46 protein-coding genes and 1 tRNA gene (2 of these 47 running past the window's edge) are annotated in these 57,671 nt (G+C 62.2%); 11 read left to right on the forward strand and 36 right to left on the reverse strand.

Annotated elements, in window-relative coordinates; all coding sequences use genetic code 11:
- From ACFPN2_RS02905 to ACFPN2_RS02935, 7 genes are all read right to left on the reverse strand, one after another.
- Nucleotides 1-256 carry the start of a CorA family divalent cation transporter gene (locus ACFPN2_RS02905; protein WP_380594794.1) on the reverse strand. Its footprint begins 803 nt before the window's first position, so only the first 256 of its 1,059 coding nucleotides appear in the window; its start codon is at nt 254-256; its stop codon lies beyond the left edge, outside the window.
- A gap of 123 nt (nt 257-379) precedes the next feature.
- Nucleotides 380-2,194, reverse strand: coding sequence for a bifunctional metallophosphatase/5'-nucleotidase (locus ACFPN2_RS02910; RefSeq protein WP_380594796.1), 1,815 nt, complete (start codon nt 2,192-2,194; stop codon nt 380-382).
- 292 nt (nt 2,195-2,486) lie between these two features.
- Nucleotides 2,487-3,905, reverse strand: a complete 1,419-nt coding sequence (locus ACFPN2_RS02915) for an FAD-binding oxidoreductase (protein ID WP_380594798.1) — start codon at nt 3,903-3,905, stop codon at nt 2,487-2,489.
- Nucleotides 3,906-3,997: 92 nt separating this feature from the next.
- A complete protein-coding gene (locus ACFPN2_RS02920) occupies nt 3,998-4,666 on the reverse strand; it encodes a hypothetical protein (protein ID WP_380594800.1) in 669 nt (222 codons plus the stop codon).
- Between the two features lie 102 nt (nt 4,667-4,768).
- A complete protein-coding gene (locus ACFPN2_RS02925; protein ID WP_380594802.1) occupies nt 4,769-5,770 on the reverse strand; it encodes a TIGR03557 family F420-dependent LLM class oxidoreductase in 1,002 nt (333 codons plus the stop codon).
- 62 nt (nt 5,771-5,832) lie between these two features.
- Nucleotides 5,833-6,054, reverse strand: coding sequence for a hypothetical protein (locus ACFPN2_RS02930; protein ID WP_380594804.1), 222 nt, complete (start codon nt 6,052-6,054; stop codon nt 5,833-5,835).
- Nucleotides 6,055-6,189: 135 nt separating this feature from the next.
- Nucleotides 6,190-8,076: a mechanosensitive ion channel domain-containing protein gene (locus ACFPN2_RS02935; protein ID WP_380594806.1), complete on the reverse strand. Its 1,887-nt coding sequence runs from the start codon at nt 8,074-8,076 to the stop codon at nt 6,190-6,192.
- Nucleotides 8,077-8,278: 202 nt separating this feature from the next.
- Between ACFPN2_RS02935 and ACFPN2_RS02940 the strand changes: the two genes are divergently transcribed.
- Together ACFPN2_RS02940 and ACFPN2_RS02945 are read left to right on the forward strand one after the other, a co-directional pair.
- Nucleotides 8,279-9,313 carry an acyltransferase family protein gene (locus tag ACFPN2_RS02940; protein WP_380594808.1) on the forward strand — a complete coding sequence of 345 codons (1,035 nt, stop codon included), beginning with the start codon at nt 8,279-8,281 and terminating at the stop codon, nt 9,311-9,313.
- Between the two features lie 183 nt (nt 9,314-9,496).
- The gene (locus tag ACFPN2_RS02945) at nt 9,497-10,258 is read left to right on the forward strand and encodes an FkbM family methyltransferase (RefSeq protein WP_380594809.1); all 762 of its coding nucleotides are present in this window, start codon (nt 9,497-9,499) and stop codon (nt 10,256-10,258) included.
- Between the two features lie 23 nt (nt 10,259-10,281).
- Here the strand turns inward: ACFPN2_RS02945 and ACFPN2_RS02950 are convergent.
- Nucleotides 10,282-10,357 (reverse strand) — tRNA-Ala (locus tag ACFPN2_RS02950).
- A 70-nt stretch (nt 10,358-10,427) separates the two neighbouring features.
- Nucleotides 10,428-10,982 (reverse strand): SixA phosphatase family protein, encoded by a 555-nt coding sequence (locus ACFPN2_RS02955; RefSeq protein WP_380594811.1) that lies wholly within the window; start codon nt 10,980-10,982, stop codon nt 10,428-10,430.
- Nucleotides 10,983-11,156: 174 nt separating this feature from the next.
- Between ACFPN2_RS02955 and atzF the strand changes: the two genes are divergently transcribed.
- The gene (atzF, locus tag ACFPN2_RS02960) at nt 11,157-12,968 is read left to right on the forward strand and encodes an allophanate hydrolase (RefSeq protein ID WP_380594813.1); all 1,812 of its coding nucleotides are present in this window, start codon (nt 11,157-11,159) and stop codon (nt 12,966-12,968) included.
- Here atzF and ACFPN2_RS02965 read toward each other — a convergent pair.
- The 6 genes from ACFPN2_RS02965 to ACFPN2_RS02990 all read right to left on the reverse strand — a co-directional run bounded on the left by ACFPN2_RS02965 (nt 12,951) and on the right by ACFPN2_RS02990 (nt 19,861).
- Nucleotides 12,951-13,604, reverse strand: a complete 654-nt coding sequence (locus tag ACFPN2_RS02965; protein ID WP_380594815.1) for a YkgJ family cysteine cluster protein — start codon at nt 13,602-13,604, stop codon at nt 12,951-12,953. The two genes, atzF and ACFPN2_RS02965, sit on opposite strands and share 18 nt — an antisense overlap.
- 49 nt (nt 13,605-13,653) lie before the next feature.
- A complete protein-coding gene (locus ACFPN2_RS02970; RefSeq protein WP_380594817.1) occupies nt 13,654-14,547 on the reverse strand; it encodes a MurR/RpiR family transcriptional regulator in 894 nt (297 codons plus the stop codon).
- 12 nt (nt 14,548-14,559) lie between these two features.
- Nucleotides 14,560-15,588, reverse strand: a complete 1,029-nt coding sequence (gene dgcN / locus ACFPN2_RS02975) for an N-acetyltransferase DgcN (RefSeq protein ID WP_380594819.1) — start codon at nt 15,586-15,588, stop codon at nt 14,560-14,562.
- Nucleotides 15,588-17,156, reverse strand: a complete 1,569-nt coding sequence (locus tag ACFPN2_RS02980) for an N-acyl-D-amino-acid deacylase family protein (protein WP_380594821.1) — start codon at nt 17,154-17,156, stop codon at nt 15,588-15,590. The genes dgcN and ACFPN2_RS02980 overlap by 1 nt, the downstream gene beginning before the upstream one ends.
- Nucleotides 17,157-17,188: 32 nt before the next feature.
- The gene (locus ACFPN2_RS02985) at nt 17,189-18,598 is read right to left on the reverse strand and encodes a serine hydrolase domain-containing protein (RefSeq protein WP_380594823.1); all 1,410 of its coding nucleotides are present in this window, start codon (nt 18,596-18,598) and stop codon (nt 17,189-17,191) included.
- 156 nt (nt 18,599-18,754) lie between these two features.
- Nucleotides 18,755-19,861 (reverse strand): DUF3187 family protein, encoded by a 1,107-nt coding sequence (locus ACFPN2_RS02990; protein ID WP_380594825.1) that lies wholly within the window; start codon nt 19,859-19,861, stop codon nt 18,755-18,757.
- Between the two features lie 342 nt (nt 19,862-20,203).
- On the opposite strand from ACFPN2_RS02990, the gene ACFPN2_RS02995 reads away from it, so the two are divergent.
- Complete coding sequence (locus tag ACFPN2_RS02995; protein WP_380594827.1) at nt 20,204-21,166, forward strand: hypothetical protein; 963 nt, start codon at nt 20,204-20,206, stop codon at nt 21,164-21,166.
- Here the strand turns inward: ACFPN2_RS02995 and ACFPN2_RS03000 are convergent.
- Nucleotides 21,160-21,393: a DUF6356 family protein gene (locus ACFPN2_RS03000; RefSeq protein WP_380594829.1), complete on the reverse strand. Its 234-nt coding sequence runs from the start codon at nt 21,391-21,393 to the stop codon at nt 21,160-21,162. The two genes, ACFPN2_RS02995 and ACFPN2_RS03000, sit on opposite strands and share 7 nt — an antisense overlap.
- A 114-nt stretch (nt 21,394-21,507) precedes the next feature.
- Between ACFPN2_RS03000 and ACFPN2_RS03005 the strand changes: the two genes are divergently transcribed.
- Both ACFPN2_RS03005 and ACFPN2_RS03010 read left to right on the forward strand, forming a co-directional pair.
- Nucleotides 21,508-21,978: an Lrp/AsnC family transcriptional regulator gene (locus ACFPN2_RS03005; RefSeq protein WP_380595295.1), complete on the forward strand. Its 471-nt coding sequence runs from the start codon at nt 21,508-21,510 to the stop codon at nt 21,976-21,978.
- A gap of 10 nt (nt 21,979-21,988) precedes the next feature.
- Entirely contained in the window at nt 21,989-23,476 is a 1,488-nt protein-coding gene (locus tag ACFPN2_RS03010) for a flavin-containing monooxygenase (RefSeq protein WP_380594831.1), read from the forward strand.
- Here ACFPN2_RS03010 and paaZ read toward each other — a convergent pair.
- The 7 genes from paaZ to paaA form a co-directional block, all read right to left on the reverse strand.
- Complete coding sequence (gene paaZ / locus ACFPN2_RS03015) at nt 23,454-25,484, reverse strand: phenylacetic acid degradation bifunctional protein PaaZ (RefSeq protein WP_380594833.1); 2,031 nt, start codon at nt 25,482-25,484, stop codon at nt 23,454-23,456. The two genes, ACFPN2_RS03010 and paaZ, sit on opposite strands and share 23 nt — an antisense overlap.
- A gap of 8 nt (nt 25,485-25,492) precedes the next feature.
- On the reverse strand, nt 25,493-26,284 hold the full coding sequence (gene paaG / locus ACFPN2_RS03020; RefSeq protein WP_380594835.1) for a 2-(1,2-epoxy-1,2-dihydrophenyl)acetyl-CoA isomerase PaaG: 792 nt from the start codon (nt 26,282-26,284) through the stop codon (nt 25,493-25,495).
- Between the two features lies 1 nt (nt 26,285).
- Entirely contained in the window at nt 26,286-27,371 is a 1,086-nt protein-coding gene (paaE, locus tag ACFPN2_RS03025; RefSeq protein WP_380594837.1) for a 1,2-phenylacetyl-CoA epoxidase subunit PaaE, read from the reverse strand.
- A gap of 302 nt (nt 27,372-27,673) precedes the next feature.
- Nucleotides 27,674-28,198 (reverse strand): 1,2-phenylacetyl-CoA epoxidase subunit PaaD, encoded by a 525-nt coding sequence (gene paaD / locus ACFPN2_RS03030; RefSeq protein WP_380594839.1) that lies wholly within the window; start codon nt 28,196-28,198, stop codon nt 27,674-27,676.
- Nucleotides 28,199-28,200: 2 nt separating this feature from the next.
- Complete coding sequence (gene paaC / locus ACFPN2_RS03035; RefSeq protein ID WP_380594841.1) at nt 28,201-28,983, reverse strand: 1,2-phenylacetyl-CoA epoxidase subunit PaaC; 783 nt, start codon at nt 28,981-28,983, stop codon at nt 28,201-28,203.
- Nucleotides 28,980-29,273, reverse strand: coding sequence for a 1,2-phenylacetyl-CoA epoxidase subunit PaaB (gene paaB, locus ACFPN2_RS03040; RefSeq protein ID WP_129779286.1), 294 nt, complete (start codon nt 29,271-29,273; stop codon nt 28,980-28,982). The genes paaC and paaB overlap by 4 nt, the downstream gene beginning before the upstream one ends.
- An 11-nt stretch (nt 29,274-29,284) precedes the next feature.
- Nucleotides 29,285-30,280, reverse strand: coding sequence for a 1,2-phenylacetyl-CoA epoxidase subunit PaaA (paaA, locus tag ACFPN2_RS03045; protein ID WP_380594844.1), 996 nt, complete (start codon nt 30,278-30,280; stop codon nt 29,285-29,287).
- Nucleotides 30,281-30,475: 195 nt separating this feature from the next.
- Here paaA and paaX point away from each other — a divergent pair, with 195 nt between their 5' ends.
- Nucleotides 30,476-31,441, forward strand: a complete 966-nt coding sequence (paaX, locus tag ACFPN2_RS03050) for a phenylacetic acid degradation operon negative regulatory protein PaaX (RefSeq protein ID WP_380594845.1) — start codon at nt 30,476-30,478, stop codon at nt 31,439-31,441.
- 39 nt (nt 31,442-31,480) lie between these two features.
- Here paaX and ACFPN2_RS03055 read toward each other — a convergent pair whose 3' ends face one another.
- Both ACFPN2_RS03055 and ACFPN2_RS03060 read right to left on the reverse strand, forming a co-directional pair.
- Nucleotides 31,481-32,734, reverse strand: a complete 1,254-nt coding sequence (locus ACFPN2_RS03055; protein WP_380594847.1) for a dihydrolipoamide acetyltransferase family protein — start codon at nt 32,732-32,734, stop codon at nt 31,481-31,483.
- 14 nt (nt 32,735-32,748) lie between these two features.
- Complete coding sequence (locus ACFPN2_RS03060; protein WP_380594849.1) at nt 32,749-34,866, reverse strand: alpha-ketoacid dehydrogenase subunit alpha/beta; 2,118 nt, start codon at nt 34,864-34,866, stop codon at nt 32,749-32,751.
- Between the two features lie 157 nt (nt 34,867-35,023).
- Between ACFPN2_RS03060 and ACFPN2_RS03065 the strand changes: the two genes are divergently transcribed.
- The 3 genes from ACFPN2_RS03065 (at nt 35,024) to ACFPN2_RS03075 (ending at nt 37,159) form a co-directional block, all read left to right on the forward strand.
- A complete protein-coding gene (locus ACFPN2_RS03065) occupies nt 35,024-35,497 on the forward strand; it encodes an Lrp/AsnC family transcriptional regulator (RefSeq protein WP_380594851.1) in 474 nt (157 codons plus the stop codon).
- 7 nt (nt 35,498-35,504) lie between these two features.
- Entirely contained in the window at nt 35,505-36,305 is an 801-nt protein-coding gene (locus tag ACFPN2_RS03070) for a DUF72 domain-containing protein (RefSeq protein WP_380594852.1), read from the forward strand.
- A 92-nt stretch (nt 36,306-36,397) separates the two neighbouring features.
- Nucleotides 36,398-37,159, forward strand: coding sequence for a DUF899 domain-containing protein (locus tag ACFPN2_RS03075; RefSeq protein WP_380594854.1), 762 nt, complete (start codon nt 36,398-36,400; stop codon nt 37,157-37,159).
- Here the strand turns inward: ACFPN2_RS03075 and ACFPN2_RS03080 are convergent, their stop codons facing one another.
- From ACFPN2_RS03080 to ACFPN2_RS03120, 9 genes are all read right to left on the reverse strand, one after another.
- Nucleotides 37,160-38,137, reverse strand: a complete 978-nt coding sequence (locus tag ACFPN2_RS03080) for an FHA domain-containing protein (RefSeq protein WP_380594856.1) — start codon at nt 38,135-38,137, stop codon at nt 37,160-37,162.
- Entirely contained in the window at nt 38,127-38,957 is an 831-nt protein-coding gene (locus ACFPN2_RS03085; protein ID WP_380594858.1) for a PP2C family protein-serine/threonine phosphatase, read from the reverse strand. The genes ACFPN2_RS03080 and ACFPN2_RS03085 overlap by 11 nt, the downstream gene beginning before the upstream one ends.
- A 12-nt stretch (nt 38,958-38,969) precedes the next feature.
- Nucleotides 38,970-40,241, reverse strand: coding sequence for a multiheme c-type cytochrome (locus ACFPN2_RS03090; protein ID WP_380594860.1), 1,272 nt, complete (start codon nt 40,239-40,241; stop codon nt 38,970-38,972).
- A 36-nt stretch (nt 40,242-40,277) separates the two neighbouring features.
- Complete coding sequence (locus ACFPN2_RS03095) at nt 40,278-43,982, reverse strand: hypothetical protein (RefSeq protein ID WP_380595297.1); 3,705 nt, start codon at nt 43,980-43,982, stop codon at nt 40,278-40,280.
- A 73-nt stretch (nt 43,983-44,055) separates the two neighbouring features.
- On the reverse strand, nt 44,056-45,975 hold the full coding sequence (locus tag ACFPN2_RS03100; protein ID WP_380594862.1) for a hypothetical protein: 1,920 nt from the start codon (nt 45,973-45,975) through the stop codon (nt 44,056-44,058).
- A 1-nt stretch (nt 45,976) separates the two neighbouring features.
- Nucleotides 45,977-48,031 carry a heme-binding protein gene (locus tag ACFPN2_RS03105; RefSeq protein ID WP_380594864.1) on the reverse strand — a complete coding sequence of 685 codons (2,055 nt, stop codon included), beginning with the start codon at nt 48,029-48,031 and terminating at the stop codon, nt 45,977-45,979.
- Nucleotides 48,028-49,869 carry an FHA domain-containing protein gene (locus ACFPN2_RS03110; RefSeq protein WP_380594865.1) on the reverse strand — a complete coding sequence of 614 codons (1,842 nt, stop codon included), beginning with the start codon at nt 49,867-49,869 and terminating at the stop codon, nt 48,028-48,030. Before ACFPN2_RS03110 ends, ACFPN2_RS03105 begins: the two co-directional genes overlap by 4 nt.
- Before the next feature lie 8 nt (nt 49,870-49,877).
- Nucleotides 49,878-50,750: a hypothetical protein gene (locus tag ACFPN2_RS03115; RefSeq protein ID WP_380594867.1), complete on the reverse strand. Its 873-nt coding sequence runs from the start codon at nt 50,748-50,750 to the stop codon at nt 49,878-49,880.
- Complete coding sequence (locus ACFPN2_RS03120) at nt 50,747-53,278, reverse strand: cyclic nucleotide-binding domain-containing protein (protein ID WP_380594869.1); 2,532 nt, start codon at nt 53,276-53,278, stop codon at nt 50,747-50,749. The genes ACFPN2_RS03115 and ACFPN2_RS03120 overlap by 4 nt, the downstream gene beginning before the upstream one ends.
- A 279-nt stretch (nt 53,279-53,557) precedes the next feature.
- On the opposite strand from ACFPN2_RS03120, the gene ACFPN2_RS03125 reads away from it, so the two are divergent.
- On the forward strand, nt 53,558-55,534 hold the full coding sequence (locus tag ACFPN2_RS03125; protein ID WP_380594871.1) for a S8 family peptidase: 1,977 nt from the start codon (nt 53,558-53,560) through the stop codon (nt 55,532-55,534).
- Here the strand turns inward: ACFPN2_RS03125 and gabT are convergent.
- Together gabT and galU are read right to left on the reverse strand one after the other, a co-directional pair.
- On the reverse strand, nt 55,484-56,794 hold the full coding sequence (gabT, locus tag ACFPN2_RS03130; RefSeq protein WP_380594873.1) for a 4-aminobutyrate--2-oxoglutarate transaminase: 1,311 nt from the start codon (nt 56,792-56,794) through the stop codon (nt 55,484-55,486). The genes ACFPN2_RS03125 and gabT overlap by 51 nt on opposite strands.
- Before the next feature lie 96 nt (nt 56,795-56,890).
- Nucleotides 56,891-57,671 carry the 3' portion of a UTP--glucose-1-phosphate uridylyltransferase GalU gene (galU, locus tag ACFPN2_RS03135; RefSeq protein ID WP_380594875.1) on the reverse strand. It continues 122 nt past the right edge of the window, so 781 of the gene's 903 nt are visible here — the last part of the coding sequence; its start codon lies beyond the right edge, outside the window — the gene reads right to left on this strand; it ends in the stop codon at nt 56,891-56,893.

Raw genomic sequence — 57,671 nt, forward strand, 5'->3', positions numbered from 1 at the left:
GAAACGTCGCATCGAGCAGCCAGCGACGGGCGCGTGCATCGCTCAAATTGAAATGCAACCAGACCACTGCATCGGAGCCCGCCTGCACCTGGACCAGGGCCGGCGCGATCTCTTCCGATGGGATTTCCTGGGGCGCAGCGTGGGGCCGCAGCCGAAAGCCGCAGATCAAACCCCGGTCCGCTCCCAGGCTCTCGCTGAGCACAGCGGGCATCGGCTTGGGCCGGGCGTCCGTGATTTCCGACGGCGAGTGTGACACTGGCGGGTCATTGATGTGACAGGTGCACCAAGGATACCCCAGCCGTTCGGCCCGTCATCGTTACTTTTTCGTGAGCTGCGGGCGGGAACATCCATGTTCCCTCCACGTCATCCCTGCTCGAAATCAATTGATCCGAACGATCCGGCCTTCGATCGCCGCGCTGAACGGCTGCGGCAGCGACTCCACATACTGGACCAGCGCCGCCAGATCGACCGGGCCGATCACCCGGTTCGTGCCCAGCGGCAGCACCACGAAGCCGTCGCCGCCGGCGGCCATGAAGCTGTTCACCGTCACGCGATAGCTGGCCGCTGGATCGAGCGGCGTGCTGTCGGCCTTGAGAATCTGGGTCACGCGATCGCCGACCGGGCGGGCGTTATCCCAGGTGTAGGTCAGCCCCGAGCTCTTGAGGATTTTCGGGAAGCTCTGCCCCTGCCACTGCTGTTCCAGCAGCGTCTTGATCTGCGCGCCGGTGAGATTCATGGACACGAGGTCGTTGGCGAACGGCTGAATCGTGAACAGCTCGCCCCAGGTCACTTCGCCCGCATTCAAATCGGCGCGAATGCCGCCCGGGTTCATGAAGGCGAATTCGGCATTCGTGGTGACGCGCTGCGCGTCGGCAATCAGATTGCCCAGCGCCGATTCGCCCGCGCTGCTTTCGGTCCGGGTCAACGCAGTCGTCACAGTGCCGACCACGCGATTCACCAGCGGCGCGACGCGCTCATCGGCCTGCGCCACGATTTCAGCCACTTTCACATCCGGCACCAGGCCCGGGCCTTCATCGCCCCAGGTCGTGACGATGGCGGCGGACTTCTCCACCACATCGCCACTCTTGCGACTGATGGTGAGATCGATATCGCCATACGCCGTGCTGGCCGAGAACGCCTGCGTCATCAGGATCTGCTTGCCCGCGGCGTTCGGCACCAACGCATTGGTGAAGCCGTGCGCGTGACCGGAAACGACCACGTCCACTTCGCTGTCCAGACGCTTCACGATGTCCGCGATCGGACCGCCCGGCGGCAACACGTCCGGATCGGTCGGACCGGTGTAGCTGGTCTGACCCGTGCCCTGGTGAATGGTGACGACGATGGTCTTCACGCCCTGACGCTTCAGCTGTTTCACCGAAGCGTTGATGGCGTCGGCTTCATCTATGAACTTCAAACCGGCAACGCCGGTCGGCGTCACGATGGTCGGCGTTTCCTTCAACACCGCGCCGATGAAACCGATGGCGATGCCGTCCACCAGTTTGATGGTGTAAGGGGGCAGCACCGGGCGACCGGTCGATTCATCGATGACGTTGGCGCTGATGTACGGGAACTCCGCACCCTGCCAGCGCTTCTCGAGGAACGGACCGTCTTCGTGAGTGCCGCCGTACACCAGACGCAGCGCCTCGCCGATGCCTTCGTCGAACTCATGATTGCCGAAAGTTCCGACGACGTTGCAACGGGGCTGGGTATAGGCCTGGATCTCATAAGGCAGCTTGCGGAACAAACGCGCCGGCAGGCACTGCTTGTTCGCCAACTCATTCAGCACGCTGATGGCCGGCTCGTCCTGCAGAAGCGCCGAGTTCGGCGGCGACGCGCCGACATGATCGCCGGCATGAACGATGATCGCGCCATCCTTCGCCGCTTCCGACGCCACTCGCAGATAAGAAGCGAGCACCGCCGCGCCACCCGCCGGCCGCGTGCCGACCGCACGAGGCGACAGCTGGCCGTGGAAATCGTTGATACCGAGGAGCTTGATGTTCACGACCGGGTCGTGCTTCCAACGGGAATCGCGCCACGTCAGCCGCTGCGCCGCCTTGTTACGCGCCCCGATCCCTTCCAGCCGCTCCTCGAATTTATCCTGTTCGTTCGAGTGAGACGCTTGATCGTGGGCGTGAGCGGACATCGAAAACGTAGCCGCAACAGCCGCGGCCAGCAACACGGACCGTGAACGCATAGCAACTCCTCTGCAATGACGCGTATGGCCGAGGACTATGCCGGCCGCGTTTTACAGAATCGTCGCGATCACATTGCAGGATTGTGGCGGTGCCCACCGCCCTGTTACTTTTGCATTCTCGACTGCCGCGCCCACCGCCCGGTTACTTTTGCATTCTCTACTGCCGCGGCCGCCGCCGCTTTTACGTCGGCCACGGTCGCCGCTGGATGGCACTCTTAAAGCAGCCCGGGCCGCCGCCAGGCGGCCCATATATATTTCATCTCTTTGGCCCGGCCGCCGAAGGCGGCCAGGGCTAATCGAATATCTTGCCCGGGTTCAAAATATTATTTGGGTCCAGGGTCCGCTTCAGCGCTCGCATGACATCCACCGCCGGCTTGCCATGCTCCGCTTCCAGGAAGCGCTTCTTATGCAGCCCGACCCCGTGCTCGCCCGTGCACGTGCCACCCATCGCAATCGCCCGATGCACCAGCCGCTCATTGAACAGCTCGCACGCCTCCCATTCCTTGGCATTCGTCGGGTCGATCACTAAGGAAACATGGAAGTTGCCATCACCGACATGTCCCAACACCGTCGCCATGAGCCCCGACGCGGAAAGATCCGCTCTCGACTCCGCGATACATTGCGCCAGCTTTGAAATCGGTACGCACGCATCCGTCGAAAACACCCGACATCCCGGCCTCAGCTGCAGCGTCGCGAAATATGCGTTATGCCTCGCACTCCACAACTTCGTGCGCTCCTCCGGCAACTTGGTCCAGCGAAACTCCTCGCCGCCATTCTGTTTCGCAATCTCCTCCGCCACCGCCGCCTGCTCCGCCACCGACGTCTCGCTGCCATGGAATTCCATGAGCAACATGGGGCGCTCGAGCAAGCTGAGCTTGCTATACCGGTTCAGCGCCATCACCGTCATCTCATCCAGCAACTCACATCGCGCAATGGGCAAGCCGTACTGAATGATTTCGCTGGCCGTGCGCACGGCCGCGTCCACATCGGGGAAGTGCCCCACCGCCACACTCGACGCCTCCGGCACCGGCCGCAACTTCACCACTGCCTGCGTCACGACCGCGAGCGTTCCTTCGCTGCCGATCAACAGATGCGTGAGGTCATAACCGGCGGAGGACTTCCGTGCACGCGTACCTGTATGAATGATCTCACCTGCCGCCGTCACTGCGGTGAGCGATAAAACATTCTCACGCATCGTGCCGTAACGAACGGCGTTCGTGCCGCTGGCCCGCGTGGCAATCATGCCGCCGATCGTCGCATCCGCCCCCGGGTCGACGGAAAAGAACACGCCGTCCTGCCGAATATGCTCGTTCAGCTGTTTCCGCGTGACGCCTGCTTCGACGACCGCGACTCCTTCGGCCGCGTTCACTTCGAGAATATTGTTCATGCGGGACAGATCGAGACAGATGCCGCCCTGCACGGCGAGCAAGTGCCCCTCGAGCGATGAGCCTGCGCCGTAGGCGATAACTGGCACGCTGTGTTGATTGGCTAACGCGAGCGTGAAGGCCACGTCTTCAGTGGACAACGCGAAGATGACCGCGTCCGGCGGAGTGATGTCGTAGGCGGACTCGTCACGACCATGATGTTCACGGACCGAATCGGAGGTGACATAGCGATCGCCAAACCGCTGCCTCAACGCCGCCGCCACCGCCGGCCCCATCGGCCGCTTCGCGCCCGCTACGATTGCTCCAGCCACGCTGTTCGATGCCATCGAACTCTCCACCGCTGCTCTGCCGGGATCATACCGCAGAGACAGAATAGCCCCACTCGGGCCCCGATCTCGACACATGCCTCGAGCGGTTGTCATTGCCTGGGCATGGCGTCCGAGGTGCGAGGGCGCCCTTGCGCCGGCGGATTCGGATCCGGCACCGAACTACGATCCCGGTCGGGCGCATCCATGCCGTCGAACAGGTTGCCATTCGCGGCAGGCTTGCCGAAGCCGCAGCCGAAGAAGCCCAGGCCGATGACGCAGTGATCGCCCACGCTGATGTACGGCAAGCCCCCGGAGAAACCCGCCTTGGGCGGCGCCCACCTGAACTCCGGTGCAGGCTTGCAATTGGGTAGCGCGGGGTCGTCGAGCCCCGTGGAATCGCACCGGCTCCGATCGTGGCTTGGCGCCTTGGCAACCGCATCTGCGGCTGAGCGTCGGGCTTCTTCGCTCCAATCGATGGAGAGCGCCGCCCCCGGGCCGGCAGCAGCCGAGCCACTTGGCGGTATCGCTGTGATCGACGCGGGAGCCGCGACCTCAATGTTTGTTTTGATCTCGGGCTCGCCAGGTTGACGCGGCTCGCGCCGGGCCCTGCGCTCGACCGCAGGTGCCCGAAGAAAGAACAACTGCGCCGTTCTCTCGCCGCCCGCAGGTTCGCCGCGTTCCCTCCGCTCAACATCCAGCGGCAGCAGAAGCAGCAGCACATGCGCACCGGTGACGAATAGAAAGACACCGAACCGTCTCAGTCTTTGATCGCGCGCCATTGTTCCCTGCAGAGTGGTCGCGTTGGAAGGCCAGGCAGCTTGGACCGCACCCGAGCCGAGTCAACCGTTGCAGGACTTGCTTGATTGTGTGGTGGCGCGTCGCTACTTCTTTTTCTTCTTTGCCGACTGACCTTTCTGCGTCAACCCGCGCAACTCCGGCGCCAACGTCTTCTCAAAGAACCGGATGAACCCCGCCTGATCCGGCCCCGCCCCCAGCAACACCACCCGATCGAATCCCGCATCGATCGCCTTCTTGATGTGCTCGATATAGGGCGCCGGGTCCGGCCCATGTGGAATGCTGTCTTTCAAATCCTCGGGCTTGATGTACTTGGTCGCCCCCTCGAATCCTTTCACCCCCGGCAACTCCGCCAGCACCTCCCACCCCAACGCACCGAACTTGGAATACTCATGCGCGATCTTCAATCCCTCCTTCTCGCTGCTCGCATAAGCAAACGACAGCTCGATATACCTCGAGCCCTCGCCGCCCGCCGCTTTCCAATCCTTGATCAAGCTCGGCTCCGGCTCGACCGCCATGATGCCGACACCGAGTTCGCCCGCCAGCGTCGCCGATTTCTTGCCGCTGATGCCAATCACAATCGGCACCGGCTCCTCGGGCAGGTCGTAGATCCGCGCACTCTCGACTTCGTAATATTCGCCGCTATGTGAGTAGAGCTCGCCCTCCCACAACCTTCGCATGATCTCCACCGCCTCACGCAACATCTCATGACGCTGATGCACCGGCGGCCATCCATAACCCACGATGTGCTCATTCAATCGTTCACCCGCCCCGAGCGCGAGCGTGAAGCGCCCTTCACTCATCACACCAATCGTCGCCGCCGCCTGCGCGATGATCGTCGGGTGATAACGAATGATGGGACAAGTGAGCCCGGTGGCGATGCCGACGCGCTCGGTAGTCTCCGCAATCGCACCGAGCACACTCCACGCAAACGGCGAATGACCGTGCGATTCCAGCCAGGGCAGGTAGTGATCCGACAGACCGACGAAGTCGAAGCCCGCCTCCTCTGCCAGCTTCGCATTGCGAACCAGCTCGCGCGGTCCGGTAGTTTCCGACATCAGCTTGTAGCCGAATTGCACACCCGCCATGACACCGCTCCTGCTACCGGATCGGCCGTAACGCGCCTGGCGGAGCAAATGATCCGCAACGATCAGAACGAGGCGCGCACCGTCAGCATGTAATTGCGAGGTTCTCCGTACCAGTTACCGAACTGGACGTCATTGACTGTCTGATAGTAAGTGCGGTCGGTCAGGTTGTTGAGGTTGAGCGCGGCATTCCAGTGTCGATCGATCTGGTAAGCGACGCGCCCCGACCACTTGAGGCCGACTTCGATGTTGCTGCCTGTCAGCGGCTCGATGCGGATGATCGCCATCCTCCACCGGCTTCCGGACCAGATATTTTCCCTGCGACTGTTTCTGGCGCAGATGGTCGAGCGCGAGGTTGCCCGCAACGGCGTAGACAAAACCACCGCGCCGGCGAAGTCGTCAGGCCACATTTCTTGTGTGGCTCAAGCAGCCGGAGACGCCGAGGGTTCCGACGAAATCACATTCAACACTTCGCGCGAGACGCGCTCGTCGATCTCGGCGGCGTGCAGCAGCTCGACTGGATAACGCACGATGGCATCGACACCTTCGGCCGAGAATCGCAGCTGAACCTGCGGCTGAGCATCGGTACTGCCGTGCACCTGCGCGGTGCGCTGGATTTCCTGCGTCTGGCGCAGGATGTCGTCGCGATAATCTTTCAACCCGCTGCTGACCGCTTCGATGAGCTTGGTCTTCAACGCCGCGGCGTCGGCGCCGCTCGGCAACCGAACTGTGATCTCGTGCCACGCCAGGTTGATGCCAGGGATTTGTTTGAACAGGCCGCCCGAGGCCTGGAAGATGATGGAGTTGGCAAAAGCCACGACCCGTCCGGTCGGGCTCATCGCGCCGTCCTGACCGCTCAGCTCCATCAGATGCAAACGGACCAGGCCGAGATCGATCACTTCGCCCGTGACGCTGCCGACCTGCACGCGATCGCCGACACGAATGCCGTACTTGCCGATCAAGAAGAAATAACCAACCACCGAGACCAGCACACTTTGCATGGCCACTGCGAGACCGGCGGTGATCAGACCAGCAAACGTCGCGAGCGATCCCAACTCAGTGGCGAACGTCGCGGCCGCAATCGCGACGACCAGCGACCACAGCAGAATCTTCCTGAGCAGCAACAATCGCGAGCGACGCCGAATGTCCTGCACGTAACGGAACACCGCGCGCCGATACAGCTCAGCCGCCGTGAACACCAGCGCCAGCAAGCCTGCAAAGATCGCGAGTCGAATGCCGAGCGCACGCCATGCGTCTCGATACTGACGCTGCGTGGCATCCCGCCAGTTGTTGAGATTGTTTCGATACTGAGTGAGCAGCACTTCGGCTTTGCTCAGCGGCGTGACGATCGAGGATGTTTGTTGGAACAGCCACGCGATGGTGTCGTACTGATCGCGCACGTACTTCAGCTTGGAGCTGTCTTGCTCTGCTTCTGCCGCTAACTCGTCGCCGCGCGCCGTCAACGCCTTGAGCTGTTCCAACGGCTTCTCGCGAATCTCCGTAAAGACGCCCTGCAACTCCTCGGTGCGACGATCGATCGTCTCAATCGTCCGCGCCTTGGCCGACAAGCGCAGCACCGTCGCCGTCAAATCCCAAATGCCGAACTGACTGAGCGACGTGCTCACTGCCGACGTGACCGACGTTGCACCGGCCGCAGGGGCGGTCGTGGTCGTCGTCGTCACAGGCCCAATGCTGGCGGGAATCGACGCCGCGATGGCATCGATGTGCGCCTTGAGCGCATTGGCGCCGGTGTTCTCGCTCACGTACTGCGTCATGTTCGAGAACAGATTGCGTCGCGCGTTGACCAGCTCCAGCTCGCCCTGCAAGACCGACAACTTGGTCTGCAACTCGCCCTTGTTCGAGGCCGCCGCGACCTGCCGACGTACCGCTTCGATCTCTTCCTGCAACTCGGTGCGATGCTGCTCGAGCTTCTGCTTGAGGCGCGTCAGCGACTGCGCTTCGGGCGTGCTGGCTTCCTGCTGCTCCTGCTTGGCGCCGGCCTCGCTGCTGATCAGTTCGGCATTGGCCCGCGCGATTTCGAATGCCAGCGCCATGACCTTGTCCGCGGTCTGGCGATTGGCATAGAGAATCAGCAGATCGCTGGGCTGAGTCGCGGCCTGTTGCTGGGTGCCGAGCGTGCGATACCAGTCGACGGTCTCGTCCAGGATCTGCACCACCTGCTCGCCCGTCATCACGGCGCGCTGGGCGACGGGATCGACCGCGGCCTTCGCGGGTGCCTGTTCGGCCGCCTGGGCAGCCACGCCGAAGGGCAGCGTCAGCGCGGCCAGCAACGCAATTTTTGCGAGCATGAACGGTCTCTTGCGTCCGAGAATCGGGACGCCGCGAGACTATAGAGGACCGGCCCGTCCGCCAAGAGGGTCGCGTATCGACGACGTCCGGCTCGCGACCGCCGAATGTTCCATATTCTTGTGAACTGCCGCCTCCTAATCCCCGGGGTCGTGAGCTACACTGCCAAAACGTGAAGAAAAAGGCCGAGGACGGGGACGAGGCATGCATGACGCCGAGCCGAATCTAGACATTCTGCGAGCGTTGGCTGTGTTGATGGTTCTGGCGGATCACGTCACCGAAATGCTGGCGTTACAAAACGCCGCGCTGTCGATTCATCCATACAATTTGATTCTTGGCCGCCTGGGCGTGCTGCTGTTCTTCGTGCACACGGCGCTGGTGCTCAACCATTCCATGGCGCGAGCCAAGCTGACGGACTGGAACGACGTCCGCACGTTCTATATTCGCCGCGCGTTTCGCATCTATCCTCTGGCCATTGCCACCGTCGTGCTGGTGGTCGCGCTCAACATACCGACCATGCCCTGGCGCGAGTACAACGCCAGCCTCACGTCGATCGTCACAAGCCTGACGCTGACCAGTAACCTGCTGTACGCCGAGCCGGTCCTGCAACCGATGTGGTCGTTGCCCATCGAGGTACAGATGTATCTCGCCCTGCCGATCATTTATTTGATCGTGCGCAAGCGGCCGTCCTGGGTGCTGGCGCTGTGGCTGTTGTCCCTGCCGGTTGCGTGGCTACAGCCCACCTATCTCGGCCGGTTCAGCGTGTTCGCCTTCGTGCCCTGTTTCCTCGGCGGCATCCTGGCCTTCACGCTAGCGGATCGGGCGAAGTTCAAGCTGCCCGGCTGGCTGTGGTTGCCGACCCTGCTGCTGATCAGCGCGGCTTACCTGTTCCTCCAGCGTCAAAGCATCCACTTTCCCCCAACCCAATGGCTGACCTGTCTGCTGGTGGGCGCCCTCATTCCGTCCTTCGCGAATTCCACCGCGGCCGCGCTCAACGCCGCCGGCGCCTTCATCGCGAAGTATTCGTACGGCATCTATCTGTTTCATGTGATCGCGATCTGGTTCGGCTGCGTCGTGCTGGCCGACGCGCCCCATTGGCTGCAATGGACGGTGGCCGCGGCCACGCTCTGTGTGCTGTCGGGGCTGGGCTATCACTGGATCGAATATCCAGCAATCAAGCTCGGAGCTCGCCTGGCGACCCGGCGGACGGCGGCCCTGCCGGCCGGCGCCGTCCCATAAATCCCGAAAAAAGTCCACGTCAGTATGTAAAAACCGAGACGAATGTCTGGAATCGGCGACAGCCTGGGACTACTCTCGTCATGGAAAGAATTACAGCCACGGCGGGAGATTCCAGGGATGAGAGGCTTACTGACGAAGGCCATCTTCGAGGCATGGCCATTCGATATCGCACACGTCGCGCTCATGGACACACTCAAGCCCGGCGCTCTGCCGCCAGGCGATCGATCCACCACCCTCCGGCGGTACGGCCTGCGAATCCAGTACGACCCCAACTCGTATATCGGCACCTACCTGCACTACCGGCGACTGTTCGAGCCCTCGATTCTCAAGGCTATTGAAGCGAACCTCCGCCCCGGCGCCACCTTCATCGACATCGGAGCCAACATCGGCCAGCACACCCTCGTCGCATCGAAGCTGGTCGGGCCGACCGGTCGCGTGATCTCGTTCGAGCCGGGCGCCAACACGCGGGCCCGTCTCCTGCGGAACATCGAAATCAACGGCCTGACCAATGTCGACGTGCGCCCGTATGGCCTGTCGCGCGAGGCCGGATCCCACACCCTCTACAACATCAACACCAACAATGACGGCCAGGCCACCCTGGCGAAACCGCCGGGCGATTGCCCCTCCGAAACAGTGGAGCTGCGCACGCTGGACGAGCAGGTGCCGGATCTGGGAACGGGCTGCGTGGTGAAGATCGACGTGGAAGGCGCGGAAACCGAAGTGCTCCGGGGCGGCCAACGCTTCCTGCGCAACTGCAGCCCGAGGATGTTGATCGAATGCATCGACGGCCACCTGCGGAGACTCGGTTCATCGAGCGCTGAACTGTTCCAGCTGCTACAGGATCACGGTTACAAGCTGTTCGCGCTTCAGCGCGTCGGGCTGTCCAAGGCCTGGCGGCCGGTCTCGCAGCCGGTCGACTGCGATCTGATGGCGATGCCGGGATAGATTGCTTGGGATGGGGGGGAAGTTGGTGGACCCGAGGAGGATCGAACTCCTGACCTCCTCATTGCGAACGAGGCGCTCTCCCAGCTGAGCTACGGGCCCACCGAAGGGCGCGAATTGTAGCACCGGGCCTGCCGCTGGCAAGCGCACCGGAGCCACTTTCATCGAAAGCCTAATAATTGAGCCGTACCACCTTGGTCTTCGACACCTGCGGCACGAACACCACGAACATGGTGCTGTAGTCGTCCTCGCTCATCGTCACCGTTTCCCCGCTCAATGCATGCACCAGCTGCGGGATGTTGTTGGTGTTGCCGGCGACCAGCACATATTCGCCGCGATGCTCGCGCGTGATGCGCTTGGCCAGATCGGTCCAGGTCGCCGACGGCACCACATTCACCGGTAGCGCCAGCGTTTCGGACAGCGGCGTGACTGTCTGATGAGCACGACGAAACTCGGACGCGAAGATCGCATCGAGACCGCGCACCGGGCGCGCCTTGGAAAGCATGGTCGCCAGATGGGCCGCGCGCTCGCGGCCCTGGACACTCAACGGCGGGTCCGGATCGTTACCCGTTTCCACCTCGGCATGACGAACGACGAACACGACCGTGGTCGCGCGGGCATCGAACAGCCAGGCCGCGGCCGCCACCAAAGCGATGAACAACAGTACCGGGAGCACCAGCGGGAAAAAGAACGGCCGCCGGCGCATCTTGTCGAGATCTCGTTGCATGGGGCCGGATGATAACACTCAAGCCGAACAGCCCCGGGCCTGCGGTCACAAGCGGTGCAAATGATCGCGCCGCGGACCCGTTGTAGTGCAAGAACGCGGCAATCGGCGCCCCAAAACGGCGGCACCAGGATTGCATTCCGCCCGGAGCTTTGCCGCGAAACAGGGAAAAAAGTCATGCCCATCTCTTCACCCGCCCGAATCGGCTGGACATTGGCCGACTGGCGCACCGCCTATCGCAGCGGCCGGCTGAAGCTGAACGATGTTTACGACACCTTGCCATCCGACGAGCCGGACACAGCCTGGATCGCCCGGATCGATGAACCCCGGCTGCGCACTCAGCTGCAGCAACTGGAACAGCAGTTGGTTGCGGTCGGCAGCGATATCTCACGTTTGCCGTTGTATGGGATTCCGTTCGCCGCCAAGGACAACATCGATGCCGCGGGCTGGCCGACGACGGCCGCGTGCCCCGCATTCGGTTACACCGCTCATGAAGACGCGACGACCGTACGACGCTTGCGCGAAGCCGGCGCAATTCTGATCGGCAAAACCAATCTGGATCAGTTCGCCACGGGATTGGTGGGCACACGCTCACCGTACGGCGCAGTGACCAATGCATTTCGCAGCGAATACATCAGCGGCGGCTCGAGCGCAGGCTCGGCCAGCGTGGTCGCGCGTGGACTCGTGCCCTTCTCGCTCGGCACGGACACCGCAGGCTCGGGACGCGTTCCCGCCGCATTCAATAACATCGTCGGCCTGAAACCCACGCGCGGCTGGTTGAGTACGAGCGGTGTCGTACCAGCCTGTCGCACGCTCGACTGCGTGTCCGTGTTTGCACTGACCGTCGAGGATGCTGAGGAAATAGCCACCATAGCCGGCGGCTACGATGCGAGCGATCCGTACTCGCGAACGTTTCCTACGACGTCGTCCAAGCGCGTGCCGTTGCGACTGGCAGTGCCGGACTCGCTGGAATTCTTTGGCGATACGCAAGCCCTGCATGCCTTCGATCGGGCTGTGCAAGCCTGGCGGTCGCTGGACGCCGAGATCGTTCCTATCGATTTCTCGTCTTTCAAACAGCTGGCGGCGCTCTTGTACGAAGGCCCTTGGGTCGCGGAACGATACGCTGTCGCCGAGTCTTTGTTGAAAAGCGATCCCGACGCGCTACAACCAGTTCTGCGCTCCATTCTGGCGATGGCAACGAACTTCAACGCGGTCGATACATTCCGATATGAATATCGACGCGCGGCGCTCGCCCGTCGTATCAACGAAGCACTCGATGGATTCACTGCGCTGCTCGTCCCCACGACGCCGAGCATCTATACCATTGCGGAAGTGATGTCAGACCCGGTGCGCCTCAATTCGCGCCTCGGCACCTATACAAACTTCACCAACCTCGCCGATCTCTCGGCACTCGCCCTGCCCGCGCCCTTCCGCGCAGATGGGCTGCCTGCGGGCATCACGCTGATCTCTCAGGCCTGGCAGGACCGAGCTTTGGCCGAACTCGGCAAGCGCTGGCAGCAGCATTTATCTTTGCCGCTCGGCGCCACGGATCGCGCGTTGACAGCGATTGCGAAAGAAACAAAACCGGCGATGCCGGCGACAACCGTGCGACTCGCCGTCGTCGGCGCGCATCTGACTGGTATGCCGCTCAATCATCAGCTCACGTCGCGAGAGGCGGTGTTCGTCGAGCGCTGTCGAACCGCGTCGACCTATCAGTTGTACGCGCTTGCGAACACGTCGCCGCCCAAGCCAGGCTTGGTGAAAGCAATGACAACCGGCGCGCCCATCGAAGTGGAGCTGTGGGATGTGCCCGTCGAACGCTTTGGATCGTTCGTCGCGGAGATTCCGGCCCCGCTCGGCATCGGCTCGCTGGAGCTGGAAGACGGACGCGTCGTGAAAGGCTTCATCTGCGAGCCCATCGGATTGCAGGGCGCGCGTGACATTACTTCTTTCGGCGGCTGGCGCGCCTATCTAGCCAGCTTGAAGTGAATCGAAAGCGCGCACGGCGTCGATGATGGCGCGTGCGACGTCGGCGTCGCTCTTGTCGCTGATCTCAGCGTCGAGAAACACTTCATACGATTTGATCGCGAACACCGCGATGCCCATCGGCCCGGCCGGCACCCGGACGGTGAAGCTGTCACGCCGATCGCGAATGAACGTCGCGGCCGCGCGAACTGCCGCGTGCTCCAGTTCATCGCTGCGCTCAGGATATGAGAAGCGCCACTCGTGCACGCGCTTGTTGATAACGTCTTTGCCCTCGCCCGCATCGATGCCGGCGGCCGCGAAGATGCGGCAGTCGTAGTCGAGACAGGTCTGCGGGCGGACGGAGTAGATCGAGCACTTGCCCTCATCGAGCATGGGACACACCCCATTCGACAAGGGCCGCACCGTGAGATGCCCCTTCGTGAACCCGGGCGCACTCACGATGAAGGTCGCCGGAATGCGCGCCGCGGCTTTGTGATCCTCGGGCCGCAGCTGCACTGAATAGCCCGACACGCAGCAGCCAACGCAATCCCCGCAAGGCACGTCCATGCCTTCGTTGCCCAGCAAAGAGCGACGCATGGCTCGCAACCAGGCGCTGAACGGTCCGGCGGCGACGCTGGATTGGGCGGGGAACTGGGTCATGAGGGGCCGCTAGATAGCATCGACCCGCCACTCTCGCAAGCCTGACAGGCTAGCGCGGACTCTTGCGCGTCTTGCCCGGACTGACGAAACCGGTGAAGTGCTCGTACAGCTCGGAGATCTGTTCCAGATGTTTCTCGACCGTCTTGCCCGAGCGGGCGACGACGCTGGCGACCAGCAGGTTGATGAAGCAGTTCATGGCCACCGACGAGCTCCAGAACTGGCCGCTTTCCGACGGCAGCGCGAACAGGTGCTGCGTGTAAAGCCGACCCCAATCGCAGTACTTGTCGGTGATGAGAATCAGCGGAATCGACTGGCTCGCCGCTCGCTCGGCGAGCAGCAACGACTGGCGTGAATAGCGCCGCATGTCGAGCAGGATGAGACAACGCGACTTCGGCTGACTGGCGAACACGTCGCCGTAGTTACCGGCCGCCATGTCGACCAGCTGCACGCCTTCTCTCACATACTGCAACAGGTTCGCGAGCAGCAGTGCCAGACCGCGCTCGGTTTGAAAGCCGGCGATCTGCACCTGCTCCGATTTCACGATCAGATTGGTCGCAGCCTTCCAGGCCGGCGTGTCGACCATGCCGTACACCTCGACCAGCGCCGCCATCTCCATCTCGAGACTGCGACGTAACTGATCCTGGTCGCCGAAGCGATCCATGTACTGCGCCAGCTGATCGCCGACCAGCCACGGCGCGCTGGCCGTGCCGCCCTTGCGCATTTCCTCCTTGAGGTCGCGAAAGTGCTTGTAACCCAGCAATCGACAGAAGCGACCGACCGTCACCGCGCTCACACCCAGCTTCTTGGCCAGCGAGTCCGCCGTTTCGAACGGCAGCTCGTTACGATTGCTGAGCATGTGATTGGCGATCTGCCGCTCGGCCGGCGTGAATTGCTCCAGCCGGGCTTCGAGCTTCGCGAACAGATCCTGTTTGGGTGCGGCCATGGACTGCTGAGGTCAAGTTTGACGCAGCAGATTATCCACGATCTCGCCCACGCCGAAACGAATCGGGTCGCAACAAGGCAGCGAGGTCTCCCGCGCCGTCACCTCTAGCAACTGGCGAGCTTCGCGATCGTCCTTGAGATGCGAGGTGTTCAGGCTGATGCCGACCACCCGGGCGCGCGGATTCGTGAGACGCGCGGCGGCGACGTACGTATCGATGCAGGTATGGAAGTTCGGGATGGGAAAATCGTAGTCGCCCATCAGCGTCGAACGACGCGCGTCGTGACAGACCACCATCGCGTCCGGCTGCGTGCCGTGAACCAGGCCCAACGTCACGCCCGCGTAGGACGGATGAAACAATGAGCCCTGCCCTTCGACCACGTCCCAATGATCGGGCGTGTTCTCCGGCGACAGCCATTCGGCCGCACCCGAAATGAAATCCGCGACCACCGAATCGATCGCCACGCCTCGACCGGAAATGAAAATGCCGGTCTGACCGGTCGCACGAAAATCGGCCTTCACGCCGCGCTTCCGCAGCTCCTTCTCGATCGCAAGCGCGGTGTATTTCTTGCCGACGGCACAGTCGGTGCCGACGGTGAGCAAACGCTTGCCCGACCGCTTCTTGCCACTGCCCGGCTTGAAGATATTTTCCGGCTGACGCACTTCGATGAGTTGTCTTCCAGTTCGCTTGGCCGCGGCCGCGATCGCCGGCACGTCGCCCAAACGCTCGTGCAATCCTGAAGCGACGTCCAGGCCCGCCTCCAGCGCGCCGATGATCGACGCGATCCAGTTCTCCGCGATGAAGCCGCCATCGTTCGCGATGCCGATGATCATCGTCTTGATGCCACGTTCCACGGCTTGCGTCAGCGTGAGGTCGGGCAAGCCGAGATCGACCGTGCCGCCCGGCAGGCGCAACTGGCCGCCACACAACTCACCGCGCCATTGTTTGATGCCGGCGGCGGTTTTAGCGTCGGTGATATCGGTGACGTCCCCGAGAAACAGCAGATAAGGCGGCTGAACCTGGGTTTCCGTTGAAGCTTGCATCAATGGGTCGCTCGTGCACAGGTGAAAGGCTTCGCGCTCGCGGCGCGCTTGATCAATTTTCCGGGATGAGCCGCGGTGGTCTTGCCTTGCTGCCAGACCGGCTGGCCATTCACCCACACGCGCTCGATCCCCACGGACAGCTGCGACGGATCTTTGAGCGTCGCGCGATCGGCCACCGTGTCGGGATTCAACAGCACCAGATCGGCCGCGGCGCCGACGCGAATCGTGCCGCGATCCTGCAGGCCCAGGTGCTGCGCCGTCAGTCCGCTCATTTTGTGAATCGCTTGTTCCAGGGTCAGGTTCTTTTTCTCACGGACCTGTTGCCGAAGCACTCGTGGAAAAGCCCCGGCGCCGCGCGGGTGAGCATCACCCATGCCGCCGTCGGAGCTGATGTTGGTCTGCTGCCAGGCCATGAGCGTCGCGATATCGGCCTCGCTCATCGATTTGCCGATCACCATCTCGCGGCCGCCGTCCGGCCCTTCGCCCTTGAAGGTGAGCGATTGATCGATCAGCTTCATCAACGTGGTCGCCGGATCGGTCTTTCGCGCAGCCGCGATCTCGCCGATGCTCTTGCCCGCCAGCGCATGCTCCGCTTCGAACTCGGACAGGATCAGATCTTCAGGTGCGGCGATATCCGTCATCACATACTCGGCCTGCGCGCGATCCTTGTAATTACGATCCGGGAACAGAATGCGCAGCGTTGACTGCCAATACTCATAAGGATAGATGTCGGCAGTGACATCGATGCCGAGAGCCCGTGCCGCGTCCAGCTTCTTCAACACGTCCTTCGCATCGCCCCAGCGACCTCGCATGGCGAGCTTAAAATGCGAGATCTGCACCGGCATGCAGGTCTGCGCGCCGATATTGATCAGCTCGTCGATGGCCGGGTCGAGCTTGATGTCCTCGCTACGAATATGACTGATATAGCGCCCGCCGAAGCTGGCCGCGGTCTTCGCCAGCGCGATCACTTCGCTCGGGTCCGAATACACGCTCGGCTCATACTCCAGGCCCGTCGACAAACCGAGCGCCCCCGCGCCCATATCGCGCTTCAAGAGCTCGACCATCTTTGTCATTTCGGCATCGGTCGCGGCACGCTTGTAGTCCTGCCCCATCACCTCGTCGCGCAGGGAGTTGTGTCCCACGTACGAAGCCACATTCACGCTGACCGGCGTCGCTTGCAGCTTGCCGAAAAAATCTCCGAGCGGCAGATGCGAGCCACCGTCCTGGCCGACGATGATCGTAGTGATGCCCTGACTGACGACCTCCGGGGCATCGCGCCGCTCGAAGAGGCCACCATCGTGATGGCTGTGTGAATCGATGAACCCGGGCGCGAGCACCAGCCCTTTGGCATCCACCACCGTCTCTTTCTCGAGCGGCTTCAGATCGCCGACCGCGGCGATCTTCTCGCCGCTGATTCGCACCGACACGCGTTGCGCAGGCGTGCCTGTGCCGTCGATGACTCGTGCATTCGCAATCAATGTCGAGCTCTGCGCCATACTCGCGGTGGACGCGAGCAACATCAGCACGCTGCTGGCGATGAGACTTCTGGATCGGGTGACGACGCTCATGACACTCCCGGACTTGTTATCGTGAATGCGACTCACAGCGGCGGCAGCGGCTCGTTCCATTGATCGACGGGGCTGATATGCAGCTGCGAGACCTTGTTAGTGGGGTCGAGCGCCAGTCCGACATCCATCAAACCGTTTTCAAAGCGCGCCCGGTAGTCATAAACGATGTCGTTGCCGAGCTCGTTGCGACGGAACAGGCGCAGCTCCTGCAGCTTGCCCTTACCGCGCAACCGCTCGCCATAGTACTCGCTGTAACGGGCCAGCATGTCCGGCTGCATTGCATAGTCCTTCGACGACGGCTTGCCCGCGAGCAGTTCGTCGATCATTCGTCGCAAGCGCTGCGAGATCGTCGGATCGCTCTCGTCGATGGGCGAAGCATCGGGCAATTGCAACTTCGGCTCGAAACGAGCCGCGACACCGCGGGCGATCACTTCAGGATCGGCGGACGCGATGTTGGCCAGCACGACCACCGAAATCTCGTCGTCGAGATAACGAATATAGAACGTCCGGAAGCCTTGCCACGCGCCACCGTGCTGATACGCGCCGCGCTCGCCCGGCGTTTTTTCCAGCGACCAGGCGAAGCCATACGGATACGTCTTGCCGCTGTTCAACTTCACCGGCTTGTAAACTTCCGCCCACGACTCCGGCTTGAGCAGCTTGCGCTCGCGCAGCGCCGCGTCCCACTTCGCATAGTCGAGCACCGTGAGATACAGCGAGCCGTCGGCCGTCGAGTTGCCGGTCGCTGCCACCCAGTCCTGATTCTTGATGCCCTCCTGGGTCATCTCATAACCGGCCGAGCGATTCGGCACGATGTCACGATCGCTGATGACCCGCGCCGTCGTCATGTGCAGCGGCCCGAACACCCGCTTCGCGAGCACGTCGCCGTAGGTCTGATCGCCAGTGACCTTGTGAACCATCAAGCCCAGCGTTGCATAGCCGGTGTTGCTGTAGCTCCAGCGCTCTCCGGGCGCGAACTCCAGCTTCATTTTGTAGATGACATCCAGCAACTCGTCGTCGCTGTAGTCCTTGCGCAGATCGAAATCGGGCGAGTTCCCCATGCCCGAGGTGTGATTGAGCACGTTACGGACCGTGATCGACTGCCAGGTCTTCGGCGCCTTGGGCAGATAGGTGCGAATGGATTCGTCGAGCTTGATCTTGCCGTCCTCGACCAGCGTCATCACCGCCACCGCGGTGAACTGCTTACCGATGGAGCCCGTTTGAAAGACCGTGTCCGCGTGCACTGGCACGCCATGCTCGATGTTGGCGAGCCCATAGCCGGCCGCTCGCACCAGCTGACCATGCTGCATGATGCCGACTGCGACGCCCGGCACCTTCTGCCTCGCCAGCTCCTGATTCACAAAGTCATCGATGGCGTCCGCTTGCGCACCCGAGACACTCAGCAGCGCCATTCCCAGCACCCCGGCAACCCACTTCGACCCCATGCCCGTCTCCCGGTTGTCAGTAAGATAACATCACTCCTGGATTCAGTTACAAATCTGACATACCCGCCCGCACTCTACAAGGGCCCGTCGCCGGCCCAATAAAAAACGCCGGCGTCAGACGACGCCGGCGTTCGCAAGATGGCTAGGGGTGCGAAATCAGCGGGGCGACATCGAGGACAGCGGCACCCAGGCGAGCCCCAGCTGGAAACCGATGTCCGGCGTGTTGTTGACGTTCTGCAAGTTCTCGGTGATGCCGAACGTAAACAGGAAGTTGTTGCGTCGATGGCGAATACCGATGCTGTACTGGTACTTCTGGCCGAGCAGCTCCTCCAGATCGGTCTCCTCGTGCGAGTACACGCTCTGGCTGAGATAGCCCTGCAGGTTGACGTTGGTGCGCTCGGTCAGCATCAGCTCGTAGCCGACGATCAAGGTCGGGATCCATTGCGGGTCCTGGCGCGCCACCTGGGTCGAACCGTCGTAGTAAACAGCGGCGGCGTCCACGTAGAACGCATGATGATCGCCCTTGCGCTGTAATGACATTTGCATGCCGTAGTCGGTGCGCCCGGTCGACAGCAGCTCACGACGGCCCGCCACCGGCACCTTCACCGCCACTTCCGTGGCGAGATGCCATCGGCCCGGCAAAGTCCAGCCCGTGTAACGCAAGCCAAACGTGGGATCGAGCAGGCCGCCATCGGTGGGGGTGCCGAGGCTGGTGTACTGGCTCGACTTCAAGTCATAAATCAGGTTGACCTGATTCTTCGACACCGCCGGCCGGCCGAACGAGCTGAAGCCGAACGTGTCGTGAAAGCCTTCGATGGTGCTGTCCAGAAAGCCGCCCTGAAATGACACGCCGCTGGCAATGATGTAACCGGTGAAGACGTTGGAGAACTTGTAATGGAAGGTCACATCGAGCAGCGCCAGCTCGAGATCCACCAGATAGTTCTCGCCCGGCAGGTCACGAATCGCCTGCACGTCCGCCGCCGTGAGATCGCGCCGGCCGCGGGACTCCTGCGAAGTCAGATAGTCCTCCACGTTGGGGCTCAGCGCCCACGTGTTCTGATAGGCCAGTTCGGTCTCGAGCGCCCACTTGCCCGGCTCGATCGACACCGCATGCGCCGGCCGCATGTCGAGGCGCAAGAAGCCGAAGGGTGTGAGGTCGCGAGAGCGAAGCAGGCCGTACAGTTGACCGTCTTCGGCCTGCGCCATGGGCATGCCGAAGGTGAGGCCGGCGAGCATCAGCGTCGCGGCGGGCAGTTTTTTCACGTTGAGTCCCTTATCGATGGCAGAGTGAGCTTGCACGAACGCGGTCACGCGCGTCTTGGATCGCAGTGCGGGGCATTTTATATAGTTGGTTTCCCGGATGGGAAAACTTCGTTGCTCCGGCGCGATTCTCGCGACATGCGTATGAGTACTTACGTGGCTTAAAAAAGTCCGCTAAGAGCCGCGCCGATTTCCGAGTCGGTCACATTTTTTGCTCGCGCCCGTTGTACATTTCTCCCGCTCGCTTACAACGCTGGTTGATTCGGATCACAGTCCCATTTCGCGATGACCGCGCGGCAGTTGACACTCACGACGATTGGCTTATCGATACGCGACGAGATGCGCGTGAAATCGATGCTCCAGCTCGTTGAAGGCAAGACCGCCGCTAGCTGGACCTATAGCGAAGAGGCCGCCGCGGATCTCGCGATTTGCGAGCCCGACTCCGCCCTCGCCCGCGCCGTGATGAGGCAAGCGATCCAACGCGGCCGGCCGCGCTGCGTATCGTTGGTGCGTCAAGGCGCCACCGCGCCCGAAGACACTCAAGCGGTGTACGCGCCGCTGCGAGTGAGCGACTTCATCTCGATGCTCGACGCGACGCTCGCCGCGCAAGACATCGATACCTCGCTCACGACTCAGGAGCTCGTCGCCGCCTCTCGCGCCGAAGCGGTCGCTCAGAACGAAGGTTTCCTGTTGGCGCATGCCCTGCGCGACATCGTCGCCAAGGACCCGCAACGAACGCATGTCATCACACGAGGTGACGTTTCGATTTATGTGCAGCCGGCGCAAGCCACCGTGCTTGCCACCAAGGATCTATCGCCGGAACTGATTGCCGAACTGGCGCAGGCCTCGGGTGCTGTGGAAGTGCGCGAGCTTGGCTCGAATGATTCGCTGCCCGCGGAGAGCGAGCTGCGTCGTCACTCGCTTCAATATCTATTGTGGAATTGCGGCCAGCTGGGAATCACGACGGATCTGCTGCCCTGGCTGCCGCGCATGGCGCGCTTCCGTCTGCAACGCTGGCCCGATTTCGGCAGGCTCGGTCACAAGACCTGGCAGGTGCGGCTCACGTCCATTCTGATGAACAACGCCTATACGCCGCAGCAGATGACCAACCTGGCGGCGCAGCCCATTGCAAACATTCGGGGATTCTTGAACGCCTGTGCGCTGTGTGGCTTGTTGACTCACGAGTCCTTGGCCGTCGAAGCCGAGGTCGAGGCGGCGCCCGCCGTGGCACCGGTGACCAAATCCACGAGTCGGTGGTCAGGGCTCCTGCGCTCCATTCGGAACGCGCTGCATATCGGCGATCAGTGACCGCTTTCTACGCGGCGTCGGCGGGCATGCATGCGCTCGTGCAAGCGACAGATGCAATCGCTGCCGGTACGCACAAACAAGAACGGCAATAGCGCATGCACCAGGCAGGCGAGGCCCGCGAAGACCATCTGAAAACCGAAGCCGGCGGCCGTCCGTAAATGCGCGAGATACGTTTCCCCCGCGGCGGCGGGGTGTTCGGTGAACGGATTGGCTCGCACAGTGTTCATGTCTGACAGGCTACCGAAGCCACTCGGCGACACGGTTGCGAAATCGTGGACAGCGGCCCCGCCGGACGCAACAATGTTGCGCAACCTCCCCCCCGCCGCGCATTGCCCGCCCTCATGGATCGCCTGGACCGCCGCATTCTCGACCTCTTGCAGCACGACGGCTCGCTCACCGCCGCCGACATCGCCGAGCGGGTGGGCTTGTCCAAAGCGCCGTGCTGGCGGCGGATCCAGCGTCTGCAGGAAACCGGCGTGATCGCGCGCACGGTGGCATTGCTCGACGCCAAGTCGGTGAATGTCGGTACCACCGTGTTCGTGACCGTGAAAACGTCGAATCACAGCGCGGCCTGGTTCGAACAGTTCGTACGCACGGTGCGCGACATTCCCGAAGTCACCGAGATTCACCGTGTCAGTGGCGACACGGACTATCTGTTGCGCATCGTGGTCCCGGACATCGACGCCTACGACGTGGTCTATAAAAAACTGATCGCCGGCTGTGCGTTCCTGGACGTGAGCGCCAGCTTCTCCCTGGAAACCATCAAGCACACCACCGCCCTGCCCTTGAACTACGCCAAGGTCGACGACTGAGGAAGCCCCTATGACGACCCGGACGTCACCCATATCGGCCGCGGAACATGTCGACGTATTGGTCGTCGGCGCGGGTTTGTCCGGCATCGGCGCGGGATATCACCTGCAACGGCACTGCCCGAAGAAGAGTTACGCCATTCTCGAAGGGCGCGACTGCATCGGCGGCACCTGGGATTTGTTCCGCTATCCCGGCATCCGCTCGGATTCGGACATGTATACGCTCGGCTATTCGTTCCGTCCCTGGCGCGAGGCGAAAGCCATCGCGGATGGGGCGTCGATTCTCAACTATGTGCGGGACACGGCACGCGACTACGGGATCGATCAAAAAATCCGGTTCAATCACCGCGTGCGACGAGCATCCTGGAACTCTGATCAGGCGTTGTGGACCGTCGAAGCCGCGTTGCCCTCGGGCGAGATCGCGCGGTTCACCTGCAATTTCCTATTCATGTGCAGCGGCTACTACAACTACGAAGCCGGCTACACGCCTGAGTTCCAGGGCACCGAGCGATTCCAGGGTCGCATCGTACATCCTCAGAAGTGGACCGAAGCCATCGACTACGCCGGCAAGCGCGTCGTCGTCATCGGCAGTGGAGCCACCGCCGTCACGTTGGTACCGGAACTGGCGAAGACGGCCGCACACGTCACGATGTTACAGCGGTCGCCGACGTACATCGTCGCGCGTCCGGAGGAAGATGCAATCGCCAATTGGCTGCGCCGTCATTTTCCGGCGAAGTTTGCTTATGGGGTGACGCGCTGGAAGAACGTGTTGCTCGGCATGATGTTCTTCAATATGTGCCGCCGCACGCCGGAGCGGATGAAACAACGACTCCTGCAGTTAGTGAAGAAGGAGATCGGCGATACGTGCGATGTGGATCGTCACTTCACGCCACGCTACAACCCGTGGGATCAGCGATTGTGCCTGGTGCCAAACGGCGATCTGTTTCAGGCTCTGAAACAAGGCAAGGCGTCGGTCGTCACCGATCATATCGAGACGTTTACGGAAAGCGGCCTGCAGTTGCGCTCCGGCACGGAGCTGGCGGCCGATCTCATCGTCACCGCCACCGGCTTGAATCTGCAGGTGCTGGGGAATCTGGCGCTAGAGGTCGACGGCAAGCCGGTCGATCCGCCTCGGACCATGAGCTACAAGGGCATGATGTATAGCGATGTGCCGAACCTGGCCACCGCGTTCGGCTACACCAACGCCTCATGGACGCTGAAGTGCGATCTCACCTGCGAGTACGTCTGTCGCCTGCTGAATCACATGGACCACCACGGCTACAAACAGTGCACGCCGCGTAACGACGATCCGTCGATCACGGCGACGCCGTGGATCGACTTCTCGTCAGGTTACGTGCAGCGTTCGATCGAGCAATTCCCCAAGCAGGGCTCGAAGGCGCCGTGGCGCCTGTATCAGAACTACGCGCTCGACCTGATGAACCTGCGCTTCGCCGCCGTCGACGACGGCGTCATGCGCTTCAGTTCACCGGTTGCTCGCTGACCATAGTCAGCACGTCATAGCTGGCCACGATTTCGCCGTTCTGATTGGTGATCTCGGTGTCCCAGGCCACTTCGCCGTAGCCCTTTTCGACCCGCAGCGACTTGGTTTTGCAGGTCAGCCGCACCTTGATGCGATCGCCCGGCTTGACCGGCTTCACGAACCGCAGCCGATCGATGCCGTAGTTCGCCAGCACCGGACCATACGGCGGATCGACAAACAATCCCGCCGCGGCTGAGACCAGAAAGTAACCGTGCGCCACTCGTCCACCAAACAATGGATTGCGAGCCGCTGCTTCCTCATCCATGTGCGCGTAGAAGGTATCGCCCGACAGAGCGGCGAACTTCTCGATGTCCTCGAGCGTCACTTCGCGTTCGCCTGAGTTCAGGCTGTCGCCGATCTGCAGTTCGTGGAATGCCTTGCGGAACGGATGACGGCCCGGATCTTTCTGCACGGCGCCGCGCGTCCAACGCCCGGTCACAGCAGCGATGGTCTGTGGGCTGCCCTGAATCGCCGTGCGTTGCATGTAATGCATGACGCCGCGAATGCCACCCATTTCTTCGCCACCACCCGCGCGTCCCGGACCACCATGCACCAGGGCCGGCATCGGCGAGCCATGACCCGTCGATTCCTTGGCGCAATCGCGATTGACGACGAGCAAACGACCGTGCAGCGGCGCCAGCCCGAGCACCAACTCGGTCGCGAGTGCATCGTCAGCCGTGAACACCGACGCAACCAGACTGCCCTCGCCCAATCGCGCAAAGTTGATCGCTTCGGTCGTCGATTCATAAGGCACGACGCTGCAGACCGGACCGAACGCTTCGATGTGATGAAGCGCCTTGGCCTTGCGAGGCTCGCGGCAATAGAGCAAGGACGGCGCGACGAATGCACCGTGATCGAGATCGCCACCCGCGATATCGACGCGCTCTGCAGTGATCAGCTCGGCTTCACGCCGCAGCTCGCTGATCCGACCGAGCACTTCACGACGCTGGGACAACGCGGCCAGCGGCCCCATGCGAACATTCTCGAGTCGCGGATCGCCCACGACGATCTTGCCGAGCGACGCCTTCAGCGCTTCAACGACCGCATCAGCATGCGCCGCCGGCACGATGGCTTTGCGAATCGCCGTGCACTTCTGGCCGGCCTTCGTCGTCATTTCACGCGTGACTTCACGCACGAACAGATCGAACTCGGGCTGACCCGGCCGGGCGTCTTCCGCCAGCACGCAGCTATTGATCGAATCCGTCTCGCTGATGAAGCGCACCGAATGCGCGACGATGCTGTGATGAGTGCGCAGCTTCTGCGCTGTGCCTGCCGAGCCCGTGAACGACACGACGTCCTGACAGGTCAAATGATCGAACAGATCGCCGAGGCTGCCGCACACCAGCTGCAGCGAGCCTTCCGGCAGAATGCCGGACTCGACGATGCGCCGGACCACCAGCTCGGTGAGATAAGAGGTGGCCGTCGCCGGCTTCACAATCGCGGGCACACCGGCCAGCAAGGTCGGCGCCAGCTTTTCCAACATGCCCCACACAGGGAAGTTGAATGCGTTGATGTGCACGGCCGCGCCTTCGAGCGGCACGCAAATGTGCTGACCGACGAACGTGCCATTCTTCGACAGGCTTTCCACATCGCCATCGATGTAGACCTTGCTGTTCGGCAGCTCACGCGCGCCGCGGCTTGCGTAGGCGAACAGCGTGCCGAAGCCGCCGTCGATGTCGATCCACGAATCGGTCTTGGTCGCGCCGGTGGCATACGACAACGTGTAGAACTCTTCCTTGAACTCGCCGAGCTTCTTCGCGAGTTGCTTCAGCAGCGCGGCACGCTCATGGAACGTCAGCTTGCGAAGCGCCGGACCGCCGACCTCGCGCGCATAGCGCAGCGTGGCCTTGAAATCGATGCCCGTCGACGAGGCCGAGGCAATGACCTGACCGGTCGTGGCGTCGCGCAGCTGCTGAACTTCGCCTTCGCCGGCGAACCAGCGGCCTTGAATGTAACTTTTGAGTTGCATGGTGATTGCTACCGGCCGGTGAACTTCGGCGTGCGTTTTTCGGTGAAGGCGGCAACGCCTTCGGCATAGTCCTGCGAACGGCCCAGCTCGCGCTGGAAGTCACGCTCCTGATCGAGCTGCTGCTCGAGGGAATGACTCCACGATTCGTAAATCGCTTGTTTGGTGCGCGCCAGCCCGCGCGTGGGCGCGGCGGCCAACTGCGTCGCCAGTTGATCGACAGTGCTCTTGAACTCCGCGTCCTCGACACAGCGCCAGATCAAGCCCCACTGCGCTGCTTGCTCGGCGGGCAACTTGTCACCCAACAGCGCAAGCCCCATGGCTCGTGCATTGCCGAGCAGTCGCGGCAGGAACCAAGTGCCACCGGAATCCGGCACCAATCCGAGCTTGCTGAACGCCTGCACGAAGCTCGCGGACTTCGTCGCGATCACCAGATCACAGGCCAGCGCGATGTTTGCTCCGGCCCCGGCGGCAACGCCGTTGACCGCGCCGATCACAGGCATCGGCAAGTTGCGAAGTGCGAGCACCAAAGGCTTGTAGTAGTTCTCGATGGAATCGCCGAGATCGACGCCCTGCCCGCCCGGTGCGACAGCACGATCGCCCAAGTCCTGGCCGGCGCAGAAGCCACGGCCCGCGCCGGTGAACACCAGCACCCGCGCGTCACTTTTGTTCGTGAGCTGCGAAAGCGCATCGCGCACTTCGCCATGCATCTGCACGTTGAAACTATTGAGACGATCCGGCCGGTTCAAGGTGAGCCGCGCCACGCCGTCCGTCACCTCGAACAAAATCGTTTGATAGCTCATATCAGCGCTCGTCGTAAGTGATTTCGAGTTCGCCACTGGTGGGCTTCGCCTGGCAGCACAGCACGAAGCCGGCTTCGACTTCCCAAGGCTCCAGCGCGTAGTTCACTTCCATGTCCACCGTGCCCTTGGTGACTTTGCATCGGCAAGTCGAGCATACGCCGGCACGACACGAGTACGGCAACTCCATGCCGACGCGCTCAGCGGCGTCGAGCACGGTCGCATCGTCATCCAGCATGGCGAACGTGCGCTGACGACCGTCCATCGTGATCGTGATCTGCGCAACTTCTTCCGCCGTCGCGCGCTTGGGCTTCACCGCCACCGGAGCAGGCTGAGCCGCCACCGGCATGTCGCTCGCAAATCGCTCGGTGTGGATGCGAGTGGGATCGACGCCCAGGCCGGTCAGCGTGTCTCGCACGCTGTCGATCATGTTGCCCGGACCGCAGAGGAAGAACGCATCGGTCTCGAGCGGGTCGAACACTTCCTTGCTCAGCAAAGTGACTTTCTCGCGATCGAGCCGGCCGTTGAACAGCTCCACATCCTGCGGCTCGCGGCTCAATATGAAATACAACGAGAGACGCGTCGGATAACGATCCTTCAGCGCCAGCAGCTCCTCGGCGAACATGATGGTCGAGGTGGTGCGATTGCTATAGAACAGCATGAACCGGCTGTTCGGTTCGCGAGTCAGCAGGTTCTTCACGATACCGAGGATCGGCGTGATGCCGCTGCCGCCGGCGAACGCGCAGTAGGTCCGCTGCGTCGTGGGTTGCGGCTCGGCGAAAAAACGACCCGTCGGTGTCAGCACTTCGATGCTGTCACCCGCGCGCAGCTGATTGGCCAAATATTGCGACATGCTGCCGTTATCGTGGACCCGCACGCCGATGCGCAAGTGACTATCGTCAGCCGCGCTACAGATCGAATAGGTGCGCCGGACTTCCTGCCCACCGATCTGCGCCCGCACACCCACGTGCTGCCCAGGAATAAACCGAAAGGTCTCGCGCAACGAATCTGGCACTTCGAATGAAATGCTCAGCGCGTCGCTCCCCTCGGGACGCACGTCAGCCACTTTGAGCGGATGAAAAGTCAGCATTGCTGGGGCCTGTGAATACTCATTTGATGGATTGCGACGAGCTATTGCGGTTCAGGGCTAGGCGCGACGACCGCCGTGTACTCTGCAGTACATAAGGGAGGAGCAACGACGTCCTGAACCGCAATAGCTCGTCCCATATAAGGATATTTATTCATTAAATGGGTTGCGCCTCCCGATGCTCACATAAGACATGGGCCAGCAGCTGCGTTACAAAGCTTGCCCCGGTAGGGGCTGCGCTTTGCGCCTTGCTGCAGGCGATTGGAGGCGCAACGCAATCCATCAAATGAGTATTCACAGGCCCCCTAGATACACTTGAAATATTCGAACGGTTCCAGACAGCTCTCGCACCGATACAGTGCCTTGCAGGGCGTCGATGCGAACTCGCTCACCTTAGCGGTCTGCATGGAAGAGCAGCGCGGGCAAGCCACCTTCGGCTCGCGAAACAGATGTTTCGGATTGCTCACCGACTGTGCCGGCGGCGCGATGCCATATTCTTTGAGCTTGGCGCGACCGCTCTCGCTCAGCCAGTCGCTGGTCCAGGGTGGCGACAGCACCGACTCGACCTTGGGATCTTGGTACCCTTCCGCTTCCAGTCGCGTTTGAATGGACCGCGCGATCACCTCAGTCGCTGGACAGCCGGTGTAAGTCGGCGACACGCCCACGGTCACGCGGCGATCGTCCGCCACGCGAACATGACGAATGATCCCCAGCTCGACCACGCTCAGCACTGGAATCTCCGGGTCCGGCACGTCCGCCAGAATGCGCCAGACCTCGCGCTCCGCGGGAGCAACGAATCGGTCGGCGTAATCGGCGGGTGCCTGGTTCATGACTACCACTGCACGCCAGGGTAAGTCCGCTGCATGTACTGCATCTCGGCCAGCAAGTGGCTCAGATGCTCGGTGTGCTGATTGCGCTTGCCGAACCAGCGATAGGAAACATCCGCCGGCTTCTTCAGCGTCGCTTCCGTCAGCACCTGCTCGACATTGGCCAGCCACGCGGCACGAAGCGACGCTGGATCCGGCCCAAGACCGGCGGCTGCGGCTTCTTCATCCACCGCGCCCGGCGCGAAGAACTCGGCGGTGAATTTCCACAACGAATCCAGGCCATCCTGCACGCGCTTGTGACTTTCTTCCGTGCCGTCGCCCAGGCGCACCATCCAGCCCGAGCTGAAGCGATAGTGATAGCGCGTTTCCTTGAGCGCCTTCGCGGCGAGCTCGGCGAAGCGCGGCTCGGAAGAACCTTGCAAGCACTCGAACAACTCCAGCTGCCAGGCATCGATCAGGAACTGACGCACGATGGTGTGGCCAAAGTCCACATTGGGCTGCTCGACCAGCGCGAGATTGGTGAAGTCCGACGGGTCGCGCAGGAACGCGAGATCGTCCTCACTGCGGCCCTTGCCTTCGATCTCACCGGCATACGACAGCAGATGACGCGCCTGTCCCAGCAGATCGAGCGCGGTGTTGGCCAGCGCCAGATCTTCCTCGAGCGCGGGCGCGTGACCGACCCACTCGCCCAGTCTTTGCGCGAGGATCAGGCTGGTGTCGCCCAGATAGAGCGCGTAGCGAACGCGCAGATCCTTCGAGGCGGTCACAATGGCGGGTGAAGCGCTCATAGATTCTTCACCTCATCCGGGATCGAATAGAACGTCGGATGGCGATAGATCTTGTCCTTCGCCGGCTCGAACAGCGCCTCGGCATCGCCCGGATCGGAGGCGACGATATCGGACGAGCGCACCACCCAGATGCTCACGCCCTCCTGGCGGCGCGTGTACAGATCACGCGCATGCTCGACCGCCTGCCGCGCATCGACCGCGTGAATGCTGCCGACGTGCTTATGTTCGAGGCCCGAACGCGCACGAATGAAAACTTCGTACAGCGGCCACTGTTTGCGTTGCTCACTCATTTGTCTGTTCCTCAGGCGGCCTGCGTTTCGCGAGCGCGCTGTTTCTCGGCATACGCGAGCGCGGCTTCACGCACCCAGCGTCCTTCATCATGGGCACGACGACGAGTCTCGAGTCGCTCGCGATTGCACGGGCCGTTGCCCTTGAGCACGTCCTCGAATTCTTTCCAGTCGATGGGACCGTGCACGTAATGCTGAGTCGCCTCGTCCCAGCGCATGTCGGGATCCGGCACCTTCAGGCCGAGGAACTCGGCTTGCGGCACGGTGATATCGATGAACTTCTGGCGCAGCTCGTCGTTGCTGAAACGTTTGATCTTCCAGCGCATGGACTGCGCGGTGTGCTTGGACGTCGCGTCGTTCGGGCCGAACATCATGATCGACGGCCACCACCAGCGATTCAGCGCGTCCTGGGCCATGCGATGCTGCTCGGGTGTGCCGCGCGCCAGCGTCATCATGATTTCGAAGCCCTGGCGCTGATGGAAACTTTCTTCCTTACAGATGCGCACCATGGCGCGTGCATACGGGCCGTAAGAACAACGGCAGATCGGAATCTGATTCATGATGGCCGCGCCATCGACCAGCCAGCCGATCGCACCCACGTCGGCCCACGTCGGGGTCGGATAGTTGAAGATGCTCGAATACTTCGCGGTGCCGGCGAGCAGCTGTTCCAGCAATTCATCGCGTGAGATGCCGAGCGTTTCAGCGGCGCTGTACAGATACATGCCGTGACCGCCCTCGTCCTGCACCTTCGCGATCAGCACCGCCTTACGACGCAGCGACGGGGCGCGCGTGATCCAGTTGCCTTCGGGAAGCATGCCGACGATCTCGGAATGCGCATGCTGTGAGATCTGGCGAATCAGCGTCTGACGATAGGCGTCGGGCATCCAGTCCTTGGGCTCGATGCGATCGTCCGCGTCGACCTTGCTCTGAAAACGCTGCTCGAGCGTCACGGCGTCCGTCGCCTGGTGCAAACAATCGGCGCCCAGGGAATCCAAGCCTTGCGTGTACATAAAGCCCCCACACTCCAGTTCAGACAATGTGACACAACTTTTGTCCTAGATCAATTTTTTCCGTGTCATATGAGACAGCCTGCAAAGGGCTGGTTCGGCTGCGCCGGGCATTGCGCAAGAGGTATGAGACAGGCTTCAACTGTCGTCCGGGCTGACTGGGCAAGGGCCACGCCGCCTGCGCTACCATGCGCATCCATGTCAGCAAAATCGAACTCGGCCTTCGTCACTCGGACCAACGCGCTGGTCGCCCGCTTTCGGCGGCAGCGGCCGCTTCGCGGCGGGTCGTTGTTGGTCACGATCCTGGGCGACGCCATCGCCCCTCGCGGCGGCACCATCGCGCTGGCCAGCCTGATCAAGCTCGCCGTGCCGTTCGGGTTGACCGAACGACTGGTGCGCACCTCGATCGGTCGGCTGGCGAACGAGGAATGGGTGAGCTTCGAGCGCAGCGGTCGCGCGAGTTTCTACAGCCTCACGACGAACGGCCGTGCCCGCTTCGCCGAAGCGACACAACGAATCTATGGCGCGCCTCCGCAGGACTGGGACGGACTATGGACGATGGCGATCGTCCCGCCCACGCTGAAGACCCGACGCGACGATCTGCGCGATGAGTTGATGTGGCTGGGCTTTGGCCAGATCACCCCCGGGGTGTTTGCTCATCCCACCTACCAAGCGTCGGCGATCAATGCCCGCCTGGATGAGTTGCAGTCGGCCGGTCAGCTGGTCGTGATGAAGGGCTCCATCCTGTCGCAGGCGGCGAGCGCCAATCTGGTCGCGATGGGCTGGGATCTGGACGACCTCGGGCGGCGCTACAAACGTTTCATCGACATGTTCTCGCCGGTCGCGACGGCGCTGGACAGTGCGCCGATCGCAGGCGATGTCGCGTTTATCCTTCGCACCTTGCTCCTGCACGAATACCGCAAGATCCATTTGCGCGATCCTTTGCTGCCGGCCGCGCTGTTGCCAGAGGACTGGGCCGGCACCGATGCGCAGAAGCTTTGCCGCGATTTGTACGCGAACGTGTTTCCAGCGTCGGAGCAATATCTGTCCGCGACCGTGCAGACGCAGGCCGGCGCCCTACCGGCACCGGCCGCGGAGATCTTTCAACGCTTTGGCGGCCTGCCGGCCGCCGATCCGCATCTCGGCGATACTCGCCTTGCATGATGTCGAAGCCGGCACAGCGGCTTCGACAGACAGACCACGCTAGTCCTTCCAGTTCTCCAATCGCTCCACCAACACTTGCAGGAACCGGTTCGCGCGATGGCCGTCCATCACGCGATGATCCAGCGTCAGCGTGATGAAACAACGCGGCTGGATCACGATACGGTCCTCACCCTTCTCGGTGACGACCACCGCCCGCTTCTCCAATTTGCCGACGCCGAGAATCGCGGACTGCGGTTGATTGATGATGATGGGCGTCGCGACCAGACTGCCGCTCACGCCGTGATTCGAGATCGTGAATGTGCCGTCACGGACATCACTCGGCGTGAGCTTGTCGTTGCGAGCACGCTCGACCAATTCGCCCAATTCGCGGGCGATGCCGAGCAGATCCAGCCCCTGCACATTGCGAACCACCGGCACCACCAGCCCCTTGCCTTCGAGTGCTGTGCCGACACCGATGTTGACGGTGTCCGGAACGATCAACGCATCGCTGGTCCAGCGACTATTCGCTTCGGGCACTTCGCGAATCGCATCTACGCACGCCGCGAGGAAATACGCCGTGAAGGTCAGCGCTACGCCCTGCTTCTGAAACTCATCCTTGTGAGCCGCGCGATGCGCAATCACAGCGGACATGTTGGCCTCGAACACCGTTGTGACATGCGGCGCTGTCTGCAACAGGCTCTCGACCATGCGCTCGGCAATGCGCTTGCGCATCGTCGAGTGAGGAACGCGGCGGCCCGCGACGGCTGCTTCTGCTTCCGTCGGCAAGGACGCTTTCCGCTGCAGAGCTTCGCTGTTCGCGCGCCGGTCAGCAACATACGCGAGCACGTCGTCAACAGTGACGCGACCGCCCGCCCCTGTGCCACGAATCGGCGCCGATTCGAGCCCATGCTCAGCAATCAATCGACGCACGGCCGGGCTGCTACGACCGGTCGACAACGCTTCGGCATGAGCAGCGAGTGCCGCCATCCGAATCTCTGCGCCCGGTGCTGCGGGCCGACTCGGAGCGGCGGTCGCCTCCGGTGCTGGCGCTGGCGCAGCTTCAGCGGCCGCTTGGGCTGACACGATCTTGCCCAGCAATTCGCCAGGCTCGATCTCTTCCTGCTCGTGCTTGAGGATTTCACGCAGCACGCCGGCGGCGGGCGCGGGAATTTCGATGGTGACCTTGTCGGTCTCCACTTCGATCAGCGGTTCGTTCTCCACGACCGTCTCGCCGATGTTCTTCAACCAGCGCTGAACCTGCGAACGCGTGCCTTCGGACTGCTCGCTCGGTGCGCGCACTTCGATTGTTGTCATTGTGAGTCTCTCGATCAGATGCTGGCGAGCTGACGGATCGCGTCAGTGATGCGGGCGACACTCGGCACCACCGAGTCGAGCAACAGCGGGCTGTGCGGGCTCGGCACGTCCGGCATGGTGACTCGCTCGATAGGCGCGTCGAGATCGAAGAACGCTTCTTTGGCCAGCGTGGCCGCGATCTCGGCACCGAAGCCGGCGGTGAGGTTGTCTTCGTGAACGATCAGGCAACGACGCGTCTTGCGCACCGATGCCAGCACGGCCTCGCGATCCCAAGGCATCAACGTGCGCAGGTCCAGCAACTCGACGTCGACGTTCGACTCTTCCGCCGCCTGCTCGCAACGCTCGACCATGGCGCCCCAACTGATGACGGTCAACTCAGAACCCGAGCGCAGTTGTTTCGCTTTGCCAAACGGGACGACGAAATCATCGCCCGGATACGGACGACGCGCCCAGGCACCGTCAAGCATCGCGCGATGTTCAAAAAAGATCGTCGGATCGTTGGCACGCACCGCGCTTCTCAACAAGCCCACGGCATCTTCCGCATTCGAAGGCATCGCGACCCGCCAGCCGATCGCATGCACGAACTGCACTTCGTTACTTTGGCTATGCCACGGATCGCCGCACTTGAAGAAACCGCCCGGCATACGCACGACCATCGGCGCGGCGAAGCGATTCGCCGTGCGCCATCGCATCGTGCCGCAATCGTTCAACTGCTCGACGGCCGGATCGGCGTACTTACGGAACTGAATTTCTGGTACCGGCATCAGGCCAGCGAGCGCCATGCCCACGGCGCGACCGATGATGCCCTCTTCCGACAAGCTCGTATCGAACACGCGCGATGCGCCGAACTTCTCCTGCAATCCCAACGTCGCGGCATGCACGCCGCCCTTGCGACCGACGTCTTCGCCAAACACGACGACGCGCGGATTGATGCTCAACTCATGTTCCAACGTGCGACGAATCGCCGTGACCATGTTGATGCGCGGCCCTTCGGAACGCGGGGTCTCGTTGCCTTTGGGATGCTTGATGCCCGCATTCAACAGGCCGCCCTGCAGCTGCAGATCGACGCTGCCGTCTGCTTTGTTTTCGGAGAAGACATGGCTGGTGGAGCGAGTGACATCGGGCACCGAGCTCGCTTCGACGGCGGCCAGCGCGGCCTGCACATCGTCATTGGCGCGCTGTTCGAGAGCCTTCCACGCGTCTTCAGAAATCACATTCGGCACGAGCTGCGCACGCAGCTGAACCAACGGGTCGCGAGCGCGCTCGGCGCTGATTTCTTCGGGCGTCTTGTAGGTCTGCGTGTCCTGGCCAGAGTGGCCCGACAAGCGCGGCACCAGCATTCGCATCAACACCGGCCCTTCGCCAGCACGCACGGCCGCAACGCCTTCGGCGATCAGGTTCGCCGCTTCGACCGGCTTGGCGCTGTCGCCTTCGATGATGCGGAGGTTCTTGAAGCCCGAGAGATTGGCGGCGATGTTGCCACCGGGCGTCTGGAAATCAGACTTCACCGAGATGCCGTAACCGTTGTCCTCGATAAAGAACAGGATCGGTAGACGCTGCGTGGTCGCGATCGTCAGCGCGGCCCAGAAACCATTCGTCGCGGCCGAAGCGTCGCCGCCATGAGCCACCGCGATACTGCCATTGGCCTCGGCTTCCTTCAGAACCTGCGCTCGATACTGCAGCGACTGCGCCCAACCGATTGCCGGCGTGTACTGCGCACCCACGCCACCACACGCGGGCAACACGCAAACACCTTCTCGCTTCGGCAAATTGAATACCACGCCGATATCGCGACCGTCGCTCACGCTGCCCGAACGCATCATCGTCGAGGCCAGCGCGTCCTTGAGCGGCAGACCGACCGAGAGCAGCAACGGCCGCGAGCGGTAATAAACACCCATGCCATCGCGCGCACCGGTCATTAATTGCCCGAGCAACACCTGCGTGACGTCGTGGCCCCGCGCCGTAAACTGATAGAGGATCTTGCGCGCCGGGAGCAACTGCGTCTCTTCCAGCTCATCCAGGGCGCGCGACACCAGAATTGTATGCACTACTCGCTGCCAATCAGGCTGCGGATGCTGCCGGGTCCCACTGCCAACGCCGGTGCCAAATACCGAATGTCGTTCTGCGCTCATGTACTCGAGTCTTGTCTCGCGGCTGTGCGCGCCGCGCTCGCCAGCGTACGCCTGAGCGCGAAGCGGAAATCAACAAAGTGCGGCAGGAATCGGGCGCCGTTTGGTGATAGTCTCCACTTCAACCCGCCGAATTAGGCGATTCCACTCCGGATGTAAAATGGACCTGGACCGCTACGACGCCGCCATCCTCACCGAGCTGCAGAACGACGGCCGCTTATCCATCGTCGACCTTGCCGAAGAGGTCGGTCTTTCGAGCACGCCCTGCGCACGTCGCGTGAAGCTCATGGAACAGGACGGCATCATTCAGGGATACACCGCCGTCGTCGATCCGAACCGACTCGGCTTGAAGGTGCAGGCATTCGTGCAGGTCCGTCTGACGCGCCACACCGACGAAAACATCGAGCAGTTCCGCCGCGCCGTCGACAGCATGGAAGAAGTGGTGAGCTGTCACGCCATGACCGGCGCCTACGACCTGCTGCTGCAAGTGGTCGTCACGGACCTCGAACAGCTCAGTAATGTGGTGCTGAAGAAGCTCATGCATATTCGCGCTGTCCGCGACGTGCATTCGAGCATCGTGCTCAATACCATCAAGCGTTCGTCGCGGCTGCCCGTTCGTCACCTGGTGCGTTGAGGTTTCCATGAGCAACAAGATGGGAAGAATCCGCGCCGGCATCGGCGGCTGGACCTACGAGCCCTGGGAAGAGACCTTCTACCCTTCCGACCTGCCCAAGAAATCGCAGCTCAACTACGCGAGCCGGCAGGTCACGGCCATCGAGATCAACGGCACGTTCTACCGGCTGCAGAAGCCGGAGGTTTTTGCGAAATGGCGCGACGATGCGCCCGACGACTTCGTGTTCTCCATCAAGGCACCGCGCTATCTCACGTATCGCAAAGTACTCTCGGAAGCGGTTCCTTCCATGCCGAAGTTTCTCGCCAGCGGCTTGTCGTCGCTAGGGCCGAAGCTCGGACCGATCATGTGGCAGTGTCCGCCCAGCCTCCATTTCGATGCGGACGACATCGAGAAATTTCTCGCAGCCTTGCCTCACACTCTCGACGACCTGCCACTCCGGCACGTGCTCGAAGTGCGGCACAAGACCTTCATGGATCCTTCGTATGTGGAGCTGGCGAAGAAGTATTCCGTCGCGACGGTGTACGCCCACACGGATGAGTTTCCGAACTTCGCCGACGTGACTGCCGATTTTGTCTACGCCCGGTTGCGTAAGACGGAAAAGACCGAGCCGACCGGATATTCCAAGCCCGATCTCCAAGCCTGGAGCGAGCGTGCGAAGTTGTGGGCGGAGGGCGGCACGCCGTCGGATTTGCCGTATGTCACGACTGCCAAGCCTCCGAAGAAACCGCGCGATGTCTTTATCTTCTTCATCAGCGGGGCCAAGGAGCACAATCCGGTTGCGGCGAAGCATTTATTGACACTGCTGTAGCGGGTCGCGGCTGAATGCCGCCATATTTGTTACTCCCGCGTTGTGCTCCGTGGGGCGACACTAGCTCCCGAAATGATCTTTCGGAGGTTTCGATGAGCACGACGAAATTACCGCCCAACACGCCTCCCATCGTGTCGGCGCAAGAGTGGGAAGCGGCGCGAGTGGACATGCTCGCCAAGGAAAAAGCTCACACGCACGCCCGCGACGCCCTCATGGCCGAGCGCCGCCAGATGCCCTGGCTGGCCGTAGAAAACAAATACATCTTCGATGGGCCCAATGGCCGAGTGAATCTGCTCGATTTGTTCGAAGGCCGGCGACAGTTGATCGTCTATCGCGCCTTCTTCGAGCCCGGTGTCCATGGCTGGCCTCAGCATGCGTGCATCGGTTGTTCCATGGTCGCCGACCAGGTCTCTCACCTCTCCCACCTTCACGCCCGCGATACGACACTCGCTTACGCCTCGCGTGCGCCGCAGGCTGACATCAAGCGGCTGAAGTCACAAATGGGATGGCAGCACATTCCCTGGTACACCATCACGGATAGCTTCGACGCCGATTTCGGCGTGGCGGAATGGCACGGGCACAATGCGTTCATTCGCGATGGCGATCGGATCTTTCGGACGTACTTCATCAACAGCCGCGGCGATGAAGCGATCGGTACGGTGTGGAGCTTCCTGGATATGACGGCGCTTGGACGGCAGGAGGAATGGGAGAAATCACCGGCAGGCTATCCGCAGAGCCGGCCTTACAAATGGTGGAACTGGCACGACAGCTACGTGCCGGATGCGGCGCCGGATCCGAAGTGGGTTGAGGTGTCGGATGCTGGTGAGGCGGCTATGCGCAGCCGCGATAGCTGACTACTTCGCCAACAGGAATTTATAAGCAACGAACAGCACAGCGATGGTCGCAAGGAACGCGACCGTCGCGACGACGAGGTTGCGGCCTTTGGTCTCCTCGCCGGCGCCGGCGTCGGCGACGCGTTGAGTGGCGGTGATCGGGCCGATGCTGGCATCGGTGCGGAATACGCATTCGACCGGGCCGAAGCGCACGCGATCGCCGGAGGACAGATAACTCACATTGGCCCGCTTGCCGTTGACGAACGTGCCGTTCGCCGACATCTGATCGAGCACCTTCCAGCGCTCGCCTTCATTGACGATCTTGGCGTGCAGCGCCGACACGCCGCTGTCCATGAACTGGACTTCGCGATCCGTCTGACTGCCGATGGTCCACTCGGCATTGCCCGAGTCGCCGACCGCCAGGCGAATGTTCAACCCCGTCCGACTGCCGGACACCACTTGCAGATGAGGCCCATCGACCGCGCTGGGCGCAGCCGCGACGGGCGCGGTGCTGCTGGCCATTTGTTTCATCTGTGCGGGGTCGATGAACTTCGTCTTGTGGACGCCGGCATCGCCCATCGCATCCGGATCCGCCCAGGCGCCCGGCCGCTTGAACACACCGCTGCTCTCGGCCACGACCGCCGCCGACTCCGGCGCCCGATACACCGTCTTGCTCTCATCGAGCGCCACCGGTGCCGATGTCTGCGACGGAATACGAAAGTCGAACTCCTCGACATCGAAACGCAAACGGTCGCCGGAGGCGATTTTCACGCGACCGGAAATCCGATTGCCGTTGATGAACGTGCCGTTGGAAGACCCCAAATCTTCCAGCCAATAGCCGTCCTCCGCCAGCACCAGCTTGGCGTGCCGGCGGGAGGCGTGACCTTCGGTGAGCAGCACATCGCACTCGGCCTGCCGGCCCAGCACGGTTTCCTGCTTCACCTGGATCTCGCGGCTGTTGCCGACCTTGATCAGGACTGCGTTGGATTCAGCGACCATAGAACCACCACCACAAGACCGCCACGAGCGTGGCGGCGGCCATTCCGCCAATAATAGGTAACATCGGTTTCAGTTTCTGCGAAATCCCGCCCGGAACCTCGACCGCATCCGGCCCGTCGTATTCCACGACCACCGCGCTCACATTGTCCCGGCCGCCTTTGGCCAGCGCCGCATCGATCAAAGCCTCGGTGGCCTTCTCCGGCTGCGCATGAGTCTGCAGAACTTCGGCAATCTCGCGATCCTCCAGCTCATCGTTGAGCCCGTCGCTGCACAGGAGCAGCCAGTCCCGCCGTTTCAGCGGCAAGGTCGTGGTCGACGGCTCCGGCGTGCCGATGCCGAGCGTCCGGGTCACCAGATTCCGGTTGGGATGGCCGCGCAACTGCTCTTCAGAAAGATTCTCCTGGACTCGCAGAACTTCCAGATACGAGTGATCGCGCGTCAGCGCGCTCAGCGATCCGCCCCGCCATAGATAGGCTCGACTATCGCCCACCCAAGCAATCTCCGCCTGCCGTTCAGCAATGCGCGTCGCCACGACGGTCGAGCCCATGTTGTCGTAAGCAGTGTTGGTCTTCGCGGTCGCCAGCACCGTTTCATGCGCTTTCCTGATTGCATCCACCAGCGGCAGCGTCAGCGCCTCGCCCAGCAATGTTTCTTTCACGACCCGACTGGCCACGTCGCCGCTGGCATGACCGCCCATGCCGTCGGCGACGAACCAGAAGTTGCTCGCCTCGTCCCAACCGATCACATCCTCGTTCGGGCCGCCGCGACGGCCCGGGTGAGTGCGACCGGAGAATCGTTTGCTGGCGGCTAAGAAGCGCACGATGAGTTCCGTTCAGAATGATTTCTGCGCGTTGGCCGCGGCAGTGGCGAATTGTTGGGGACTGAACGTCGAGTCGTTCTTGACCGCGTTGTACAGCGCATCCAGCGCCGCTTTCTTGCTGTTGCGATCGCCGATCGTGTAGCTCAGGCTCTCCAGCCCCAGCACGATCTGCTCCGCAGCCGCATAGTCACCTGCTTTATCGGTCGCCGCCCAACGAGCGAGCGTCTTGCGCATCTTAATTACATCCGCGCTCGAATATTGTTTACGAGCGAGCGCATCGCGCGGGCCCAGCCAGTTCAGCAACGCCTTCGCCGCCTCGTTCACCGCGGCACGATCGCGCTGCCCGGCGCGAATGAGCGCGTTCGTCAGATCGGCGAGCTGCGCGGTCGCGGCGGGTTCGAAAGCATCGGTGAGGGCCTGCAACACGATGAGATTCTGGGTTTGCAAACGCACCGTTCCCGGCTTGATGCCGGCGCCGGCGCGTGCCGAATTCCAGCGGATCTTGTCCATCGGATGATGGCAGCTGTGGCAATCGTAGAACGCCAGCTCCGGAAACATGTCGCCCGCATGGAACATGTTTGTTTGCAACAGCGACAGGTAACGACGGGTGGTCTCGATCTGCCCGGTGACCCACAGGTTCATGCCGGGAATCTCTCCCTTGCGCTCGTTGTAGTCCTTGTCGACGATGAAATGCGCTGGCTGATTGGTGGTGTAAGCCTCGAGTTCGAAGCTCAAGCGCGGATGACCCGCGCCCATGATGGCGTGCGTCGCGAACTGATCCTTGGTGCCGAGATGACACCCCAGGCACACCTGAACTCGTTTCAGCGGCTGTTCGGTTGGATACATGCCGCGCGCCACGTTGTCCTTATGCGTGGCGGTCTCCGTCGCGTGACTTTCGAGCCATTTTTCCGAACCGCCGTGGCACGCCTCGCAGCCGATGCCGTCGCTCATCTGAAACTTCGGGCCGCGCTTGTCCGCCGGCACGTTGTCGGCATGACAGTCCAGACAGATCTTGGCCGCGGTCGCATTCGGCAAGCCGAGGTTGTTGGCAATGCGTTTTGACTCGGCAAGCTCAAGGGTTCGGAACGCCTGTGCGTGCCGGTCCTCCTGTTGCCAGATCCGGTACTCGTTCAGCGCCACATCTTTATCTGATTGCGGCGCGAGCTTGCCGTGACAAACGCTGGTGGCGCAGCTTGCCACCCCCATATGTTTGTAATCGGCAATACCCGGCTCGATGGCGAGCGCACGCACGCTCACCCCCAGTAACGCTGCGACCGTCCACAAACGTGTTATCGCCCTCCATCCCATAGAGATACTCCGCTACTGCCGTGAGACCCTCTGTTCTACTTGGTCGGTCACATACCACGGCTGCCCGTTGTCATCCAGGAACAGCTTGCGCATTTCCTCCAGATTGAGCGGTCGCGAGCCGCGGCGGCCGAAGACGGCGATCTGACCGCCGGTCTCGTCCACACCGCGATCGCGCTCGAGGCCCTTCGAGAGGCTCAGCGCCGGCTTGCTGGTCGAATACATCGCAATCAGCTCCGGCTTGGGCTCGGGGCTGAAGCCATAGAACTTGGGCTGCGAGGCGGGCGAGGTCAGCTGCACCACTTTGAGACCGCCCTCGCCGTCCGCCACATACATGAACAGCGAGGCATTGGTGGTCGCCACGATCACATCATGGGCATCGGTGATCTTGCCGCCCGCCGTGAAGCGTTGATATTCGAACATCCGCTCCGGGCGCTCCGCATCGACGATCACGACACCATCGCTGCCCGCTGCAACGTATGCGTACGTTCTCGCGACGAACACGCGCTGAGCATTCTTCATACGAATCGTGTTGTCCGGCACGAGCCGTGGCGCCTTCGCATCGGTCACATCGATGGTCTTCAAGCCCTCCGCATCGGTGACGAACAGATAGCGGAACTGCAAGGCCGTCGAACGAGCATCCTTCAGCGGAATCTCTGCGATCAACACCGGATTCTTCGGCGTATCGACACTGACGATGGCCACGCCCTTCGCCGTCGTGATGTACAAGTAGTAGCCGCCAACGGTGATGTGACGCGCGCCATTAAGCACGCCGCCCGGATTCCAGGTCACCGCACGCTTCAAGAAGTTATTGCGCGGCTCGCCGTCGGCCATGGTGTTGACGTCCACCAGGATCAGACCTTCCTTCGAGTCCGTCACGTACGCGTAGTTGTAGAGCGGATGAATCGGCTGCTCCAGGTTCGCCACCCGCATCTTCTCGCCATTGTTACGCGGCGGATGAATCGGCTGATTGGTCGGCAGCGCGACGCACGTCGCGTCCTTCGTGTTGACCTGAGTGTCGTGACCCAACGGGCTGAACGGTGCGGTGATCAAACGTTGCGAGACGCCCTTGTTGCCCTGGCTCGCCACGTCGTACACCTGCAGGCCGCCGCGACCCTCGGCAACATACAAATATTCACCGCGCAGCTGCAGGCACCGCACATCGCCAGCGTTGTGGCTGTAGCCGTTCTTCAGCTCGCGATCGTTCTTGTTGTGATCGGCGAACCAGTCCGGATAAGCATACCGATGCAGGAAGCTGCCGATGACCGCTTGCGGCTCATCCCATTCGGTGACGTTGACCGCGCTGATCTGCCCCTCGCCGCCCACATACGCGTTGTAGCCGACGAAGTTGATGAAGTTGGTCCCCTGCGCCAACAGCTGCGCCATGATGGCGTTGTTGTCGTTCTCCTTCGACAAATGGCAGTCGGTGCAAGTCTTCGTTTCCGTCTTGCGTTCCGTATGCGGGTAATGCGGGTTGAACGCCTGCGAGCTGTAACCGCTGGCCGCGATCGGCGGCTGCTGGATATAAATCTTCTCGCGGTTCGCATTCGTCGATGACAGTACCAACGCCGAACTCGATCTTACCGGCGCGATCTTGCCGCCCGCGGCGGGCTCGCGACGACCGAGCAGGAACATGTCATCGCGCGCGACCTGCGGGTTGTAGGTCGCGAAGTTGCGTGTCTCGCCGCCTTCGTAGTGATGACGATCGGTCTTGGCATTCGCCTCGATCGGCAAGTGACAGCCGCCGCAGCTCGTGGTCCACGACGTGTGGCACGTGTAGCACTCGACGTTCTCGTCGGTGTGCGCAAGGTTGTTCGGCGCGACGCCCTTGCCCCACTCCAGCGACGACGTGTTCTTGCTCATGAGCTTGGCACGCGCCGCCTTCGGGTTGTATTCGGCACTGTTGGGATCGACCGAGCGTTTCACCAGACTCATGCGCCATTCAACGCCCGACTCCATCATTGAGCGCTGATACAACGTGTCGCCGACCCACTCGAAGCGGCGACGGCCATCGGGCGTGCGCAGTGTGGTCATGTCCACACCGCCGCCCAGTGCGGCCGGGCCCGACGTGTACAAGTTCGGCAACTGCTGTGAGGTGCCATGGCAGTCTTTGCAGTCGATCTCGACGGCGGCGGCAACCTCACCATAGATGTAGCCGTTGCCATGATTGTCCTGTGAGAAATGGCAGTCCACGCATTGCATGCCCACGTCGACGTGAATGGACGACATGTGGACTGACTTCTTGAACTTCTGCGGATCGTCGTCGCTGACGATCTTGTTATTGGCGTCGAGCAGATTGCCCTTGCGGTCGCGCTTGAACACGGCGCGGAAGTTCCAGCCATGCCCGTGATAGTCCGCGAACTGTGTGTCCTTGAGCTGCGGATTGAGCTCGGACACCTGCTTCAAGAACTCCACGTCCGCCCACTTGCCACGCGTCGCCGCAGCTTCCGGATTGCGATCCAACACTTTGCGGATCTGATCGCTGGTCGGGTACTGCTGTTTCTCCGGCCACATGAACGGCGCGTCGGACTCGTAGTCCCACATCGTGTAGCCGAGGAAGCTGTTCATGAACATGTTCGGCTGGTGCATGTGACAGACCATGCACTGACTGGTCGGCACCGAGCGCGTCAACGTGTGCGTCAGCGGGTGACCGGGTTCGGTCTTGCTGATCGTCGGATCGACGGTGCGCGTCAGGCCCTCATGACCGAACTTCGCGTAGATGCTCGAGTGGCGCTTGTCGCGATCGTTCGCATAGACAACATGGCAGGAAGCACAGCCCGAATGACGGAAATCGCCCGGCTGATCGTTGGTACCCATGAACCACGGCAGCGGATCGTTCAACCGCGTCTTGGTGATATTGATCACGGGCACAGCGATTCGCGCACCCGTGCCCGGACCGCGATTCGACTGACGGAAGTCAGGCCGCCCTGGCTCTTCGATCCGTTGCAATTGACCGAGCGCGTTGGGAATGCCTGTCTCGGGGAACAAGTTCGCGATATTCCGGCCACCGCGCTCGAACACGCGGAAGATGTCACCGGGATAAATCGTTTCCCACGACGGCAGCGGATACAGCTGCGGCAGAATGCCGGCGACCGCCGCCTGATTGACCAGATGATCCGGGATCTTCGGTCCCTTCAGCAGCACGCCCTGCCCGTTGCGGTCGTACGCCTCGCCGAGGATGTACTGTTTGAAATCCAGAATGCCGTTGTTATAAGCCGCGCCACCCCACAGCATCGCGCCCGTCGTGTGCATGCTTCGCGCCGACGCCTCGATGATCTCCATGTGACAGGCCCCGCACGACTCGCGAACGATGCGGTAGTCGGACGGGTTCGTGAACCGAATGAACTCGGGGCTTTCCCGATTCAACAACGTGTAGGTGCGCTCCGGATTGGCGCTGGACGGATACTTCCACTCCTCCGGAAACTTCGGCAGCACGTGCGCGAGCTCCTGCTGCTTCATGTACTCCTTGGTGCCGCGTTGAACGCCGGCCACCAGACGCACATTCGCATCGCCGCCGTGACAGTCCGTGCAACCCAGCTTCACCGCCGGGTTCGTGTGCATGGTCGGCTGATCGGTCTGCGTGTGACAGGTCTGACAGCCCTCGGTCTTCGCCCGCATCATCTCGTCGGTCTGACTCTTCGGCGCGGACGGCGCAGTCACATACTTCGGCTCGTCGCCGAACAGGCTGGCGGAAGCCACGCCACTGAACGCGCACACCATGACCAGCGCCACAGCGGCTCCAATCCTTCTTACTCTTTGGCAGTCACCAGTCATTAGTCACCAGTCACTTCTTTTAGTAAGCGAAGATCGCGTTGAGCAGGAAGTAGCCCGGATCCTCGTCCGGGAACAACGCTTCGAAGCCATCGCCAGCGATCAGCGTCGCATACGAGGCGCGGACCACGATGTTCTGCGACATCATCGGGCGATACACCAGTGACGCCGACACGTCGTAGCCGATGTGCTTATCGATCGGCCCTTGATTGCGCGCCACTTCGATCACCGCGGGATCGTCGAAGTACAGCGTGTTCGCGTTGAAGGACAAGCGCAGCTCAGGCATCAGATCCATATCGACCCCCAGGCCCGCCATGACGATGCCGGGATTGGTGAAGTTCGACTGACCTTCTTCCTTGCTCGAGCGCAGGTTGTTCAACACGCCATTACGAGTCGCCAGGTTCACGCGACCGCCACCGATCAGGGGCACGGCCTGACGAATGAAGTAACTCGTGTCCGCGCCGGCGAACTGCGGGTTCTCGAACACCGCATCGAAGCCGTGCGCCTCGTCATCGAACGGATCGTCGTCGCCACTGCCATACAACAGCGAAATGCGCGGGCGGATCCAGTCGAAGTCCATCGACAGCTCCGCCGCCGCGAACAGCGCGCTGATGTCGACTTTCTGATTGACAAACACGCTCGGCGTCTCGTCGCCGAACGCGTAGTACACGGAGGTCGTTAGATTCACCCGACCGAAGTGACCGTCGCCGTTGTAGCCGACATAGGTCACGTCGTACTCACGGAAGTTTTCCAGACCCAGCGACGCCGGCCGCTCGATGAAGCCGTTGGCGTTGTAGCGCAGCTCATCCTCGCGGTTGCGGTTGTAGAGTACCGTGGCCTGCGATGTGAAGCCGAGCACCGGGAAGTCCTGTCTATAGAGGTTGGCGACAAACACGTCGTCCTTGCGAGGCGATTCGCTGACATCGTTCAAGCCGCTGTTCGTGTCCTTCTCCAACCGGCGGAAGTACGCGAGGTTGTACTGCCATTTGTTGTTGTCACGAGTACCGAACAACCGCGCGCCCAGCTGATTGTCCTGGAATAGGAAGCCGCGAAAGTCCGATGAGAACGGCTGAATGCCGATACGGAAACTGTCGAAGTCGAAGTTGTCGGAAACGTTGCGCAGATGTTTGTCCACGAACGCGGCCTGCAAGCCGACGAACGTGTCATCGCGCGTCAGTCCCTTGCGCGCATCCGCATTCACACCCTGGATTTCTTCCAGCTCGGTGTAGTTGTACGACACCACCGGCGTCACGCGGAATTCCCAATCGGGTGGCTTGAAGACCGTGTTGCCTTTGTAATAGACAAACTCGGCGCTGATGTTCTGTCCCACCGTCCACTGATCGGAGCTGCCGAACACGTCGATGCCGCCCGGGTTGTCGGTCGAGATCGCGCCGATGCCGGTCGGCACTTCGCGCAACTCATAGACCGTGTCGGAGATCAGCCCCAGATTGAAGAACCAATCGTCGCCGACGACCGGCTTGTCCGCCTTGAGCACGTTGCGGTTGTAAGGGTCCCACCACCGTTCTTTGTAGCCCAGCGTGTCGACGATGCGCCAACGATCGGGCATCGGCACCGAGTCGACGAAATCAGTCAGACCGGGACGCGGGATCGGCGAGATCGACGCCGGCTGTGCACGTTCCATCACCCGTCGTCGTGGCGCGCGTCCCGTATCTTCAACAGGCGGCACTGGCAGGACTTGTTGAGCTGCCGGCGGTTGCGGCGGCACGCCCTCACCCGAAGGCGTCGTCGGTTGCTGCGCGCTGCCCTCTTGCGGACACGGCACTTCGGTATAGCCTGGCCGACGCCGCTTCACGATGCGGCCGATGTCGTCCTGATAGCAAACTTCAGCGGAGCTCGCGCTCGTCGACCACGCAGTCGCGGTGACAACAAACGTACTGATCGTGAGTAACGAAGCAGTCAGTGGTTGACGTTTCTTGCTCACGTCACTTCCCTCCACACACGTTGTCGTCCGTGCCGTCGATGAACGGCGCCTGCGGACACTGCACATAGCGCAGACGCACGCCTTGCGGCAGCAAATTGTCGGAGCGCATTTCCGCCGGCGCGTTGTTGATTGCGCCGCTCAGCGTCTGACCCGCGTTATGCAGGCCCATGAACGCGACCATGTCGTCCTGATCGATACCGTCGCCGGACACACCGACCGCGCCGATCAAAGTATTTCCTCGATAAATCGGCACGCTGCCGGGGAAGATCTGCAGCCCGTTCGCCAGGCGCACGCCCGTGATCGTCTGCCCCACGCTGCTGAGGTCGGTGGCCAGTTGCACACCCGCGCACCCCTGCGCCACATCCGGAATCCCAGGCACGCCGGCCACGAACAACACGTGCTGAAGAACGGCGTTCATCGCGACGTCGAGTTGCATGCCGGTGGAGAACGGACTCCACTCGCCTCGCGGCTTGCTCATCGGGCCCTGATTCTCATCGTTGATGCCATCGGGATAGAACGGTCGCGCCAGGTTGCCGTAAGCGCGATCGGTGTATGCGATCTGCCCGTCGGCAAGCGCAGTGGGACTATTGAGGAACGTGCGCAACTGATCCACATAGCTGCTCAACTGAATCGAGCGCACGACGCTGACGGCCGCGTCCGTTGTGCTGAGATATCGAGCGTCGGGCAAGCTCGCGATGAAGCTCGCTGCCGTGCTCGATGACATGAACGCCGCGGTACGCGCCTTCTGCAACGACACGTCCGTGCCGAACAGCGGCGCATCGCGCGTGCGAGCAACGCCAAGAATCACGCCCTGCGAATCGACGACTGAAATCGTCACGCGAGCTTGCGAGCCCACCGGACGTCGAATCTGCGCACGAGCACGATTCGCGACATCGAGCGCCGATTGCAGCACCGTGCGCACTTCGCTTTCAGTCAGCGCCGAAGCGCCATCGGTACCGGCGCGGGGCGGATATCGCAGATTGTTTGTTTCATCGACCAGGACGAAAGCGTCGCGTCCGGGATAGTTCTGATCGCCGTCAGCACGCACGCCCGACCCGGGCTGACCGAACACTGTGCCGTCGCGAATGACGCCGTCCGAATAACCCGGCACCGGAATCAGTGCGCCCACGGCCGCGGTGAGCGTGCTGAAGTCCGGGGCGGCTTGCGGGTTCGCGTTGAGATCGGCGAACTCCACATCGGTGAAGCGGAGTACTTTGCCATCGACGGTGATGCGATCGGCACGCCGATCGACCGGCGCGCTGTAGCTAAACGTCGCGGCGAGCGCGATCGCCTCGTCCACGTCGATGTCACGATCCAGAATGCTCTTGTCGATGGTGTAGAAACCATCGGCCAGCACGCCGACACCGCCCACCACAGTGCCGTTCTTGTAGAGCGGGAAGCCACCCGGGTCCGCCGACAATCCCAGCGGCGTTCGCTGCGGTCCCGGGCCCGGCGTACCGGTGAACGAACGAACCAGATCCGAGCACGCGAGCGAGCTGAACTGCACGCCGAACAACGGACCGGCCGGCTGAAAGTCTTCGCCAGGATTGAAATGTTCCTGCACGATCTGACTAGCGACCCGCGTCGAGAACGCGTTGCCTTCCGAAGACAGATACGCGCCGGTCACCGCCTTCGCTATGGCTGCCGCTTGATCGATGTTCACCATCGCTGCCTGTACCGGCAGACGAATGCCTTCCAAACCGCCGGCGATCGGCGCGCTGCCGTCCGGGGACGTCGTCACCGTCACCGAGCGCGAGCTCGCGTCGCCCATGCGATACACAGCGAGCACATTGCCCACGCGATCGACGACCGCGATCGTTGCATTCGTGCCGCGTGCTTGTGCTTCGGCAACGCCCTGGGCGATCACTCGTTGCACATCGGCGACGGTGAGGTTCGATAGCGACGTTCCCAGACATGTGCCAGTGCAGGTCGGATTGCTGGTATCGGTGCCGGTGGTCGGAGTCGTGGGCGAGCCGCCTGAACAGGCCGCCAGCACCACCGCCGAAAACGGCAATAGCAAGCTCCGCCACGCGCGAATATGTGAAGTCTGTCTCATGATCCAGCGAGTTCGCCCGCAGGCGTACGTTTGGTTTCGCTCCGTTGCTCTCCCGCGGGATTCCCCAGGCCGCGCTCCTGCGGTCGCCCGGCCTTTGGGATGAATAACGTCGTGATGCGGGAATTCACGCCACTGGTGAAAACATCCAGCAGCGATGGATCGCGCGGGTGATATTCGTGACAGCTCACGCATTGCACGGTGACTCGCTCGGCCGCAGCCTTATCGCCATGACACTCGGTACATTTCGTAATGCCGGGTACCATCAGATCACTGGCGTCCTCGGATTTTTTGGCCGCATGGCAGGACATGCACGCCTCATCGCCGGTCAGCTTGCCCTGAATCTGATGACTGCGATGATCGAAGCGATTCGCCGGGAAGTAATCGCGCGCGAACTTGATCGGGATGACGTTGAAGCGCTCGAATACGTTGGGCGCTTTCGTGTCGATCACGCCGTGGCAGCCAATGCAACCGCGACGCGTGAACTGACTTTCAATTTCCTTGCGGGCGCTGCGCATGGCGCAATCGAACGGCGCACCGGTGCAGGTCTCCTCTTCATCGTCGTGTCCCGGCAGGCGACGACGCTCGCGCGTCACCTTGCCCGCGTTCGGATCGGAGAACTTGCGAGTGAAGTAGTCCTGTAACGTGAGCACGACTTCGCGCGGCTTGCCATGAGGCAGCTGACGATCCGGCGCGGCAGGATCGAACGTGAGCTCATGACACGACGAGCACTGCCCTTCCATCCGGATCGGCGCAAAGTGCTCGCCATCCGGCTCGAGCCGATGACAGTCGGCGCAGTTCATCGGCTTGCTGTCGCCGCGACGGAGCACCTGATCCGGATCGAGATGCTGCTGATGAGAGAACTTCAGGTTCGACTGTTCCTTGGCCTTGTCGAGCTCAGCGACCAGCGTCTTCCATTCATAGGTGAAGCCGGCGCCCGACTGCGCCGTGGTCGAGACCAGCAGGTGAGGCTTGAATTCAGGATGCCGCTGTAAGCCAAAGCCCAGCACCGGCTCCTTCTCGATCTGACCGAAGCCGTGCTTGGGATCGCCGTGACAATCGACGCACATTCCATCGCCACTGTTGACGAGGAAGGTCTGCGGCTCGTTGTGCTCGCGATGACAGGTCGCACAGCGCGGCGTCGGTCCAAGCTCGGTGAGCGCCAGACGTGCGGGCATGATGTGATCGTGCGTCGTGCGATGACATTCGGTGCAGGCCGCGTCCTGCACCCGCTGGAACAGCTTTTGATGGCAGGTCTCGCAGCGATCGCCGATGGCCTGTTGATGCACTTGATGCAACGGACCGCTGTTCCAGAACTTGTCGCCCGGAACCCACGAAGGCGTCGCCATGCCGCCGTGATGCAGCTTCATCACAAAGAACGGCAATGCCAGTCCGAACAACAGCACCAGCACCACGCCGGTCCACGCCATGGCGCGCTTGCCGAGCCAGGTCTGTGACAGGTCGGTGCGGAATGCGCTCTCGAACGCGCTGGCATCGATACGATCGTTGGGTTGCAGCTCGATGGCCGCATTGAAGCCCGGCGGCGGTTGAGCAATGCGCAGACGATGCCCGGCCAGCTCGATCACATCGCCGACGTTGAGTCGGGCCGTCGCCTTCTTCTTGCCGTTGAGACGAACCACCTCGCCGCGCCGGCACTCCAGCATGAGCTGCGAGCCGGCCAGCACGATCACCGCATGCTCGGGCGCGATGCCCCGGCCCAACAACTGAATGTTTCGATCGGCGGCACTGCCGATGGTCAGCGCTTTGCTCGTGATCTCGGTATCGTAGTACTCGGCGATACCGTCTGGCCCTTCCCGTAGCTCGCGTAGTAATGCATCCATGCGCGCGGCTACCAGTAGAAGAAGGTCACGATGATGTGCAACACCAACGCCACGAGCAACGCGATGGTGATGGGCACATGGAAGTACAGCCAGATCTTGAGCCAGCCATACAAGCGAATGTCACGACGGATTCGTCGTAGCACGGCCTGTCGCCGGCACAGCATGACGATGAGCTGTTGAAGGTTGGCGGCTTCGGCGCCCTTGGCCGCTCGCGGCAAGCGGGCGCCGACGAAATCGATGACTTGCTGCTGGTCGGTATTGCGAACCGGCTTGCCCTCGCCGCGCACGAAATACGAGCCGTCGCGACTGAACAGCTGCGAGTACATGCCTCCGCCGAGCGTCGTGCGCTCGATACTGCTGTCCACGGCAATGGCGATGTCCGGCGCGCAACGGCTCGCGATGGAGCGGGCGTTTCGATCCAATTCGAACAATTCGGCAAACAACTCCGCGCGTGCCCCACCCTCGCGGTTTTTGGAAATGAGCTGGGGATAGCTCATGTACGTGTACAAGCCGAAGAAGCCACTCAGAATCACCACACACATGAGCACATACGCAAGCGTGTGCAAATTCCAGCCAACCTGGAGCCCGGCATGCAGGGTCGCGATCACGATGAGTGCTGAACCGAGGTACACATGAGCCGAGGTCCAGCCCTGCACGGTGCCCGTGGTGGAGCTGTAACGGCGTTTGCGAACGCCGAGCATGGTCAGCCAGACGATCAGCAGCGCGCCGACCGTGCCGAGCACATAGCCCTGCCAGGTGCCGCCGTTCGGTGGCTGCGAGTCGCCTTGGGTGACATACAAAACACACGACGCGACGATCAGCCCCAGCGACCACCAGAGGTAGCGGGCCCCGCGATACGACAGGAGATTGCGGTGGATCACCGCTTACGCTCCTCGACCAGGTCGATGAACTGCTCGGGCCCGATGCGAATCGCCGCCCCGGTCGGACAGGCTCGCACGCAGGCCGGTCCGCCTTTCAGCCCAACGCAGGCGTCGCACTTGGTCGCTTTCTTGCCTTTGTCCTTCGCTTTGGCGGAGGGTTTGTAATCGGGCTCTTCGCCCGGACCGCTGCCGATCGCGAACAGCATCCATGAGACCAGCCCGGGCTTTTTCGGCGCGTCGTACACCATGCGGATCACGCCGTATGGGCAGTTCGCTTCGCAGTTACCGCAGCCGATGCAGGTCTCGTTGATGTACACCTCGCCGCTCTCCGACCGGCGCAACGCGTTCGGCGGGCAGTCCTTCATGCAATGAGGCTGCTCGCAATGACGGCAGGAGATCGGGATGTGAATGTTTGCAAACGTCGCGCCGGCTTCGCGATCCAGGCGCGACACGCCTTCGTGAGTCTCGGCGCAGGCCTTTTCGCAGTTGTCACAACCGACGCACAGGGCTTCGTCGATGACCAGGACATTGGTGGCCTCGCCGAGTCCTTCGTCCATCAGGAAGTTCATCAGCGTGCCCGCTTCCGGTCGGACCTGCATGCGCGCGTTGTCCACGACGCGTCGGCTCACATCTTTTTGCAGCGGATCCAATCGTGCGTCGTCACGACGGGTGAGTTCGAGGAACTCCTTGCGCTTGATCTCGATGAGCTCGGCTGCAACGTTCGCCGTCGCGGTCTCGCGCCGAACCGGGTCGCCCATCAGCGCCATCTCACCGATGAGCTGACCGGAGCGGACCTGCGACACCAGCTTGTCCTCGTCGCCCTGCCGACGTAACAAAGTGATCGCGCCCGAGCGCAACACGAACAACGAATCGCCAGGCTCTTTCTCGCTAAACAATACTTCGCCGGCTTTGAGCTTGCGCAAGGTCACCCGCGTGGCGATGTTTCGAAGCTCTCTGAGGGTGGCGAACGGCGCGAAGTGTCGTTGCAGCTCGCGCACGATGAAAATCCAGTCGATGCCGCTGCGAACTTCCTCGTTGGAGTTGATCAGCTTCACCATGGTCCGGCGCGGCGTTTCCACGAGGATACAGCCCGGACCCGCGACCGCTTTCTCCAATCGCGGCCGGCCGGACAGCAAGCTCATCTCGCCGAAGAACTCGCCGCGCCCCAGACGCGTGCGGATCTTCTGCGGGCCGGTGGCTTCGAGCAGCACTTCGCCATCGACGATGGTGAAGAACGAGGTGCCGAACTCGCCCGGCTCGTAGATCACCTCGCCTTCGCGAATGACCCGGGTCATGCGCGGCTGCGGATCTTTCAGCGCCAGCTTCTTCTGCAGCACCGCCATGCGCTTGCGGGCATCGTCGAACTCAGCGCCCGCGGGGAACGTGACCAGCAGGTCGCTCTCGATCACCAGCTCGCGGAACGCCAGCGGATTCATCTGGCGAAACATCGGGATCAGGGTCTGGAAACGTTCGATGATCTCGTCGACCGAGCGCTCGAACGGCAGCCCGAAAAATTGATACTCGAGCAGCGGATGATCGGCCGGCTTCACGTCGTTGCCGTTGATGAACTCTACGACATCGTAGCCTTGATTCATGGCCTGTTTTATCAGCGGATAGCCGGCCAGCGAGCCGATGATATAAACGCCAGGCACGTTACTTTCGTAGTGACGGCTCAGCTCGGGAATGGCATCGCTGCGCTCGTTTGGAAACTTGATGCCGATGGACTCGACGAATTTCCTGGGAGGGATGGCCCCCAAGCGCGCGATGATGCGATGACACTGCACCGTCTTCTCGCCCGCCGCGGTCTGCATCACGACGGACAGCGGCATCGCGCCGCTCGTCTGCGTGACGCTCTTGATGCTGGTTTCGTAGTAACAATTCAGCCGGCGGCGCGGATCGGTGATGGCCGCGACCACCGCGTTGAGGTTGGCGTCCTTGGCGCGGCTGAATTCCTTGCCGCGATTCAAGATCCAGACATCGTTCTGCTCGGCGAGCGCCAGCGCGTTTTCGATGGCCGAGTCACCGGCGCCCACCACCAGGATGGTCTCGTTGGTGAATTCCTTGGGATCGTCGAGCTGATATTGAACGCGCTCCAGGTCTTCACCCGGCGCGCCGAGTTTGCGGGGATTGCCTTCCAGACCGATCGCGAGCACGACGCTCGCGGCTTGAATGGTCTCGCCGGTGACCAGCTGAATCGCGAACGCGCCCTTGCCACCGCCGATCTTCCTGACTTCGGCGTTGTGCCGGATGTTTACATTGAGCTGACGCAGACCGTCGCCCCACGCCGACAGAATTTTCTCGCGGCTGCCGGCGCCGAAGCCCAGATCGCTACGCAGATCCAGGAACCCGGGCTCGGCCATCACATGCTTACCCTTCTGGTAACGCTGGATGGTCTTGGCGTGCGCGCTGAAGCCTTCGAGCAGTATGTAACTGGGACTCGAGCGCCTCGCCTGTTGATCACGCGCCGCTGCGCGTGCAGCTGCGCTCAGGCCCGCCGGGCCCGCGCCGATGATTGCGATTTGGTACATGCAGAAACAAATGCGCCAGCACTTGCTCCTCCCTGCGATTGCTTGCGACCCGCTGCCATCCCGAACGATTTTATTTGTTAAATTCGCGCTGGATGCTACCCACCCGGCTACGACCCTAGCAAGGTGTCTACCGTGCGCTACGTCACGGAATCCAGGACGTTTGTGGCGGCGAATAGACTAGGGCTGGATTCGCCCGCGGCTGCGAATCGGATGCGGAGACAGGGTATGCGGGCGCGTAATGCAGACGTAAACTCGCGCAAGGGTCTAAAGGAATCGCCGATGAAGATGCTCGCCGCCGTCGTGCTGTCCGCGTTCGTCGCCTTGCCGGCGTTCGCCCAGTCGCGGGAATACCAGGGGCCGCGGTTGCGTGCACCGGACGCCACCGATCAGATCATCGTGCGCTGGCGGAACGGCGCTCAGACGACGCTCGCGGCGTCCCCCGCGCAACGGGCCGGCAAGCTCACGGCCAGCTCGGGCCTGTCGATCCAGCACAAGCGACGTAGCAGCTCGAACACCGACGTATACAAGCTCGACCATGCCATGAGCGGCACCGAGCTGCAGGCCGTGCTCGACAAGCTCAACGCCGATCCGGACGTGGCCTTCGCGGTGGCCGACAAGCGCCGTCAGATCCAGGCGACCCCGTCTGACCCGCTGCTCGCGAACCAGTGGTATTTCCTCGGCGTGGAGCCCGCCGCGACTCACACGGATGAGGCCTGGGACGTGACCACAGACAGCACGGGCACGCCCGCCGTGGTTGCCGTGCTGGATACCGGCGTCCGGCCCGATCATCCCGACCTGACCAACAAGATCATCCTGGCAGGCTACGACTTCATCTCCGATGCCCGGGTCGGCAACGATGGCGATGGACGGGACGCGGATGCCAGCGATCCCGGCGACTGGGTCGACGCGGCCGATCGCGCCACCTCGTTCTTCGCCAATTGCACGGCCGGCAACAGCTCCTGGCACGGCACGCGTGTGTCGAGCTTGATCGGTGCATCGAGCAACGATGGTGTCGGCATGGCCGGCGCCGGCTGGGGCACGCGGATTCTTCCGGTGCGAGTTCTCGGCAAATGCGGTGGCTTCGATTCCGACATCATCGATGGCATGCGCTGGGCCGCGGGTCTGACCGTCGAGGGCGCCCCCCAGAATCAGAATCCCGCCAACGTCATCAACCTGAGCCTCGGCGGCGACGACGACTGCAATGCCGCCTATCAATCCGCTGTCGATGAGATCACCGGGCGCGGCACATTGATCGTGGCCTCCGTCGGTAACGACGGCATTCCTCCCGGCACGCCCGCGAACTGCTCGAACGTGCTCGGCGTCGGCGGCATTCGACACGTCGGCACCAAGATCGGCTTCAGCAACCTCGGCGCGGGCACCGATATCTCGGCCCCCGGCGGCAATTGCGTGAATAACGGCCCTCCGTTCACCGACGCCGCGCCCTGCCAGTACGCGATGCAAGTGGCGATCGACACGGGCGAAAAGAGCCCGGTGGCCCCGAGCTATACGGATCGTGTGACTCGGCCGAACTTCGGTACCAGCTTCTCCGCGCCCCTCGTAGCGGGGGCCGCGGCATTGATGCATTCGGTGAACCCGCGACTCACGCCGGATCAGTACACGACGTTGTTACAGGAATCGGCGACGCCCTTCCCGACCTCCAGCGCGACCACCAACACGATCTGCCGCGTGCCGACCAACTTCGTGCAGGGGGGCGAATGTATCTGCACGACGGTCACCTGCGGCGCCGGCATGCTCAATACCAAGGCGGCGGTGAATGCAGCCCGCAAACCGTTCGGCATCGTGCAGTCGACCGCGACCATCAATCCAAACGTCGCCGTGAGCATCAGCGGCGACACGAGTTTCGCCGCCGCTCCGCGCACGGTGGCGAGCTATCAGTGGAGTGTCATCAACGTCACCGGCGCTGCGCCGACGATCGCCGACGCGGCGGCCGCGTCGACGACAGTGCAAGTGAGTGGAAACAGCCGCTTCACCTTGCGGCTGCGAGTGACGGACGACGCGGGCACCACCGATGACACCGATTTCGCGATGGTCACCGCCACGCCGCCCGAGACACAGACAGCGCCGCCGTCCTCGCCGATCGGTCAGAGCGACGGTGGCGGCGGCAGCTTCGATTGGCTGCTGCTGTTCCTGGGCATGTTGCCGCTGGCGCTGCCCGCCTTCCGCCGCCGCAAGGTGGCGAACGGCTCAGCCGGTCGCAGCCACCGGCGCCGTCGCCGCGAGCACTTCGCGGAGTGACTTCTCGATGATGTCGAGGCCTTCGTTGATGATGGCGTCGGGCGCGGTCAGCGGCACCAGCAAACGAATCACGTTGGCATAGAGGCCGCACGACAACAGCACCAGGCCATTAGCCGCCGCGCGCTGAACCAGCGCCTTGGCCAGATCCGCATCGGGCGCATGCGCATCCCGATTACGCACCAGCTCCATCGCCACCATCGCGCCCAGGCCGCGCACTTCACCCACGCAGGTGAACTCGCCCTGGAACTTACGCAGCCGCTGCATGAGGATGTCGCCGACCTGATTGGCACGCGCCGGCAGCTTCTCCTTCTCCATCACTTCGATCACGGCGAGCGCAGCGGCGCAGCTCACTGCGGAGCCCGCATAGGTACCGCCGAGACCGCCGGTGATCGGCGCATCCATGATCTGCTGCTTGCCGACGACCGCCGCCAGCGGGAAACCGCCCGCGAGGCTCTTCGCCATGGTCATCAGATCCGGCTCGACGCCGTAGTGCTCGATAGCAAACATCTTGCCAGTGCGGGCAAAGCCGGTCTGAATCTCATCGACGATGAGCACGATGCCGTGCTTGTCACAAAGTGCACGCAGCGCTTTCATGAACTCCACGGGCGCCGCGTAGAACCCACCTTCGCCGAGCACCGGCTCGATGATGATGGCGGCCACGCGCGACGGCTCAACGTCATATTTGAACAGCTGATCGAGCGCGGCGAGGCTGTCTTCCGACGTCACGCCGTGATACGTCACCGGGAACGGCACGTGATAAACGTCGCCAGGGAACGGACCGAAGCCCACTTTGTACGGCGACACTTTGCCGGTCAGCGCCATGGCCATGTACGTACGACCATGGAAGCTGCCGCCGAATGCGATCACTGCGGAACGACCCGTGTGAGCACGCGCGATCTTCACCGCGTTCTCCACGGCTTCGGCACCGGTGGTGACGAGCATGGTCTTCTTCGGCGTCGGGCCCGGCGCCAATGCATTGAGCTTCTCAGCCAACTCAACCGCTACACGATACGGCGTGATCATCACGCACGTATGCGTGAAGCCAGCATCGAGCTGCTTCACTACCGCGGCTTTGACGTGCGGATGCAGATGGCCGGTATTCAACACGGCGATGCCGCCGGCGAAATCGACGTAGCGGCGCCCGTCCGCGTCCCATACCTCGGCGTTCTGCCCCTTCTCGATGTAGACGGGCAGCATGGTGGACATGCCCTTGGTGAGCGCAGCGTTGCGCCGGGCGTGCAGGTCTGAGTTGGCTGACATGACTGTTCTCGAAGAATGAAATAAACAACTGTCGGCGAGCCTGTGTCGCCTCAGGCGATCCAATGATTCATGAGGCTCGCCGACATGAGGTGAGAGTTACTTCGGCGCGAGCTGGGTCGCGGCGAGATTGCGCAGATAGTCCTGGAACTTGGTGCCGAGCGCTTCGTGCTTCAGGCCGTATTCGACGGTGGCTTGCAAATAACCGAGCTTGCTGCCGCAGTCATAACGCTTGCCTTCGAACTCGTAAGCAAACACGTTCTCTTCGCCGAGCAGATCGGCAATCGCATCGGTGAGCTGAATCTCGCCGCCGGCGCCGCGGCCCGTGTTTTCGAGCTTGGCGAAAATGGTGGGCGACAACAGATAACGACCGACCACGGCGAGCGTTGACGGCGCGTTCTGCGGACGCGGCTTCTCGACGATCTGCTTCACCGTGCTGATGCGGCCTTCGCGCGCGTCGGTGGCGACGATGCCGTACTTGTCTGTTTCGGCGCGCGGCACGGTTTCCACGCCGAGCACGCTGCCACCACGCTCCGCATGCACTTCGGCCATCTGACGCAGGCAAGGCGTCGGCGCGTCGATCAAGTCGTCGGCGAGGTGCACGAAGAAAGGTTCATCGCCCACCACCGGCTTGGCACACCACACAGCGTGACCCAGACCGAGCGGCGACGGCTGACGAATGTAAATACAGCTGGCCCAGGACGGCACGATGTCTTTGAGCGCTTTGAGCAGCTCGTACTTCTTCTGCGCTTCCAGCGCTTCCTCCAACTCGTGATCGCTATCGAAGTGATCTTCGATGGCGCGCTTGGAGCTGCCCGTAATGAAGACGAGCTTGCGCGCACCCGCGGCGAGCGCTTCTTCGGCGGCATATTGGATCAGC

The organism is Steroidobacter flavus, from assembly GCF_042651805.1.
GTDB lineage: Bacteria > Pseudomonadota > Gammaproteobacteria > Steroidobacterales > Steroidobacteraceae > Steroidobacter > Steroidobacter flavus.

Bases quoted from the DNA above. Each gene is read 5' to 3' on its own strand.
- ACFPN2_RS03105 (WP_380594864.1), bottom strand. From the start codon at position 48,031: ATGAGACAGACTTCACATATTCGCGCGTGGCGGAGCTTGCTATTGCCG.
- paaG (WP_380594835.1), bottom strand. From the start codon at position 26,284: ATGAGCTATCAAACGATTTTGTTCGAGGTGACGGACGGCGTGGCGCGG.
- gabT (WP_380594873.1), bottom strand. From the start codon at position 56,794: ATGTCAGCCAACTCAGACCTGCACGCCCGGCGCAACGCTGCGCTCACC.
- ACFPN2_RS02970 (WP_380594817.1), bottom strand. From the start codon at position 14,547: ATGGCCGCACCCAAACAGGATCTGTTCGCGAAGCTCGAAGCCCGGCTG.
- ACFPN2_RS03065 (WP_380594851.1), top strand. From the start codon at position 35,024: ATGGACCTGGACCGCTACGACGCCGCCATCCTCACCGAGCTGCAGAAC.
- ACFPN2_RS03125 (WP_380594871.1), top strand. From the start codon at position 53,558: ATGAAGATGCTCGCCGCCGTCGTGCTGTCCGCGTTCGTCGCCTTGCCG.
- ACFPN2_RS02985 (WP_380594823.1), bottom strand. From the start codon at position 18,598: ATGGGGTCGAAGTGGGTTGCCGGGGTGCTGGGAATGGCGCTGCTGAGT.
- ACFPN2_RS03060 (WP_380594849.1), bottom strand. From the start codon at position 34,866: ATGAGCGCAGAACGACATTCGGTATTTGGCACCGGCGTTGGCAGTGGG.
- paaA (WP_380594844.1), bottom strand. From the start codon at position 30,280: ATGTACACGCAAGGCTTGGATTCCCTGGGCGCCGATTGTTTGCACCAG.
- ACFPN2_RS03095 (WP_380595297.1), bottom strand. From the start codon at position 43,982: ATGGTGTGCGCGTTCAGTGGCGTGGCTTCCGCCAGCCTGTTCGGCGAC.
- ACFPN2_RS02930 (WP_380594804.1), bottom strand. From the start codon at position 6,054: ATGGCGATCATCCGCATCGAGCCGCTGACAGGCAGCAACATCGAAGTC.
- ACFPN2_RS03070 (WP_380594852.1), top strand. From the start codon at position 35,505: ATGAGCAACAAGATGGGAAGAATCCGCGCCGGCATCGGCGGCTGGACC.
- ACFPN2_RS03075 (WP_380594854.1), top strand. From the start codon at position 36,398: ATGAGCACGACGAAATTACCGCCCAACACGCCTCCCATCGTGTCGGCG.
- ACFPN2_RS03010 (WP_380594831.1), top strand. From the start codon at position 21,989: ATGACGACCCGGACGTCACCCATATCGGCCGCGGAACATGTCGACGTA.
- ACFPN2_RS02935 (WP_380594806.1), bottom strand. From the start codon at position 8,076: ATGCTCGCAAAAATTGCGTTGCTGGCCGCGCTGACGCTGCCCTTCGGC.
- ACFPN2_RS03080 (WP_380594856.1), bottom strand. From the start codon at position 38,137: ATGGTCGCTGAATCCAACGCAGTCCTGATCAAGGTCGGCAACAGCCGC.
- ACFPN2_RS02945 (WP_380594809.1), top strand. From the start codon at position 9,497: ATGGACACACTCAAGCCCGGCGCTCTGCCGCCAGGCGATCGATCCACC.
- ACFPN2_RS03110 (WP_380594865.1), bottom strand. From the start codon at position 49,869: ATGGATGCATTACTACGCGAGCTACGGGAAGGGCCAGACGGTATCGCC.
- ACFPN2_RS03005 (WP_380595295.1), top strand. From the start codon at position 21,508: ATGGATCGCCTGGACCGCCGCATTCTCGACCTCTTGCAGCACGACGGC.
- paaD (WP_380594839.1), bottom strand. From the start codon at position 28,198: ATGAACCAGGCACCCGCCGATTACGCCGACCGATTCGTTGCTCCCGCG.
- ACFPN2_RS02920 (WP_380594800.1), bottom strand. From the start codon at position 4,666: ATGGCGCGCGATCAAAGACTGAGACGGTTCGGTGTCTTTCTATTCGTC.
- ACFPN2_RS03120 (WP_380594869.1), bottom strand. From the start codon at position 53,278: ATGTACCAAATCGCAATCATCGGCGCGGGCCCGGCGGGCCTGAGCGCA.
- ACFPN2_RS02925 (WP_380594802.1), bottom strand. From the start codon at position 5,770: ATGGCGGGTGTGCAATTCGGCTACAAGCTGATGTCGGAAACTACCGGA.
- paaE (WP_380594837.1), bottom strand. From the start codon at position 27,371: ATGCTGACTTTTCATCCGCTCAAAGTGGCTGACGTGCGTCCCGAGGGG.
- ACFPN2_RS02965 (WP_380594815.1), bottom strand. From the start codon at position 13,604: ATGACCCAGTTCCCCGCCCAATCCAGCGTCGCCGCCGGACCGTTCAGC.
- ACFPN2_RS02910 (WP_380594796.1), bottom strand. From the start codon at position 2,194: ATGCGTTCACGGTCCGTGTTGCTGGCCGCGGCTGTTGCGGCTACGTTT.
- ACFPN2_RS02940 (WP_380594808.1), top strand. From the start codon at position 8,279: ATGCATGACGCCGAGCCGAATCTAGACATTCTGCGAGCGTTGGCTGTG.
- ACFPN2_RS03055 (WP_380594847.1), bottom strand. From the start codon at position 32,734: ATGACAACAATCGAAGTGCGCGCACCGAGCGAGCAGTCCGAAGGCACG.
- dgcN (WP_380594819.1), bottom strand. From the start codon at position 15,588: ATGCAAGCTTCAACGGAAACCCAGGTTCAGCCGCCTTATCTGCTGTTT.
- ACFPN2_RS02955 (WP_380594811.1), bottom strand. From the start codon at position 10,982: ATGCAACGAGATCTCGACAAGATGCGCCGGCGGCCGTTCTTTTTCCCG.
- paaB (WP_129779286.1), bottom strand. From the start codon at position 29,273: ATGAGTGAGCAACGCAAACAGTGGCCGCTGTACGAAGTTTTCATTCGT.
- paaC (WP_380594841.1), bottom strand. From the start codon at position 28,983: ATGAGCGCTTCACCCGCCATTGTGACCGCCTCGAAGGATCTGCGCGTT.
- ACFPN2_RS02915 (WP_380594798.1), bottom strand. From the start codon at position 3,905: ATGGCATCGAACAGCGTGGCTGGAGCAATCGTAGCGGGCGCGAAGCGG.
- ACFPN2_RS02980 (WP_380594821.1), bottom strand. From the start codon at position 17,156: ATGAGCGTCGTCACCCGATCCAGAAGTCTCATCGCCAGCAGCGTGCTG.
- paaZ (WP_380594833.1), bottom strand. From the start codon at position 25,484: ATGCAACTCAAAAGTTACATTCAAGGCCGCTGGTTCGCCGGCGAAGGC.
- atzF (WP_380594813.1), top strand. From the start codon at position 11,157: ATGCCCATCTCTTCACCCGCCCGAATCGGCTGGACATTGGCCGACTGG.
- paaX (WP_380594845.1), top strand. From the start codon at position 30,476: ATGTCAGCAAAATCGAACTCGGCCTTCGTCACTCGGACCAACGCGCTG.
- ACFPN2_RS03000 (WP_380594829.1), bottom strand. From the start codon at position 21,393: ATGAACACTGTGCGAGCCAATCCGTTCACCGAACACCCCGCCGCCGCG.